At 59.8% G+C, this 56727-nt stretch carries 54 protein-coding genes (1 of these 54 cut by a window edge); 35 read left to right on the plus strand and 19 right to left on the minus strand.

The window, feature by feature from the left end:
• Nucleotides 1-180: 180 nt before the first annotated feature.
• The 5 genes from AB4Z24_RS00260 to AB4Z24_RS00280 all read right to left on the minus strand — a co-directional run bounded on the left by AB4Z24_RS00260 (nucleotide 181) and on the right by AB4Z24_RS00280 (nucleotide 3942).
• Nucleotides 181-2163, minus strand: a complete 1983-nt coding sequence (locus AB4Z24_RS00260; protein WP_441704945.1) for an AI-2E family transporter — start codon at nucleotides 2161-2163, stop codon at nucleotides 181-183.
• Between the two features lie 51 nt (nucleotides 2164-2214).
• Nucleotides 2215-2430 carry a CsbD family protein gene (locus AB4Z24_RS00265; protein WP_441704947.1) on the minus strand — a complete coding sequence of 72 codons (216 nt, stop codon included), beginning with the start codon at nucleotides 2428-2430 and terminating at the stop codon, nucleotides 2215-2217.
• Between the two features lie 368 nt (nucleotides 2431-2798).
• Nucleotides 2799-3125, minus strand: coding sequence for a hypothetical protein (locus AB4Z24_RS00270; protein WP_441704948.1), 327 nt, complete (start codon nucleotides 3123-3125; stop codon nucleotides 2799-2801).
• A gap of 28 nt (nucleotides 3126-3153) precedes the next feature.
• Nucleotides 3154-3636: a hypothetical protein gene (locus AB4Z24_RS00275; RefSeq protein WP_441704950.1), complete on the minus strand. Its 483-nt coding sequence runs from the start codon at nucleotides 3634-3636 to the stop codon at nucleotides 3154-3156.
• A 15-nt stretch (nucleotides 3637-3651) separates the two neighbouring features.
• Complete coding sequence (locus AB4Z24_RS00280; protein ID WP_441704951.1) at nucleotides 3652-3942, minus strand: hypothetical protein; 291 nt, start codon at nucleotides 3940-3942, stop codon at nucleotides 3652-3654.
• Between the two features lie 236 nt (nucleotides 3943-4178).
• On the opposite strand from AB4Z24_RS00280, the gene AB4Z24_RS00285 reads away from it, so the two are divergent.
• The 3 genes from AB4Z24_RS00285 to AB4Z24_RS00295 all read left to right on the plus strand — a co-directional run bounded on the left by AB4Z24_RS00285 (nucleotide 4179) and on the right by AB4Z24_RS00295 (nucleotide 6535).
• Nucleotides 4179-4787 (plus strand): hypothetical protein, encoded by a 609-nt coding sequence (locus AB4Z24_RS00285; RefSeq protein WP_441704953.1) that lies wholly within the window; start codon nucleotides 4179-4181, stop codon nucleotides 4785-4787.
• A 90-nt stretch (nucleotides 4788-4877) separates the two neighbouring features.
• A complete protein-coding gene (locus AB4Z24_RS00290) occupies nucleotides 4878-5660 on the plus strand; it encodes a COG4705 family protein (RefSeq protein ID WP_441704955.1) in 783 nt (260 codons plus the stop codon).
• Nucleotides 5661-5794: 134 nt separating this feature from the next.
• A complete protein-coding gene (locus AB4Z24_RS00295) occupies nucleotides 5795-6535 on the plus strand; it encodes a phosphatase PAP2 family protein (protein ID WP_441704957.1) in 741 nt (246 codons plus the stop codon).
• 17 nt (nucleotides 6536-6552) lie between these two features.
• Here AB4Z24_RS00295 and AB4Z24_RS00300 read toward each other — a convergent pair whose 3' ends face one another.
• A complete protein-coding gene (locus AB4Z24_RS00300) occupies nucleotides 6553-7953 on the minus strand; it encodes an ATP-binding protein (protein ID WP_441704959.1) in 1401 nt (466 codons plus the stop codon).
• Entirely contained in the window at nucleotides 7937-8614 is a 678-nt protein-coding gene (locus AB4Z24_RS00305; RefSeq protein ID WP_441704961.1) for a response regulator transcription factor, read from the minus strand. The genes AB4Z24_RS00300 and AB4Z24_RS00305 overlap by 17 nt, the downstream gene beginning before the upstream one ends.
• Before the next feature lie 610 nt (nucleotides 8615-9224).
• On the opposite strand from AB4Z24_RS00305, the gene AB4Z24_RS00310 reads away from it, so the two are divergent.
• Nucleotides 9225-10340, plus strand: a complete 1116-nt coding sequence (locus AB4Z24_RS00310; RefSeq protein WP_441704963.1) for a THUMP domain-containing class I SAM-dependent RNA methyltransferase — start codon at nucleotides 9225-9227, stop codon at nucleotides 10338-10340.
• 60 nt (nucleotides 10341-10400) lie between these two features.
• On the plus strand, nucleotides 10401-11270 hold the full coding sequence (gene yghU, locus AB4Z24_RS00315) for a glutathione-dependent disulfide-bond oxidoreductase (RefSeq protein ID WP_441704965.1): 870 nt from the start codon (nucleotides 10401-10403) through the stop codon (nucleotides 11268-11270).
• On the opposite strand, the gene AB4Z24_RS00320 is transcribed toward yghU, so the two are convergent.
• The gene (locus AB4Z24_RS00320) at nucleotides 11271-11957 is read right to left on the minus strand and encodes an alpha/beta hydrolase (protein ID WP_441704966.1); all 687 of its coding nucleotides are present in this window, start codon (nucleotides 11955-11957) and stop codon (nucleotides 11271-11273) included.
• Between the two features lie 98 nt (nucleotides 11958-12055).
• On the opposite strand from AB4Z24_RS00320, the gene AB4Z24_RS00325 reads away from it, so the two are divergent.
• Nucleotides 12056-12850, plus strand: coding sequence for a cobalamin-binding protein (locus AB4Z24_RS00325; protein WP_441704968.1), 795 nt, complete (start codon nucleotides 12056-12058; stop codon nucleotides 12848-12850).
• A gap of 131 nt (nucleotides 12851-12981) precedes the next feature.
• A complete protein-coding gene (locus tag AB4Z24_RS00330) occupies nucleotides 12982-13419 on the plus strand; it encodes a hypothetical protein (RefSeq protein ID WP_441704970.1) in 438 nt (145 codons plus the stop codon).
• 245 nt (nucleotides 13420-13664) lie between these two features.
• Here the strand turns inward: AB4Z24_RS00330 and AB4Z24_RS00335 are convergent, their stop codons facing one another.
• Complete coding sequence (locus AB4Z24_RS00335; protein ID WP_441704972.1) at nucleotides 13665-13865, minus strand: hypothetical protein; 201 nt, start codon at nucleotides 13863-13865, stop codon at nucleotides 13665-13667.
• Between the two features lie 530 nt (nucleotides 13866-14395).
• On the opposite strand from AB4Z24_RS00335, the gene AB4Z24_RS00340 reads away from it, so the two are divergent.
• The 12 genes from AB4Z24_RS00340 to AB4Z24_RS00395 all read left to right on the plus strand — a co-directional run bounded on the left by AB4Z24_RS00340 (nucleotide 14396) and on the right by AB4Z24_RS00395 (nucleotide 26977).
• Nucleotides 14396-14677 (plus strand): hypothetical protein, encoded by a 282-nt coding sequence (locus AB4Z24_RS00340; RefSeq protein ID WP_441704974.1) that lies wholly within the window; start codon nucleotides 14396-14398, stop codon nucleotides 14675-14677.
• 170 nt (nucleotides 14678-14847) lie between these two features.
• Nucleotides 14848-15843 (plus strand): aldo/keto reductase, encoded by a 996-nt coding sequence (locus AB4Z24_RS00345; RefSeq protein WP_441704975.1) that lies wholly within the window; start codon nucleotides 14848-14850, stop codon nucleotides 15841-15843.
• Nucleotides 15844-15919: 76 nt separating this feature from the next.
• Complete coding sequence (locus AB4Z24_RS00350) at nucleotides 15920-17383, plus strand: MFS transporter (RefSeq protein ID WP_441704977.1); 1464 nt, start codon at nucleotides 15920-15922, stop codon at nucleotides 17381-17383.
• A 145-nt stretch (nucleotides 17384-17528) separates the two neighbouring features.
• A complete protein-coding gene (locus AB4Z24_RS00355) occupies nucleotides 17529-18503 on the plus strand; it encodes an aliphatic sulfonate ABC transporter substrate-binding protein (RefSeq protein ID WP_441704979.1) in 975 nt (324 codons plus the stop codon).
• A gap of 91 nt (nucleotides 18504-18594) precedes the next feature.
• Nucleotides 18595-18834, plus strand: coding sequence for a hypothetical protein (locus AB4Z24_RS00360; protein ID WP_441704981.1), 240 nt, complete (start codon nucleotides 18595-18597; stop codon nucleotides 18832-18834).
• Between the two features lie 180 nt (nucleotides 18835-19014).
• Entirely contained in the window at nucleotides 19015-20160 is a 1146-nt protein-coding gene (locus tag AB4Z24_RS00365) for an HlyD family secretion protein (protein ID WP_441704983.1), read from the plus strand.
• A 238-nt stretch (nucleotides 20161-20398) separates the two neighbouring features.
• The gene (locus AB4Z24_RS00370; protein WP_441704985.1) at nucleotides 20399-21019 is read left to right on the plus strand and encodes a ribonuclease D; all 621 of its coding nucleotides are present in this window, start codon (nucleotides 20399-20401) and stop codon (nucleotides 21017-21019) included.
• Nucleotides 21020-21109: 90 nt separating this feature from the next.
• Nucleotides 21110-23056, plus strand: coding sequence for an LPS export ABC transporter periplasmic protein LptC (gene lptC / locus AB4Z24_RS00375; protein ID WP_441704987.1), 1947 nt, complete (start codon nucleotides 21110-21112; stop codon nucleotides 23054-23056).
• 66 nt (nucleotides 23057-23122) lie between these two features.
• Complete coding sequence (gene lptB / locus AB4Z24_RS00380) at nucleotides 23123-23983, plus strand: LPS export ABC transporter ATP-binding protein (protein ID WP_441704989.1); 861 nt, start codon at nucleotides 23123-23125, stop codon at nucleotides 23981-23983.
• Between the two features lie 46 nt (nucleotides 23984-24029).
• A complete protein-coding gene (gene rpoN / locus AB4Z24_RS00385; protein WP_441704991.1) occupies nucleotides 24030-25565 on the plus strand; it encodes an RNA polymerase factor sigma-54 in 1536 nt (511 codons plus the stop codon).
• 228 nt (nucleotides 25566-25793) lie between these two features.
• Entirely contained in the window at nucleotides 25794-26414 is a 621-nt protein-coding gene (gene hpf, locus AB4Z24_RS00390; protein ID WP_441704993.1) for a ribosome hibernation-promoting factor, HPF/YfiA family, read from the plus strand.
• A 98-nt stretch (nucleotides 26415-26512) separates the two neighbouring features.
• A complete protein-coding gene (locus AB4Z24_RS00395; RefSeq protein WP_441704995.1) occupies nucleotides 26513-26977 on the plus strand; it encodes a PTS sugar transporter subunit IIA in 465 nt (154 codons plus the stop codon).
• A 66-nt stretch (nucleotides 26978-27043) separates the two neighbouring features.
• On the opposite strand, the gene AB4Z24_RS00400 is transcribed toward AB4Z24_RS00395, so the two are convergent.
• The gene (locus AB4Z24_RS00400; protein ID WP_441704997.1) at nucleotides 27044-27841 is read right to left on the minus strand and encodes an undecaprenyl-diphosphate phosphatase; all 798 of its coding nucleotides are present in this window, start codon (nucleotides 27839-27841) and stop codon (nucleotides 27044-27046) included.
• 136 nt (nucleotides 27842-27977) lie between these two features.
• Between AB4Z24_RS00400 and AB4Z24_RS00405 the strand changes: the two genes are divergently transcribed.
• The 4 genes from AB4Z24_RS00405 to AB4Z24_RS00420 all read left to right on the plus strand — a co-directional run bounded on the left by AB4Z24_RS00405 (nucleotide 27978) and on the right by AB4Z24_RS00420 (nucleotide 31766).
• Nucleotides 27978-28682, plus strand: coding sequence for a glutathione S-transferase family protein (locus AB4Z24_RS00405; protein WP_441704999.1), 705 nt, complete (start codon nucleotides 27978-27980; stop codon nucleotides 28680-28682).
• 9 nt (nucleotides 28683-28691) lie between these two features.
• Nucleotides 28692-29846 carry a tRNA epoxyqueuosine(34) reductase QueG gene (gene queG / locus AB4Z24_RS00410; RefSeq protein WP_441705001.1) on the plus strand — a complete coding sequence of 385 codons (1155 nt, stop codon included), beginning with the start codon at nucleotides 28692-28694 and terminating at the stop codon, nucleotides 29844-29846.
• A complete protein-coding gene (locus AB4Z24_RS00415; RefSeq protein WP_441705003.1) occupies nucleotides 29843-30706 on the plus strand; it encodes an SDR family oxidoreductase in 864 nt (287 codons plus the stop codon). The genes queG and AB4Z24_RS00415 overlap by 4 nt, the downstream gene beginning before the upstream one ends.
• A gap of 121 nt (nucleotides 30707-30827) precedes the next feature.
• A complete protein-coding gene (locus AB4Z24_RS00420; RefSeq protein WP_441705005.1) occupies nucleotides 30828-31766 on the plus strand; it encodes a hypothetical protein in 939 nt (312 codons plus the stop codon).
• A 2-nt stretch (nucleotides 31767-31768) separates the two neighbouring features.
• On the opposite strand, the gene AB4Z24_RS00425 is transcribed toward AB4Z24_RS00420, so the two are convergent.
• A complete protein-coding gene (locus tag AB4Z24_RS00425; RefSeq protein WP_441705007.1) occupies nucleotides 31769-32572 on the minus strand; it encodes an alpha/beta hydrolase in 804 nt (267 codons plus the stop codon).
• Between the two features lie 34 nt (nucleotides 32573-32606).
• Here AB4Z24_RS00425 and AB4Z24_RS00430 point away from each other — a divergent pair, with 34 nt between their 5' ends.
• From AB4Z24_RS00430 to AB4Z24_RS00445, 4 genes are all read left to right on the plus strand, one after another.
• Entirely contained in the window at nucleotides 32607-33767 is a 1161-nt protein-coding gene (locus tag AB4Z24_RS00430; protein ID WP_441705009.1) for a glycosyltransferase family 4 protein, read from the plus strand.
• A gap of 396 nt (nucleotides 33768-34163) precedes the next feature.
• Nucleotides 34164-34751, plus strand: coding sequence for a hypothetical protein (locus AB4Z24_RS00435; RefSeq protein WP_441705011.1), 588 nt, complete (start codon nucleotides 34164-34166; stop codon nucleotides 34749-34751).
• Between the two features lie 201 nt (nucleotides 34752-34952).
• Nucleotides 34953-35483, plus strand: a complete 531-nt coding sequence (infC, locus tag AB4Z24_RS00440; RefSeq protein WP_045837304.1) for a translation initiation factor IF-3 — start codon at nucleotides 34953-34955, stop codon at nucleotides 35481-35483.
• A 148-nt stretch (nucleotides 35484-35631) separates the two neighbouring features.
• The gene (locus AB4Z24_RS00445; RefSeq protein ID WP_441705013.1) at nucleotides 35632-36006 is read left to right on the plus strand and encodes a cyclic nucleotide-binding domain-containing protein; all 375 of its coding nucleotides are present in this window, start codon (nucleotides 35632-35634) and stop codon (nucleotides 36004-36006) included.
• Nucleotides 36007-36406: 400 nt separating this feature from the next.
• Here AB4Z24_RS00445 and AB4Z24_RS00450 read toward each other — a convergent pair whose 3' ends face one another.
• Both AB4Z24_RS00450 and AB4Z24_RS00455 read right to left on the minus strand, forming a co-directional pair.
• Nucleotides 36407-36583: a hypothetical protein gene (locus AB4Z24_RS00450; protein ID WP_441705015.1), complete on the minus strand. Its 177-nt coding sequence runs from the start codon at nucleotides 36581-36583 to the stop codon at nucleotides 36407-36409.
• Between the two features lie 94 nt (nucleotides 36584-36677).
• Nucleotides 36678-36878 (minus strand): hypothetical protein, encoded by a 201-nt coding sequence (locus tag AB4Z24_RS00455; protein WP_290993610.1) that lies wholly within the window; start codon nucleotides 36876-36878, stop codon nucleotides 36678-36680.
• A 358-nt stretch (nucleotides 36879-37236) separates the two neighbouring features.
• On the opposite strand from AB4Z24_RS00455, the gene AB4Z24_RS00460 reads away from it, so the two are divergent.
• Nucleotides 37237-37671, plus strand: a complete 435-nt coding sequence (locus AB4Z24_RS00460; RefSeq protein WP_441705017.1) for a GtrA family protein — start codon at nucleotides 37237-37239, stop codon at nucleotides 37669-37671.
• A gap of 112 nt (nucleotides 37672-37783) precedes the next feature.
• Here AB4Z24_RS00460 and AB4Z24_RS00465 read toward each other — a convergent pair whose 3' ends face one another.
• Nucleotides 37784-38131 carry a hypothetical protein gene (locus tag AB4Z24_RS00465; RefSeq protein WP_441705019.1) on the minus strand — a complete coding sequence of 116 codons (348 nt, stop codon included), beginning with the start codon at nucleotides 38129-38131 and terminating at the stop codon, nucleotides 37784-37786.
• Between the two features lie 482 nt (nucleotides 38132-38613).
• Here AB4Z24_RS00465 and rpmI point away from each other — a divergent pair, with 482 nt between their 5' ends.
• The 6 genes from rpmI to AB4Z24_RS00495 all read left to right on the plus strand — a co-directional run bounded on the left by rpmI (nucleotide 38614) and on the right by AB4Z24_RS00495 (nucleotide 46207).
• Complete coding sequence (gene rpmI / locus AB4Z24_RS00470; protein ID WP_015596609.1) at nucleotides 38614-38814, plus strand: 50S ribosomal protein L35; 201 nt, start codon at nucleotides 38614-38616, stop codon at nucleotides 38812-38814.
• Between the two features lie 97 nt (nucleotides 38815-38911).
• On the plus strand, nucleotides 38912-39313 hold the full coding sequence (gene rplT / locus AB4Z24_RS00475; protein ID WP_045837307.1) for a 50S ribosomal protein L20: 402 nt from the start codon (nucleotides 38912-38914) through the stop codon (nucleotides 39311-39313).
• 249 nt (nucleotides 39314-39562) lie between these two features.
• The gene (gene pheS / locus AB4Z24_RS00480) at nucleotides 39563-40636 is read left to right on the plus strand and encodes a phenylalanine--tRNA ligase subunit alpha (protein WP_441705022.1); all 1074 of its coding nucleotides are present in this window, start codon (nucleotides 39563-39565) and stop codon (nucleotides 40634-40636) included.
• 276 nt (nucleotides 40637-40912) lie between these two features.
• Nucleotides 40913-42262, plus strand: a complete 1350-nt coding sequence (locus tag AB4Z24_RS00485; RefSeq protein WP_441705024.1) for an RtcB family protein — start codon at nucleotides 40913-40915, stop codon at nucleotides 42260-42262.
• 117 nt (nucleotides 42263-42379) lie between these two features.
• Complete coding sequence (gene pheT, locus AB4Z24_RS00490) at nucleotides 42380-44812, plus strand: phenylalanine--tRNA ligase subunit beta (RefSeq protein WP_441705026.1); 2433 nt, start codon at nucleotides 42380-42382, stop codon at nucleotides 44810-44812.
• A 36-nt stretch (nucleotides 44813-44848) separates the two neighbouring features.
• Nucleotides 44849-46207, plus strand: coding sequence for an NAD(P)/FAD-dependent oxidoreductase (locus tag AB4Z24_RS00495; protein ID WP_441705028.1), 1359 nt, complete (start codon nucleotides 44849-44851; stop codon nucleotides 46205-46207).
• Between the two features lie 89 nt (nucleotides 46208-46296).
• On the opposite strand, the gene AB4Z24_RS00500 is transcribed toward AB4Z24_RS00495, so the two are convergent.
• The 4 genes from AB4Z24_RS00500 to AB4Z24_RS00515 form a co-directional block, all read right to left on the minus strand.
• Entirely contained in the window at nucleotides 46297-47538 is a 1242-nt protein-coding gene (locus AB4Z24_RS00500) for a lytic murein transglycosylase (RefSeq protein WP_441705030.1), read from the minus strand.
• 98 nt (nucleotides 47539-47636) lie between these two features.
• Nucleotides 47637-48593: an iron exporter MbfA gene (gene mbfA, locus AB4Z24_RS00505; RefSeq protein ID WP_441705032.1), complete on the minus strand. Its 957-nt coding sequence runs from the start codon at nucleotides 48591-48593 to the stop codon at nucleotides 47637-47639.
• Between the two features lie 137 nt (nucleotides 48594-48730).
• A complete protein-coding gene (locus tag AB4Z24_RS00510; RefSeq protein ID WP_441705034.1) occupies nucleotides 48731-50323 on the minus strand; it encodes a SulP family inorganic anion transporter in 1593 nt (530 codons plus the stop codon).
• A gap of 232 nt (nucleotides 50324-50555) precedes the next feature.
• Nucleotides 50556-51122, minus strand: a complete 567-nt coding sequence (locus tag AB4Z24_RS00515) for a hypothetical protein (RefSeq protein ID WP_441705036.1) — start codon at nucleotides 51120-51122, stop codon at nucleotides 50556-50558.
• Between the two features lie 171 nt (nucleotides 51123-51293).
• On the opposite strand from AB4Z24_RS00515, the gene lepA reads away from it, so the two are divergent.
• Nucleotides 51294-53096 carry a translation elongation factor 4 gene (lepA, locus tag AB4Z24_RS00520; RefSeq protein WP_441705037.1) on the plus strand — a complete coding sequence of 601 codons (1803 nt, stop codon included), beginning with the start codon at nucleotides 51294-51296 and terminating at the stop codon, nucleotides 53094-53096.
• 36 nt (nucleotides 53097-53132) lie between these two features.
• Here lepA and AB4Z24_RS00525 read toward each other — a convergent pair whose 3' ends face one another.
• Nucleotides 53133-56727 carry the 3' portion of an AsmA family protein gene (locus tag AB4Z24_RS00525; RefSeq protein WP_441705039.1) on the minus strand. 440 nt of this gene lie beyond the right edge of the window, so only the last 3595 of its 4035 coding nucleotides appear in the window; its start codon lies off the right edge, out of view; it ends in the stop codon at nucleotides 53133-53135.

Raw genomic sequence — 56727 nt, forward strand, 5'->3', positions numbered from 1 at the left:
TCGAAGGCGCGAAGTCTCAACGGCATGAGATCGGTGAAGTTCCGAAAAGTTCTTGTCTGAACGGCCATTCATCCGCGAACGGCAATTTTTCAAGAATCCCGCCGCGCGCGGTCTGGAAGGCAGACAAAACTGTATGATGTTTGCCCCAATCGCTGACTCAAGAGTGATGCGTTTTCAGCATCAGGAACCTAACTCTTCGCCGAACCGCATCGCATTCTCGTAGACGACATCCGTGCGAATGGAATTCGGCTCGGCAACGCCGCCGCCATGCGCACCGTCGCGAAGTTCTTTGCAAAGTGCTACCGCGTCGGAGATCCTGGTCACAACCCGGTCCGCGCCTGCAGCTTCTCGCCATTCTTCCGCAAGATTGCTCTTGGCCGTCAAAGACCAAAAACCCGCGACCATGGTCGCATTCGGCATAGCACTTCGCGCGCGGCGCAGGAGGATGCCCAAGAAGGCTGGAAGCTTATTCGATCCCAAATATCCGAATACGACGATCTTCGGCTGCCCGTGCCTTGCCTCGAGTGCACGCAGGCGAAGAAAGGCATTGTAAGGCAGCGTCGATGTGGGCAGACCTGCATCGTCAAGAACCTGTTCCAGCATCAGCAGCGGTCCCTCATCGAGCTCGCTGCGAACCGGCAGGCAAAGCACAACGGCATCCTTCTCGTTCTGATCATCCTTCTCTTCGCGCGGGCGCGGCGCATCCCCGCTGCCGACGTGTTCCGACAAACCGTCGACGACATCTTCGATCGCGTCTTTCACTTCCGTGATCTCGTCCCTGCTGAGCCGTCCACTCGCAGCATCTTCATAGGCCATGGAAAGGGCCTTCATGGCGACGTCGTCGTAGTATTGGACGAGCGGCATTTCCTTCATGCTCTGCTCGGCAACTTCAATGGCCTCAACGCCATCGCCGGCCAAAACCCGCTGATAAAACCTCTCGTGCGGCTCGAGGGCGGGCTCATCCCCGAATAGGATCTCCAGAAAGCTCAATGCCTCGACATGTCGGCCGAGCACCATGAGACAGACGGTCAACGGCGTGGCCAGGATCAATCCAATAGGGCCCCAGATCAGCGTCCAGAACAGCGTCGCAACGACGACCGCGACGGGCGACAATCCCGTGTTGCGCCCATAGAGCATGGGCTCGATGACTTCACCGGCGACGACCTCCGAGACGAGAAAGAGAATGGCCGTCTTGATCACGAGCGACCAGCCGGGATCGATCGCCGCTGCCAGAATGATCGGAAAAATAGATGCGATCACCGACCCGATGAACGGAACGAACCGCATCAAGCCTGCAAGAACGCCCCAGAGGACGGGATTGGGCAGGCCCATCGCCCAAAGCGCAACGCCGATGAAAATGCCGAAGCACGTGTTCAGCAGGCCCTGGATGATGAAGAATCGGCTGAGCCTGTCCCCCGCATCATCGAGCGCAACGGTTGTACGCTGAAGGTCACCCGTACCAGCCAGCCTCAAGAAGCGGTCTCTTAGATCTTCCCGCTGTGCAAGAATGAAAAAGAGAAACAGGATGATCAGTCCCGTCGTCGCAAGCGGAGAAATCAGCGGCCGGATGAGCGAGACCGTCCGGTCCAGAACCGGCTCGGGCGGCTGATGGATCTCGACGGGTATGGGCTTGACCGCGTCGCTCCCACCTTGAGGAACCGCTGCAGCCGAACCCTTGCGGACTTCCGACCGCGCAAGCTCCGCCTGCAAATCCTCAAGCGTAATTCTCGCTCGCTCAAGTGCGCTGGACTCGACCGAAGCCGAACGAACCGACGAAACCTTCTTGAGCAGGTTGTATTCATAGTTCGGGATCTCGGAGACGAGATCCGAGATCTGCCCACCGACCACGAAACCGACCTCGCCGATTGCACCGATCGAAATCACAACGACGGCGATCACCGAAGCAATTTTGGGAATGCCGGCCTTCTTCAGCAGGCGGATCGCCGGCGTCAACACGAAGCTGAGCAGGCCCGCCAAAGCCAATGGCATGAGCACGCTGCTTCCGTAGTAGAGAAGAAGGATAACGCCGGTGAAGATGAGCACGTAGCAAGCGGCATCGACAGCCGTCAGACGGCGCGGCGCTTCACCTTTGGCGAAGGTCGCCTTGCGCTTTCTCAGCCGGCGCATCGAGGTTGAGTCGCTGGCGATATCGACCGCTCGCATGGCAAGCTCCGGCAAAAAAAGGACGGCCGATGACCATCCCTTGTGCTTTGGCTAGAGCTTGCGATTGATCTCGTCGGCGACCTTGTTAGCGCCGTCTTTCACGGCAGCTTTCGCTTTGCCGACCTCGACCTGAGCTTTGCCCTTCAATTCCTGAGCGCCGCCCTCAATCTCCATTTTGCCGGACCCGATAATTTTTCCGACGTTCTTTTTGATATTTCCCGCTGCTTCGTTCGCGTAGCCGGAAACCTTGTCAGCTGTGCTGCCCATGGTGATGATTCCTTTTGTGAATGCGGCTGTAAACGCGCGCCGCAATCGCTAGGTTCCGATGCGCAGAAACGGATGTCGAACCGCTCCGAACACCGCATCATCACCGCCGCCGGTCACTCGGTGGACTGCGGCCCCGCCGGTGTAGTTTCACCCAAATGACCGTAGTGCCCAACAATCAGCGCGAGACCCGCAATCAGGACCATATGGACAATGATCTTGTGAATAAGTTGCATGTCGAGCCTACACTCCTATCCTACGGCCATACGGGCCGCCGCGGCGCATGGGGAAATATATAACCGAAACAGCACCGGCGCGTAATCGCGGCGATGCTGTCCAGCATATCGATTGAAGGAAGGACGGCGCTGCGTCTAGTAGGCGCGTCTCTGCACGGCCTCAATAAATCGACCCAGATGCTTCTTTGCTGCACCTTCGATTTGGGCTGGAGAATAGCCTTCGTCACGCAAGGTCCTCCGAAGTTTCTGAACCGTGTCGCTTGCGCCCGATCGCGCCATATCCAGCGCACGCTCCAGCGAGCCATACGAAGAAGCGTTAGATTTCCGATACCGCCAGATCACCGCACCGACCGCGAAGCCGATAGCGCCCGCCGCCAGCAGCGCGACCGTCGGATCACTGAGTATCGATCCATTCTCCTCCCGGTCGGAAGCGTCCATCACTTCATCATCCAACCGATTCATGCCTGCGGATCCCATAGATCTCTCCTTATCAAACTTGCGGAGGGGCCGGTTGCGTCGTGCCTCCCGCATTCTCGGAACGGCTGAACACATAAAGGCCAGCCGCTGCCGCCAGAATGAGCGGCCAATTCTTCGTGGCTGTCCTGAGCATCGCCGGAAGAACGATTGGTGCTGCAGCCGACACGATGCTCATGACCTTCTCGTCTTCCAGAAAAGACGGACCTGCGCTCGGAGGTTCCTCCGCGACGGCTTCTTCGTGCAATTCGGGCGATGGGCCGGGCCGCTTTCTGAGCTTTACGATCAGCGCAACGATAAACCCCAACATGACGAATCCGCCGGCGACGATGAGATTGCCGACTTCAGGACCATAGGTGCGGTTGGCGAACGACGAAAAACTCGCCGCGGCGAAGCCAATCGCCACGACAAACGGAATTCCGATCAGCAGTCGGTTTCCGAGTTCGCCAAGTGCGCTGTCGACACTTGCTTCGGCTCTTTTGAATAGGCTTGCGAACACCGGGTAACTCCGAACCTAGGCTTTCCAGATCGCGCCGAGAATGAAGCCTGCCGCGACAGCCACTCCCAATGTCGTCAGCGGCTGCTCGGTGACGGACTTGTCGACGGCGTTTGAAAAATTCTTCGCAACTTTCTGCAAATTGTCGCCGAGCTCGGAGGTTTGCGCAGCCAGCCGCTGGCCGGTGTCCTGGGCGCTCGCAACCGCGCGATCCAGTGAATCGACGGCTCTCAGTCCGGCATCAACGGCTCTGTCCGTTAAATCGTGCGATGCGGAACGAACCTCGTCCGCCGTGTCAATTCTTCCCATGGAAACCTCCCGGAATCCTCTTCAGCTTGGCCTTGAACGCCGCGCCTCGAACGATAGTTCCGGAACAGCCCTTTGAACTGCGGGTACGATACAAATCCACGCCCATCATAGGGTGAGACAGCTCGGTCAGACCCTGCAGAAAGCCATACAGAACTGTGAGCATTTCGCCCCAAAGCAACCGCCAACGGCCTTGACTTTGCTGAACCTTCGAGGTGAACGGACAGGTCGATCAGGCAATGCACACTAAGGAATTGGCGCGCACTCTTCGCGCGATCGCTGAGTTGGCGGAATTCCAAAAGTCGCAGGACTTGTATCACTTTGCCGGCTGGCTTGAGCAGGGCTCGAGCGAAACGATCCTTGCCCGGGTGAAACGCTTGAAGCCGTCTACGGTCTATCCTTTGCGGCTGAAGGAAAGCTTGGAAGCCATCGAACGCGGTTTCAGAAATGCCGGCGCCCCTAAGCAAGCCAACACACTCCGTGCCGTCCTCGAGCTGTTCTGTGGCCGTCCTGGAGCGTCCGTCGAGGCCTTCATCGCCGAGATCTCGGTTTTACCGCAAATGGCGAACCACAACGCCAAGCGCTTTAAGACGGCGGACCTCGCACTTGTGAAAAATATTACGAGTCAGCTCGCAGGTCCTTCCCTCGATACCGAAGCGTTCGAAGTCATTCTCACGAACCTTCGCTCGTCCAAGCTCGTTGGAACCGCGACGCTGACATTGATCGCCAATGGCTATCTCGAGAATCGAAGGATCTATCGAGACCGGAGAGCCGCACTCGAAGCCATCGAAAAGCATTTTCGCAGCAAGGCATCCCAGTCACTTCAAACGTGCGAAGTTCTGGGATGATCTGACAGCCTTGGATCGCACCGATCCGAACCAATCTCCTGATCTACGCCAACAACGGGCGCCAAACATCTTGCAGTGGATGGACGACGAATGAACCGGAACTATGAAGCCGAAGAAAATGCCACCTATTCGAAGGTCGCAGAGGTCACGATCTTCTTCTGGATTATGAAGGTGCTGGCAACGACGCTAGGCGAAACCGCCGGCGACTTCATCTCGATGTCTCTCGGCCTCGGATATTATGTCGGCCTCGCAATCACCTTCGGCGTACTGAGTATCATTCTGTGGGCCCAGATCGGAAGCAAGGTTTACCAGCCGGCCCTGTTCTGGACAGCGATCATCGCGACGACGACAGCCGGCACCGAAATATCGGACTTCATGGATCGCTCGTTAGGCCTGGGGTATTTCGCCGGTTCAATTATACTCGTGACCGGATTGGCCCTCAGCCTCGCGGTTTGGTACGCACGCGTCGGCAACTTGCGAGTATATCCCATTGCTGCGCCGAGCGCCGAGATCATGTTCTGGATCGCGGTTCTGTTCTCAAATAGCCTTGGAACAGCTTTCGGCGATTACCTCGTAGACAATGTCGGACTTAGCTTTATTCAAGGCGCGTTGGTAACCGCCGGAATCATTGTTGCCGTAGCCGCTTTGCATTTCTTCACGCGAATGAACGACGTACTCTTATTTTGGATCGCCTTCGTCTTCACACGCCCGTTCGGCGCAACCTTTGGCGATTTTCTGACGAAGCCAATCAATGCAGGAGGCTTGAGCCTGCCTCGTGAGTATGCTTCGCTGGTGACCTTGGCATTGCTGTTGACCGTCCTTTATGTCTCGCTACGTTGGTCCGGCCATAAGTCCTCGCCGCGTTCCGAATAAGGGCGAAGTCGCTTGCAGTGCTCACACGCTGACTGAGCCGACTTAGCAAACCATGCGAAATTGATGGATTTCCGCCCAGATCCCGGCTTAATGCTCACGAAGTTTCCACGCAAAAACTTCGATTGGGGGAACTCTTGGTTTTACGTGAAATGACCGCGCCTTCCGCGGCGATTGCCGCTGGCGATCCGCAACGCCGAACAGCGAAAGTACTTATCTTTGGCGCTTTGCTCGTCGGCATTGTCAGCGCAATTGTCTTCTCCATTTTTCCAAATCTCGATCTCGCCGTATCGCAGCCGCTCCTCGACTCCGACCACCACTTCAGCGCCCGTGATTCAGTGTTTTTCGGGACCGCGAGACTGCTTTTCAATATCCTTTTTTACGGCACTTGCGCTGTTGGGCTGGCGGGCTGCGTCATGACCCTCTCGACAGGACGCCCATGGCTCACGCTGTCCTCGAACAAATGGCTGTTTCTCGCCGTCTGCGTCATTGTCGGCCCCTTGGCGGTCGCCAACCTCGGCTTCAAGGACCATTGGGGCAGGGCACGGCCTTCGACAGTGGTCGAATTCGGAGGTTCAAAAACGTACACGCCACCGCTGGTGAAATCTCAGGAATGCCCACGAAATTGTTCGTTCTTTTCCGGTGAAGCGTCTTCGATTTTCGTCGTGTGCTTCGCCGCTGCACTCCTGTTTCCGGCAGCCGCGAGCGCTTGGATGGTAACGGGGCTCATCCTCGGAAGCTTATGCGGCTTCGTGCGCATGGCGGAAGGAGGGCATTTTCTCTCCGACATTATTTTCGCCGGGGTCTTTATGGCGCTTACAGTCGCCGTCATCCAAATGCTGTTCTCGGCAATCTCAGGAAATAGCGAACCGGTCTAAGCGGCAACCCTCGCCGCTTAGCCTGCGCGCCGCGCCTGATCGAATGTAACCTCAACGACCAGCCCGGGCTTGTTGTCCGCCATCGTGACCTTTGCACTGTGGAGTTCGGCGATCGCCGCAACGAGACTAAGGCCAAGTCCGCTGCCACGCGTCGTCCGGCTCTTCTCCAGACGATAGAGCCGCCTGAATACCTTGTCTCGCTCCTCTGCCGGAATGCCTAGTCCCGTATCACGAACCCGAACCATGGGATGTTGCGCGTCGTTGATCAGTTCCACCTCGATTTCGGAACCACGCGGGCAATGAACAATCGAATTCTCGATGAGATTGACGAAGAGCTGATTGAGGAGCCGGCGGTCCCCGCGAACGGTCACGGGATGACCGGCCCCGCCTGGCGCGCGCAAGCGATGCTGATGCTCCTCCGCCACCGCCTCAAGCGCATCGATGATGTTCGCCAACAGGCCATTCAACTCGACATCGACGAATTTTGCCTTTTGCGCTCCCGCCTCGATCTCGGAAATGCGCAACAGCGCATCGAAGGTATCGGCGATGTTATCAATTTCACAGATCGATTGATCAACCGCTGCTGTGTATGTGGCGATGTTTGATGGGCCCAACCTCACGGTTTCGAGCTTCTGCCGCATGCGGCTTATCGGCGTCCGGAGATCGTGCGCGATATCGACCGAGACCTGCTTCAGGTTGCCGATCAGCCTCTGCAATCGATCGAGCGTAACGTTGATCAGCGCCGCGACATGATCGATGTCGTCCGCGGCGGCATTTCTCGGGATACGCCGATTGAAATCGCCGGAGGCGACCGCGTCGAGCACGTGTTCCATCTCCTCGACGCGCCGCTGCGCCTTGAGACCGAGCACATACCCGCCGGCAAGCGCGCAAATGACCGATAAGGCGATGCCCCACAGCAGTCCGGTGAGAAGCAGCCTTTGTGCATCCTTGATGTCGCCGTTGCCGTCCCCGACGAACAGGTAGCCGCCGTTTACCCGCGTCCAGGTTCCGATGACGGCATCGCTCGCTCGCGTCGACGACCAGTGCCCGATGAGCTTTAAGTCATTCCAGGGGATTATTCGCCAACCCTTAAACCGATCCAATGAACTGACGTTGCCGGCGACGTACTTTCCGTCCGTATCCGTCAAAAGATAGATGTCTTCATCAGACTGAGCGACAAGTGCATGCCGCGCGACGGCCGCCGCGAGTTCGTGAAAACCGTCGCTCTCATCCCCTTCCACATCGGCGAGCGTCGCACTGATCTCATCGACGTGCGCCTTCAAATGCTGGCCGAGCTGTTGACTGATGACGAAGAATAAAATCGAGAAAACGAGGACATTCGTCAGCGTAATGACGATAGCGACGAAGCCCGCCAGACGAAAAGCCGTTCTCTGCGTTAATTTATGCGGGCTGGTCAATGATGTAACCCAAGCCTCTCACGGTGCGGATGAGAGGCGTGTCCCCCGGCCGGTCGATTTTCAACCGTAAGCGGCTGACGTTCGTTTGAACAATCGAAGTTTTGGTATCCGTCTCCAATCCCCACATCTGCTCGAGAATCATCGACCGCGTCACGACGCGTCCGCGGTTTTTGATGAGGATCTCGAGCATTCGGAATTCACGCGGCTGCAAATGAATGACATCTCCTCCACGCCGCACTTCGTGTTTGACGAGATTGACCTCGAGATCATCGATCCTGAAGAGGAAATCCTGCTTCGGGCTTGGCGGCCGCCGCCCAAGCGCCGTCACCCGTGCGAGAAGTTCGCCGAGCGCAAACGGTTTGACGAGGTAGTCATCGGCGCCGCTTGCAAGGCCCTCGATACGGTCTTCAATCCCGCCGACGGCCGTGAGGAAAAGAATGCCGGAAGTGACTTCTGCCTGCCGCAGGCTCTGCACGACACTCAGACCGTCAAGGTGGGGAAGCATGCGATCGATGACCAGCACGTCAAAGGTCCCAACCACCGCTTTTTTCAAACCATCCACGCCATCGAAAGCGACGTCGACTTGATGCCCCTCCAGCGTCAAGCTGTCAGTGACCAGCCTCGCTGTCTCGGTGTCGTCTTCAATGAGCAAAATCCGCATTACATCTTCGTATTTGCGAGCGGCCTGACGATTAGGCCGCTTCCGATCGTTTCGCGTCGAACTCGTTGCGAGGCGTGACGGAATTGCGGCCGAACTGTTACCGATATGTATGTTGGGCCGGCCGCTCCGGACCCGGCTGACCGGGAAACACTACAAGATTGGAAGACGGCTGCCCAAATCAAAACGCCAACACGCCTAATCCCGGGCTCGGGATGAGAGCGCGGGTATTGGCAGTCATACGACCTAAGGCTGCCGCTCTGAGCGTCCTTGCAAGCTCAGCTGTCGTGCTCACGGTAACCGCCCCGGCGAACCATGTCGGTCTCGACGACGCCAAGGCGGCGTTTCTGGGGCAAGCACCGGGCGAGCCGTCACAGCCCACTGCACGGCCCCCGGAGCCCACCCATCCTCCCCCTTCAAGGAGGCCGCGACGTCCACCAACGGCGTCTTCAACGCATGGATGCATATCAAATCGTTCTTGCGATGGAATTGACCCTCGGCGCGCCGGTCACGAGTTAACACGGGCCCACTCGGCCTCGCGATAACCGCAGCGACAAAACCGTCGCTGCCCGCGCCTCTTCCCGATAGGCAGACGGCCCGATATGCAGACGGGATGACCACAGATGGCGAATTCGAAATCTTCCTTGCAACCTCCCCCGGCTTCGAACCCGTGCTTTGCAAAGAGGCCGAGGCTCACGGCTTCAAGCAACCGAAAGTCATCACGGGCGGTGTAACGGTAAAGGGTGGCTGGACCGAAGTTTGGCGCGCGAACCTCGAGCTCCGTGGCGCCGGTCGCGTTCTCGCCCGCATCGGCGAATTCCGGGCCATGCATCTCGCTCAGCTCGACAAACGCGCGCGCCGTATCGCCTGGAGCGAAGTCCTGCGCCCCGATGTGGCCTTCCGCGTTCAAGCGACTTGTAAGGGATCGCGCATTTATCATTCGGGCGCTGCGGCTCAACGCATCGAAAAAGCGATCCGCGAGGAATTGGGCGCACCGCCTTCGGCCGACGCTGAAGTCATCATCAAAGCGCGCATCGACGACGACCTCTGCACCATCGCCGTCGATACGTCGGGCGAGTCCCTCCATAAGCGCGGCCATAAGGAAGCCGTCAACAAGGCGCCGATGCGGGAAACGCTGGCATCGCTTTTCCTAAGGCAATGCGGATACGTGGGAACCGAGCCCGTCGTCGATCCGATGTGCGGCTCCGGAACCTTTATCATTGAAGCCGCAGAAATCGCGGCCGGCCTGAAGCCTGGCCGTTCACGGCACTTCGCCTTCGAGCAATTGGCGACCTTCGACGAAGCAGCTTGGAAGAAGCTCAAGGCCACAACCGATCGACCGAAAACGGGGCTCCGATTTTTCGGCAGCGACCTCGACGCTGGAGCTATCCGAATGAGCCGCGCCAATGCGGAGCGCGCCGGTGTCTCTGAGATGACGGAGTTCGTTGAACTCGCAGTTACCGAATTGATGGCGCCCAGCGGGCCGCCTGGCCTGGTCATCGTCAACCCTCCCTATGGCGACCGGATCGGCGACAGGGATAACCTCCAACCCTTATATCGTTCGCTGGGACAGACGCTGCGCAGTCGTTTCGGCGGCTGGAGAGTGGGCCTCATCACGAGCGAGGCATCGCTTGCCAAAGCGACCGGACTGCAGTTCTTGCCGCCCGGCGGGCCCGTCTCGCACGGGGGACTACGAGTGACGCTATTTCGGACTGAACCATTGAAGTGATGTCGATCGCGCATTGTAATCGCGTTCCGAGCATGACACCGCATTGAAGGAGCTTGAGCGATGACGGAATACACGCCCCCGAAGGTCTGGTCCTGGAACAAACCGAGCGGTGGCCAGTTCGCCAGCATCAATCGCCCAATTGCGGGGCCGACGCACGAGAAAGAATTACCGGTCGGCCGCCACCCGCTCCAGCTCTATTCGCTAGGCACCCCCAACGGCGTGAAAGTCACGATCATGCTCGAAGAGCTGTTGGCGCTCGGGCACCACGGAGCCGAATACGACGCCTGGTTGATCAGGATCTCCGAAGGCGATCAGTTCGGCAGTGGCTTCGTGGACGTAAATCCCAATTCCAAAATCCCCGCCCTAATGGACCGGAGCGGACCTACGCCGATCCGCGTCTTCGAATCCGGCGCGATCCTCGTATATCTCGCTGAGAAGTTCGGCGGCGCCTTCCTTCCGGCCAAGGGCGCCTCACGTGCCGAATGTTTGTCCTGGCTGTTCTGGCAGGTCGGGAGCGCGCCCTTTCTCGGCGGCGGGTTCGGACATTTCTTCGCCTACGCGCCGGCGAAGATCGAATACGCCATCGATCGTTTTGCTATGGAGACAAAGCGCCAGCTCGACGTGCTCGACCGCCGGCTGGCGGAAAGCGAATACATCGCGGGCGATACCTACACGATCGCCGATATGGCGATCTGGCCGTGGTACGGCCAGTTGGTGCAAGGATCGCTCTATGGGGCCGGTGAGTTCCTCTCTGTGGAAGACTATAAGAACATCCGCCGCTGGGCGGGCGTGCTTGCCGACCGGCCGGCCGTCAAGCGCGGGCTCATGGTCAACCGCACCTCGGGAGAGCCCTCGCGGCAATTGCACGAGCGCCACGACGCCTCTGATTTTGAGACCAAGACGCAGGATAAAGTTCGCGCCGGCGGTTAGCTACGGCGCGCCGTTGCGCGATGTCAGCCACACGGCGAGATCCGCAATTTCGCGATCTTGCGTTTCATGCTGCATGCCGGGATAGGCATGAAATTCGTTCGGTACGCCGAGACGGTCGAGTTGCGCATGCGCCGCCTTTCCGGTGGCAAATGAAATACGCGCGTCGGCCGTTCCATGGCCGATGAAGAGCGATGCGCCCTGCCAGTCCTTTCGCGGGGAAAGCTCGTGCGCATCGAAGCCGTAGAGCGAGCCGCTGAGCACCGCAGCACCGCGAAACCTCCCGGGATTTTGCAGAACGGCATGGTAGACGAGCACCGCCCCCTGGCTGAAGCCCACCAGAAAAACTCTTTGCGGATCGGCGTCAAACCGCTTGATCGCCGCTTCAACGAGCCTGCCGATAGCGGCGATGCTGAGCCTGATATCCGCCCCGGTCGACCCACCCTTGCGATACCATCGATAGCCGCTGGTCCCGTCACCGAATGGTGCGCGCGGCGATACGACGATGAAGTTTTGAGGAAGTTGCGGCCAGAGACTGATCATATCGTTCTCATCCGCGCCGCTGCCATGAAGCAGGACGATCAGAGGCGAGTGCCCGGGTGTTCTACCCGGCCCATGGACGAGATAGGTCAGCTCGAGTTCCGCTGTCTGCGCCAACGGCGCGACGGCCGTGCAAAATATGAGGAGCACAAAGAAAAAAATCCGGCCGGCCGCGCTGCAAGAGGTAGACACGCTATGTTGGCTCATTATCCCGAACTTCAAGCGATTGATCACACGGATTAAACCACATGCGTTGCTTCCCCGCTCGCCGGCTCGTCTGCCTAACCGAAGAGACGGTCGAGACGCTATACCTTCTGGGCGAGCAAAATAGGATCGTCGGTGTTTCGGGATATGCTGTCCGCCCGCCGCAAGTCCGCCGCGAGAAGCCACGCGTATCAGCCTTCACATCGGCGGACATTCCCAAAATCGAGGCGCTGAAGCCCGATCTCGTCCTGGCGTTTTCGGACATCCAAGCCTCCATCGCGGCCGACCTCGCACGCGCGGGCTTGGCCGTCCATATTTTCAATCAGCGTGATCTCGCCGGTATCTTCGCAATGATCCGCACGCTCGGCGCGCTGATCGGCTGCAACGAGAAAGCCGATGTTCTTGTGAAGTCGTTCGAAGAGCGCATCGAAAATATCCGCGGTGAAACGCGCTTGGCTGTGCACCGCCCGCGCGTCTACTTCGAGGAATGGGATGACCCGCTGATAACAGGCTTATGCTGGGTCTCCGAACTCATTGAGATCGCGGGTGGCGAGGATATCTTTCCTGAGAAACGAAGTGAGCCCGCCGCCAAAGATCGCATCGTACCCCCCGCCGAAGTGGCTCAGCGAGCACCGGACATCATTCTCGCGTCCTGGTGCGGAAAAAGGGTGCGACCGGAAAAAATACGCGCGCGCGACGGATGGCAGGACATTCCAGCCGTGCGCAAAAACAGGATCCATGAGATCAAGTCACCGCTCATTCTGCAACCCGGACCGGCCGCTTTGACCGATGGCCTCGATGCCATCCGGACGGCGATCGGTTCCATCAGCGGTCCGTGACCGCAATCACGAACAACTCCGCATTGTTCGCTAAGAGGATTTTCATCACAACCAGGGAACAGCCATGGCCCCCGGACGTATTCTGGTACGTTGCTCCACGGGGCGCAAAGCCGCAAATAATTGGCTGAGCCATGTCAGATCGAATTTATGCGTCGTTATTTTATATTGCTTTGATCGTGGCCAGCTCATGGACCGTCGTGACGGTCGGCGAAGCACTTGCCCGTGAAGCTCTCGCAAGATTGGCCCTGGCTCCGTCTTCCAAGATCCGGCCAACCCGCGTGAATGTTGTGCTCGCGTCGCAGAAAAATATCGCGGGGCCTGGGAAAGCCGGTGACGTCATCGTTCCGAAAGCGCCATCAATCTCCGCCGGCGAGTTGGCAAAAGCGCTCGACGAAGCTGAGCACAACGACAAGCAATCCAAAACGATGGGTGCAATTGCGCGGCCGCGCGTCGCCGGCTGGGTGCGGCGAATTCCGCGACGCGCCATTCCGGAAGATCAGCCGAGGCGGGCCGTATCGGAAGACTCTTCTGGCCACATCATCATGCGCGCATTGCGAGCAGAGATGTAGTTTCGATGGCTTGAATGGAATGGTGGGCACCCGGCGGGGGGAAGAGGGGTGGCCGAGTGCCCACGCTCAAAGACCTCAATCCGGGGGGAGGATATGAGGTATACGCACGATATCAGAAATCCGACAGCGAGAAGTTAACAGCGGCGATCCTCGCGCGAAGATTTTCCGAACCTCAAAGATTCGCGATAGCTGCTCCGAGAAATTACCGCCAAACCCCGCCAATTGTTGACATTTTGACTCTTGTATTATGTCCGGTTCGAGCGGTTGGGCTGCGCGCCCATCCGCCTGCTGCGCACTTGCGCCGATGACCGCACGTGCACGAATTCTCTTCGACGACGCGTCGACAGCGCCTGCTCCCATGCGCGCGCCAGGGCATAAACGAGAACGAACCCGAACGCGTAGAAACTTGCGATGAAGATGATGACGGGAGCCGCGTCGCCAGACATTGTCGCCTCCTATTCGCTCTCCTTTGAAGTGGCGATTGCACCATCATCATTCAAGATGCTCGCGAGCGAGCAATCGAGAAGCGGCCGGCGCATCGATCCGATTACTGTGGTTGTGGAGATCCATACGAGGTCTCTTCTTGCGGCGCTTCAAATCGCCTACGTTGAGTGAGAGGGCCGCTCTCATGAACACAAAGCTCCTTTCACTCTTACAGCGCGAAGCAACTGCTCGTCTCAACGCAGCCGAATATGAGCTTGTCTCATATACTAGAGCGTGCCGGGGCAAGGTCGTCGATATGCACGAGATGAAACGCATCAGGCAACTCCGCGAGCATGTAGAGAGTGCGCGAGCACGGCAGTTGAAATGGACGCGATATCGCTTCCTCGCTGAATCCGGCATTCTATAAGAAGAATTGCCGAATAGAACGGCACATCCGGCGCATTTTGTCTAAATTGTCACCAAGCGTTCTTCTGGCGCTGGTGTAAAATTTAGCGCGTAACCACCGATTCGCGGTTCCTGAGGGACGGCTGGCGTGACCCTGGTCATCGTCTTCATCGGCGCAATCTGCAATTATTATTTCGGCGCCATCGGTGCCGTCCTCGGCGCTTTGGTCATAACCTCCGCGCTTTCAAAATCCAGAGCCAACGCAGTTCTACCGTCTCTTATATTGATCGGCGTCTCATGGGCAGCCGGCGGCGCCATCGCGAGCAGCGCCGGGGCAGTGGCGGGAGTCTTATTGGCCACCGCAGTGGCGATATGGTTTGAAGGCGGCGAAAAACGGCGCCACCACCATCCGGCTATCGACAAGCATTGACGCAAGTCGACCCGGGTTTCCCTCCCAATGCACTCCAACAGCCTGCACCTTCGTATCGCCCGTGCTGATGTTCGCCGACGGACAGTGAATTAGGCGCACTTTGCAAGGATCAAAACCGGGCCTACATCAGGACCGCTTCCCGATAGCGCTCTCACCCCCGCGAGGTATCCATGGAGTACGTCAAGCTCGGTCACACCGGTCTCGAAGTGTCCCGCATTTGCCTGGGCTGCATGAGCTACGGCCAGTCCGACGGCGGCGTCATGAAATGGACCTGGACGTTGAGCGAGGAGGACAGCCGCCCGTACATCAAGTCTGCCCTCGAACAAGGCATCAACTTCTTCGACACCGCGAACGTCTATTCGCACGGCGAAAGCGAGCGCGTTCTCGGCCGCGCCCTTCGCGATTTCTCCCGGCGCGAGGAAGTCGTCATCGCCACGAAAGTCTATTCGCCGATGCGGCTCGGACCAAACGGCAAGGGCCTTTCGCGCAAGGCCATCATGTCCGAGATCGACGACAGCCTAAAGCGCCTCGGTACAGACTACGTCGATCTCTACATCATCCATCGTTACGACTACGAAACGCCGCTCGAGGAGACGCTCGAAGCGCTCGACGAAGTCGTGCGTTCAGGAAAAGCGCTCTATCTCGGCGCATCCTCGATGCACGCCTGGCAGTTCATGAAAGCCCTCGGCCTGCAACGCGCCAACGGCTGGGCGCAGTTCATATCGATGCAAGACTATTACAACCTGCTCTACCGCGAGGAGGAGCGTGAGATGCTGCCGCTCTGTCAATCCGAGGGTATCGGCGTTACGCCATGGTCACCCTTGGCACGCGGGCGCCTGGCGCGTCCCTGGCAGGACGCGCCGCAAACGGAGCGCGCCAAGAACGATCCGTTCGCCGACCGGCTCTACGAAAAGTCGAAGAAGCTGGACAAGCCGGTGGTCGATCGAGTGATAGATCTCGCGAAGGCGCGAGGCGTTTCTCCAGCCCAGATCGCCCTCGCCTGGATGCTGAGCAAACCCGCAGTGACCTCTCCCATCGTCGGCGCGACCAAGCCCCATCAGCTCGACGACGCGATAAAGTCCGTTTCGCTCAAGCTGACGAACGAGGAAATCACCCATCTCGAAGAACTGTATGAGCCGCATCGGGGGCCCGAAGGCTTCGTCTAAATGGCGATAGGGATCGAATTGAACCGCTGCACGGCTCGCGCGTTTCCATCCGAGGCGCGTTCGAGTCCTGCGGTTCATGCAAAAGCCGGTTGCAAGCGAGAGAATTGAAAGCGGAACTGTCGTCGAAACGACGATACCCTCGCGCCTCGACCGTTTGCCGTTTGGACAGTTCCACGTCCTCGTTATCGTAGCGCTCGGCATCACGTGGATTCTCGACGGGCTGGAGGTCACGCTCGTCGGCGCCATAGCGGGAGCTTTGAAGGAAAGCCCGACGCTGCGGTTCACCAACACCGATGTCGGCATAACGAACAGCTCTTATCTCGCGGGCGCCGTACTCGGAGGCTTGTTCTTCGGCTGGCTAACGGACAGGCTCGGCCGCAAAAAGCTGTTTTTCATTACGCTGACGACCTACATGATCGCAACGATCGCGACAGCATTCTCGTGGAACCTGCTCAGCTTCTCGCTGTTTCGATTTCTCACCGGAGCCGGCATCGGAGGTGAATATACCGCCGTCAATTCAACGATCCAGGAACTGGTGCCCGCTCGCTATCGCGGCTGGACCGATCTAACAATCAACGGCAGCTTCTGGCTCGGCGCGGCGCTCGGGGCACTGGGCTCCGTCTTCCTGCTCGACAGCAGGCTTCTACCCGCCGATATGGGATGGCGGCTGACCTTCCTGATCGGAGGCGGGTTGAGCGCATTCATCTTTCTGCTGCGCCTCTGGATCCCCGAGAGCCCGCGCTGGCTCATCACGCATGGCATGCCGGAAAAGGCCGGCAAGATCGTCGGCGATATAGAAGCGCGACTCCGGAGCGAAAATCATATTCTCGATGATAGCTCAATCACAACGACACGCTTGAAAACGCGAAGCCATACGCCGCTCCTGGAGGTCGCGAGGTCCATCCTGAAAACGAACCGCGACCGGGCAATCGTCGGGTTCTCCCTGATGACCGCGCAAGCCTATTTCTACAACGCGATCTTCTTCACCTACGCGCTCGTTCTTTCGTCGTTCTACGGTGTCCGGACGGATAAAATCGGCTGGTATCTTCTCCCCTTCGCGGCCGGAAACTTCCTTGGACCGCTGCTCCTCGGACGGCTCTTCGATATTTGGGGACGCCGCCCGATGTTGATCACGACCTACAGCGTTTCCGCAGTGCTGCTCGCCGTCACCGGATATCTGTTTGCAGCCGACCTCGTCTCCGATTCCATGCTGACCGTCGCGTGGGTGATCGTGTTTTTCTTCGGATCGGCGGCAGCGAGCGCCGCCTATCTGACCGTCAGCGAATCCTTCCCGCTTGAGGTTCGCGCGCTTGCCATCTCGCTCTTCTACGCCGTTGGCACAGGCGTCGGCGGCGTGATCGGCCCGGCACTTCTTGGCCATCTCATCGATACGGGATCGCGCTATAGTGTGTTCAAGGGCTATCTCATCGGCACGGCGTTGATGCTGATTGCGGCCGGCATCGCCTGGCTGAAGGCGGTCGCCGCCGAGGGCAAACCGCTCGAGCAAGTCGCGCGCCCTCTATCCCTCGCCGACGAATAAGACGGACGAGCAAACGAGCGATCGCAAACAACAAAAATCGATTTGCAATTCTAATTTTCATATTGGCGTTTCGAGCGCCGGCTTCGCGATATTCGCGCAAAGGGCAGCGGCAGGGTCGCGGCAGCTTAACTCGGGATAAATCGATATGGATCGACGCAACTTTTCTATGGGTCTTGCTGCCGTTGCGCTTACACTGTCCTCCGGATTGACCGGCCCAGCCGCCGCCGATCCCACCACAGTGCGCATCGGCTTTCAAAAGTCTTCGACGCTCATCAACGTGCTGAAGGCGAATGGCGAACTCGAAAAGGCGCTGTCGGAACTCGGCGTATCCATTACCTGGTCGGAATTTCCGAGCGGCTTGCCATTGCTCGAGGCGCTCAACGTCGGCGCCATCGATATCTCCGGCGACGTCGCCGACACCGTTCCGATCTTCGCGCAAGCCGCAGGCGCCAAGCTGACCTATCTCGCAACCGAAGCACCTTCGCCATTGGCACAAGCGCTGCTGGTGAAATCAGACTCGCCAATCAAATCCGTGGCCGAGCTCAAGGGCAAGAAGGTCGCCGTCGCCAAAGCAGCGGGAAGCCATTACCTGCTCATTGCTGCCCTCACGAAGGCGGGCTTGAAATTCAAAGACATCGAACCTGCTTACCTGACGCCCGCCGATGGCCGCGCCGCCTTCGAGAAGGGCGCCGTCGATGCCTGGGCGACGTGGGACCCCTTCGTCTCCGCAGTTCAAAAGCAATCGAGCGTTCGCATTCTCGCCGACGGCACGGGTATCGCCGATTATCGGCGCTACTATCTCGCGTCCTCCCCATTCGCCGCCGCCCGTCCGGATGTGCTGAAGGTTGTCTTCGCCAAACTCAAGGAATCGGGCGAATGGACGAAGAAAAATCCGGAAGCCGCCGCCAAACTGTTGGCGCCGGTTTGGGGCCTCGATCCCGCAATCGTAACGGCCGCAAATGCCCATCGCAGCTATGAGGTCAAAACAGTCGCGGCCGAAAACTTCACCGACCAGCAGAAAATCGCCGACGCGTTCTTCGCCGAGGGCGTCCTGCCGAAAGCGATCAAGGCCAGCGAAGCCGAAATCTGGACGCCGGACAAGAAAGCGGCGGCAAATTAAAAGCCGGATCCATCCGGCTTTCGACGCTGCAAGCATCCTTCAATCAATGTGCCGCTGAGGCGCCGCCGCAAGCCTCGTGATCGAGGTCGCCGTGACGCAGACCACGAAAGCCATGACGTTGTGGCTGGAACGCCGGCGCATCCGCGGATTGCTAAAATTTGATGTTCCTTTCGCAACGGTCAGCGCACTGCGCGGAATGATCGTGATGGATTTACAGCGCACCGCGATGCTCGGGTTGGCCCGGCCCCCTCGCCCGGTGAGATCAAGGCAAGATCCCGAATCTGTGCCAAGCTTTTCCTCGATGGCTGTCGCGCCTGAACCACGAAAATAGGCTGCGAACGGAACTTCCACGGGCGCCCAAAGTAACAAAATACCGTTCGATGAAATCGTCCCGCACGGCGCGGTGATTGGCTGCAACGGAGCCGGTGCGACCGCCACGTTTAAAGACGACGAGTTTAGCGGCCGTGCGGTTTTTCTTCCACGAAGCCGGGAAAAAGCCCAGGAAAAAGCTATGACCGATGGCTCGCCCGCCCCTCATTCTCCGCCCCCCGCGCGCGGATTGGCTCTGAGGACGCTTGCAATCGCCGCCATTGCATCGGCAGGAATTCTGACATGGCATTTCACCGAAACCGATGACCGCTGGACTCGCGCCGCGCACAGCGAACCAGCGACGAGCACACTCGAAACAACAGACGATGCATTCATCGCGGGTGACGTCACACCCCTCGCCACCAAGGTCTCAGGCTACATCCGATCCGTGCCGGTCAACGATTTTCAGGCTGTGAGGAAGGGCGATCTCCTCGCCGAAATCGACGCGTCGGATTACGACGCCGCGCTCGTTCAAGCCCAGGCGAACGTCGCCTCCGCACAGGCAAATCTCGACAATCTCGCCAATCGCAAAGAGAGCCAGCAAAGCCTCGTGCGTCAGGCTCAAGCAGCGGTAGACGCGGCTGAGGCCGATCTCGATCGCTACACGCTCGAAGCCAAGCGCCAGCACGATTTGCTGAAATCGAGCGATATCGGCACGACCCAACGCGTCGAGCAAGCAGACGGCAACGCACGACGGAGCACGGCCCAGTTGGCTCTCAGCAAAGCCCAGCTCGATCAGCAAAAAACCGCTCTCGCGAGCCTCGCCCCCGCTGAGGTGCAGTTCGAAGCCCAACTGCGCGCTGCCAAGGCCTTGGCAGCGTTGGCGCAGAACAACGTGACCAGCACGCGTATCCTATCGCCCGTGGACGGTATCGTCGGCCAGCGTCAGGTCCGTCCCGGGCAATTCGTCGGCGTGGGTTCTCCGATAATCACCGTCGTTTCGCTTCCCAATGTTTGGGTCATCGCGAATTTCAAGGAAACCCAGATTACGAATGTGCGGGCCGGACAAACCGCACGCATCAGGGTCGATGCCTTTCCGGATCTGAAGGTGACAGGCCACGTCGAAAGCTGGGCGCCGGGGACGGCGGGCATTTTCGCGTTGCAGTCTTTCGATCCGAATACGGCGTCGGGGAATTTCACGAAGGTCGCCCAGCGCGTTACCGTGAAGATCGTTCTCGATCAAAACTCGGCGTTCGGCACGCTCGTTCGGCCCGGAATGTCGGTTGAAGCGACAATTGATACGGGAAGCGCCCCTGCCGGCGCGGGCTCAACAGCCTCAACCAGATAACGCGGCAACCCCGCACGCCGAAAAGCGCTGCCGGACGTTGCATTTCCGCGAGATTACTCCCCCAAAGAAGCCTGTTCTTGCTCTCGGCCGCGGCCGAATGCTACAGACCTAACTCGCTTTGAGTCCTAGAGCGTAACAACATCAATCATTTAGCCTCCGGCAAGATAACTTCGGCGAGACTCGTGGCATCGCGACGAGCTGTCTCGACCGCGGCGGCGACGACGACGGAAATGAAACAATGACCGCGCCCAAGATCAAGCTCCACAAAAGTGATTTACCCGCCGGCCTGACGTTTCCGAATGGCGTTGCGATCGACACCGAGACGCTCGGACTGAACCCCCATCGCGATCGCCTGTGCTTGGTGCAGCTCTCAGGTGGCGACGGCACGGCCCATCTCGTGAAGTTCGACGGTAGGAACTATGACGCTCCGCGTCTCAAGGCCCTCCTGACGGATCCGAAGGTCCTCAAGATTTTTCATTTCGCCCGCTTCGATATCGCCGTGCTTGAGCAGTACCTCGGAGTTGCAACCACACCCATTTATTGCACCAAGATTGCGTCGAAGCTTTCGCGCACCTACACGGACCGCCACGGCCTGAAAGACCTCGTCGGCGAACTGCTTGGAATAGAGCTTTCGAAGCAGCAGCAAAGCAGCGACTGGGGCGCCTCCGAACTTTCCGATAGCCAAAAGGCTTATGCCGCGAATGACGTTCTGCATCTTCACGAGGTTAAGAAGAAGCTCGATATGATGCTCGCGAGAGAAGGCCGGCAGGATTTGGCCGAAAAGGCCTTCGGCTTCTTACCCACGCGTGCCCGCCTCGACCTCGCCGGGTTCGAGGAAGACGATATATTCGCGCACTGACCCTGGCCGCGGCTAAGCGCCAGAGCCGGAGCATAAGGTCCCAAAGTCTCCCCAATTACCGGCGAGATTAGGGGCCTTGGGGGGAATTTCATGGCCACTGCGGCTGTCACATCGAATAATACGGCTGTAGCGGGTAGCCCTGCGCGCGCCCCGGGCAACAGCATCGTCATTGCCGGCGATCGGACGCAAAGCCGGATGGCCGCCCATCGCCATTCCCAGCGCGTCCGGATTCTTAAAATCGGGCTGCCGCTCGCCGCCGTTGCGACGGTCGCGATTGCAACCATGAACATTCTCGGCAACGCCGGAATTGGGCCGTCGCTCCCGCCGATCGAAGTTCCGCAGATCGTTGCCGACAATCTCAAGATGCATAATCCGCATTACGAGGGCTTCAACGCCGATGGCGGCCGCTATTGGGTGAAGGCGGAGACCGCGCAACAGGATCTGAAGTCCCTCACGGCCATTCATCTACAAGGCATCACTGGCGAGCTGACGGACGCCAAAAAGCAGAAGACGAACCTCGTCGCGGCTCGCGGTCTCTTCGACAACAATACGAACGTCCTGGAGCTTTACGATTCGATCGACGTCACGGGCGACGGGGGACTGACCGCGAAGCTGACGCGTGCGACGATCAGGACGAAAGAAAACGTCATCACGTCCGATCAGCCATCGACGATATTGATGGGCGCAGGACAAATCACGTCCAACCAACTGACCATCCGTCAAAAGGCGAAAGAATATACGTTCGTCGATAACGTGCGGACGCATATGAAGGCGAAGGAAGCTCAGCCCGCCGCCGGCGATCAATCGGCTGATCAAGCGCTTCCGTTCGGAAAGCCCGGCGAGCCCGTCGACGTCGAAGCCAATCGGCTCGATATCGATGATGTAAAGAAAACCGCATTCTATACGGGGAAAGTCGTCGCGACCCAAGCAGGGGCGACCATGACCGCGCCCGAAATGACCGTCACTTATGAAGGTTCGGTCGCTCCCGAAGGCGGCAACACCGCGAAGTCCGTTCCGCAGGACGCCGGCAACCAGGGAACGAAGGTCAAGCAAATTCTCGCAACGGATACCGTTGTGCTGAAGCAGCCGAACGGCCAGACCGCAACCAGTCACACGGCGCTCTTCGATACGATCTCGAACACCGCCGTTCTCGAAGGCGATGTCGTGCTGACCCAAGGCGACGACAAGAAAGCCGTAGGCGATCGTGTCGATTACGATCAGACGGCGCAGACCATGGTTTTGACCGGTACCGTCGTCGTAACGCAGGGACCGAACGTGCTCCGCGGGCGCCGCCTGACCTACCACCGCACGACGAGCAAGATGCAGCTGACGGCACCGGCCGATCCGAGTACCGGAATAGGTGCGGGACGCATTACGGCGCATTTCATGCGGCCGTCGGCGAAGGCGGGTGCCCAACCAGCCGACGACGATCAGGATAGCGGTGGCGGTATCTCGTTCGGAGCAGCGTTCAAATCCGATCCGAATTCGCCTTATGACGTCGTCGCCGAAAAACTCGACGTCGATGACGTGGCCAAGACGGCCCTGTTCACCGGCAACGTTTCGGCCGTGCAGGGAAGCATCTCGATGCGATCGCAGGAGCTGACGGCGTTCTACACCGGCAATGCCGGGATCGGGTCTTCCGATGGCGCTGCGGCGGCAGCCGGCACACCCGCGTCGTTGACGCACCTGACCGCCCGCAAGAAAGTCGTCGTGGTCGCCAAGGATGGGCAGACGGCAACCGGCGATTGGGCAGAGGTTGACGTCAAGAAAAACCTGACGACGCTCGGCGGCGCCGTCGTGCTGACCCAGGGCAAGAATATCGTGAACGGGACAAAGCTGGTGATCGACATGAACACCGGCGAGGCCACGATCAAGACAGAGCCGACGGCAACGAGCGGAACGGTGATGACGAGCCGCGAGAGCGGCGGCAATGGCGAGGTTTTCAAGGCCGAACGTCCGAGCGCCGTCTTTTATCCCGGCCAGTTGAAGAAATCGAAGATCCAGGCAGATAGCTGGCAGGTCCGTACGTCGCCTTGACCTTGCGAACGGCATGGCGACAATTGAGGCGGCGGCGACAGGGCACGAAGGGCTGCGAGGTAACGGGTGTTTAAGGCTTTACCAATTCGCCTCAAATCGAAGTCGAATGGTGCAGGCGCCAATGGTGCAAGCGCGCACGCAAACGGTGTGAGCCCACGCCAGGCGCCCTCCCCCGACGACCCGCACGCCATCGGCGCGGACGGCTGGCTCACGGCGTTCGACGTCAAGAAGTCCTACCGCAAGCGGATGGTCGTCAAGGGCGTGAACCTCGCCGTTGGCCGCGGCGAATCCGTTGGCCTTCTCGGTCCGAACGGCGCCGGCAAGACGACAGTTTTCTATATGATCACCGGCCTCGTCGCCGCTGACGAGGGCCGCATCACGATCGACGGCGAAGACGTCACCAAGCTGCCGATGTATCAGCGCGCCCGCCTAGGCGTCGGATATCTTCCTCAGGAGGCCTCGATCTTTCGTGGACTGACGGTCGAGCAGAATATTATGGCCGTCCTTGAGTTGATCGAGCCGGACCGCAAGGCGCGCAAAGAGCAGCTGGACAGCCTGCTCGAGGAATTTTCCATCACGCGGCTCAGGAAATCGGCAGCGATGGCGCTTTCGGGCGGCGAACGCCGGCGCTGCGAAATTGCCCGCGCGCTGGCCTCGCGTCCTTCGTTCATGTTGCTGGACGAACCGTTCGCCGGCATCGACCCGATTGCCGTCGGCGACATCCAACAACTGGTTCGCCACTTGACCGAACGCGGTATTGGTGTGTTGATCACAGACCATAACGTTCGCGAAACATTAAGCCTGATCGATCGCGCCTATATTATTTATGATGGTCAAGTTCTGACACAGGGCAAGCCTTCTGAAATCATATCGAATGAAGATGTGCGGCGGGTCTACCTTGGCGATATGTTCGTTAACGCGCGTTGAGTATAAGTCGCTCCGAGTTTACGGAAACGGAGCAATGGGTTAGCGCATGGCGCTTTCAGCAAAATTAGAGCTGAGACAAGGCCAGCAGCTGGTAATGACGCCACAGCTGCAGCAGGCGATCCGTCTCCTGCAGCTCTCCAATCTTGAACTGACCGAATTCGTCGACTCCGAGCTCGAACGCAATCCGCTCCTCGAGCGCGACGACAACGCCAACGCTAAGACCGCCGACGAGCCGATCGTTGAACGCACGGAGGAAAGCGCCACCGACGACCGCTGGCTCGATCTGCGCGAGCCCGTCAACGACCATACGGGCGGCCTTGACGTCGACTTTGGCAACGTCTTCCAGGAGCCGGGAACGGGCGAGCCCGGTTCGGGCGCCACCTCGGCCGCAACATCGGGATTGAGCTGGGCCAACGTCTCCCAGCGCATGCACAATGGCGGCGACGGCGACAACGACCTCGAGGACTTCGTTGCCAATCAGATTTCGCTCCGGGACCACTTGAGCAGTCAGCTGCCGCTGACCGTTAGCGACCCCGTCGAACGGCTGATCGGCCAGCACCTGATCGATCTCGTCGACGAGGCCGGCTATATCCCCGAGAATCTTGAAGCGCTCGCCCAGCGTCTCGGCGCGCCGCTCGAACTGGTCGAAAGCGTGCTCGGCAAGCTTCAGACCTTCGATCCCCCCGGCATCTTTGCCCGGTCACTGGCCGAATGCCTCGCGCTCCAGCTCAAGGACCAAAATCGCTACGATCCCCTGATGGCGCAGCTTTTGGCGCATCTGGACCTGCTCGCCAGCCGCAATATCCCGGCGCTGAAGCGGGCGATCGGCATCGATATGGACGAGCTGGCCGATATGATCCGCGAAATAAAACGGCTCAATCCCAAGCCCGGCCTGAAGTTCGGCTCCGTTCAGCTTCAGCCGGTGGTGCCGGACGTCATCGTCCGCGCCGCCTCGGACGGCGGGTGGCACGTCGAACTGAATAGCGACACTCTGCCACGCGTTCTGGTCAATCGCACCTACTACACGCGCATTGCCAAGTCCGCGGCCAACGAGCGCGACAAGGGCTACATCTTCGATTGCCTGCAGACGGCCAATTGGCTCGTTAAGAGTTTAGATCAGCGGGCGCGCACGATCCTGAAGGTCGCAGAGCAGATCGTGCGCCAGCAGGACAGCTTCTTCATGTACGGCGTGCAGTATCTGCGTCCGCTCAATCTCAAAGTGATCGCCGACGCGATCTCGATGCACGAGTCGACGGTGTCGCGCGTCACATCGAACAAGTACATCGCGACGCCAAGGGGTATATTTGAGCTGAAGTACTTCTTCACCTCCGCAATCGCCTCTGCAGCCGATGGCGAGGCGCACTCCTCGGAAGCCGTGCGTCATCGGATCAAGCAGCTAATCGACGCCGAAAGCGCCGGCGATGTTTTGTCCGATGATCAGCTCGTAGACCGCCTGAAAGGCGAAGGCATCGAGATTGCCCGCCGCACGGTCGCAAAGTATCGCGAGGCGATGCGCATACCCTCTTCGGTACAACGCCGGCGCGACAAGAAACTGGTTGAACGTCTCGGCGACTTTGCCTGATTCTCGGCACATAACCCGCTGAGAAAAAAGAGACTTTCAGTTACATTCTTAGCCGAAAGCGTGATTTGACAGGGCACATGGCGGGGCCTAACGATTAAACTGTGAGAGGCTGGGTTGAGTGTCGGTCACACGCTCCCAAGACTTCAAAAAAGGCAGCTCGGAGCCCAGGAGCACATTGCGCTCGACAACGGCAAACGCAGCCTCGGTAAGTGCAGAACAGGCATTTTCATGACCATTCAAATCACTGGTAAGAACATCGAAGTCGGCGACGCTTTCCAAAACTACGCCGGCGACAAGATCCGGGGCATCCTCCAAAAGTTTCTTCCGCGCGAAGTGAACGGCCACATCCGGCTCGAACGCGAGCGCGAGGTGTTTAAGACGACCTGCACGGTCCATGTCGCAGGCGGTCTTCTGCTCGAGGCCAACGGCGAGGGCGGCGACGCCTACAGCTCCGTCGATTCCGCCGCACACCGGCTAGAGACGCGCGTAAAGCGCTATAGGAGCCGCATTAAGCATCACACCTCGCCGGCTGCAGCTGCACGTCGCAAGGTCGACATCGAAGCACGCGATTATATCGTGAGCTTAGGTGACGACGACGAGCCCGAGCAGGAAGAGGCGAATCCGCTTATCATTGCTGAGGGCCAGCGGAACATCGGCCATATGACGGTTAGTGAAGCTGTATTGAAGCTCGACTTGTCGGAAGCGTCCTTCATGATTTTCAGGAACGCTGCACATGGTGGGCTGAACGTAGTTTACCGGCGAAACGACGGGCACATTGGGTGGATCGACGCCGATCTGCCAGCGGCAGCGAAGGCGAATGGCGCCTCCGCGCCGGAACATGCGGATTGAGGGCAGTTTATTTATTTCGGTCAATGCAATGTGGCAACCGTCCAGGAAACTGGCTCGGTAGCCACATTGGCGGCCATATCATCGTGGATGGAGCCTGAATGAATATCGAAGACATGCTCGCCCCTGACGCGATTATCCCGCGTTTCGAGGCTGAGGACAAAAAGCAGGCGCTGCGCGACTTGGCTGAGAAGGCCGAGGGCCTGACGGGCGTTGCCGCTGGCGACATTTATGCAGCCCTGCTGCAGAGGGAGCGTCTGAGTTCCACGAGCCTTGGCCGTGGGATCGCGATCCCGCACGTCAAGCTTCCTGGCGTGAAGAAGATCACGTGCCTCTTCGCGCGCCTCGCGCGTCCTATTCCCTTCGAAAGCCACGACGGTGAACCCGTCGATCTTCTGTTCTTTCTGCTGGCGCCCGAACACGCGGGAGCCGACCATTTGAAGGCCTTAGCACGAATTTCCCGGCTCGTCCGTGACCCCGCGACCCTCGAGGGCCTGCGCACGGCCAAAGACGTCGAAGGCCTCCGGAGCGTTCTCACGAAGCCCCTCACATCGCACGCAGCCTGACCGGCTCTTAAACGCAGAGGGCTCGCAGAACGCGAGCCGTTGAGCGTGATCGGGGAATGCCTCGCCTCAGTGCAGGACCGCGATCACGCCCAGTCCGATGCCGCCGACAAGCAAGCGCCACCAGCCGAAGTATGAAAGCCCGCGCCGCGAGATGAAATCGAGCATGTAACGGACCACGATGGCGCCGGTTATGAACGCCGCGATGAACCCGAGCACGATGTGGCTCACATCGTCGGGCGTCAGAATCGACCAGTTTTTATAGAGATCGTAGGCGAACGCTCCCGTCATCGTCGGCATGGCGAGAAAAAACGAAAACTCTGCCGCGGTGCGCTTGTCGGCGCCGAGCAGCACGGCCGAGACGATCGTCGAGCCCGACCGCGAAACGCCGGGGATCATCGCGAGACACTGTGCGAAGCCGATAATCAGCGCCGTCAACGGAGGAATGTCCATAACGTCGGTATAGCGCGGCTTGTACTTCATCCGGTCGACGACAAGCAGAATGATGCCACCGACAACCAGCGCGGTGCACACGATCAGCGGCGATTCGAAGAACACTTCCTTGATGATCTTATGTGCCAAGACACCGATGAAAACGGCCGGCAGGAAGGCGATCAACACCGCAAGAACGAAACGCCGCGTTCTGGGGTTGCTGGGAAAATCGAGAGCGATGTGCCAAAGCTTGCCCGCATAAACGGTCAGAAGGGCAAGGATCGCACCGAGCTGGATCAGCACTTCAAACGTGCGTCCCGAAGACGTCACGCCCATGACCTGCTCTGTGAGAAGAAGGTGCGCCGTCGAGGAGACTGGTAAATATTCCGTCAGGCCTTCGATCAGCCCGAGCAGTACGACTTGCCACGTTTCCATCAGTGCTCCTTAGCGCTCCGAACGCGGGCGAGCGTTACCAGAAATTGCGGCAATACCAAAGAGGTCGTTTAGCCGAGTTGCCATCGAATCGACGACAGCGGGTGTATACTGGCGCGACCAGCAGAATAGGAATCACATGCCTCCGCGACTTACGCAGTACCGCCTCTGTCCGCGTTCACGGTCCATTCGATTGGCGCTTGCCGAATACGGCGTTGAAGTTCAGCTCGTCGATGAAAACCCGTGGGAATGGCGCCAGAGCTTTCTTGCGAAGAACCCGGCGGGCGAGATGCCGGTTCTCGAATTCGACAACGGCCTGATCCTCTGCGGTGCGTATTCGATCTCTGAATTCATCGCTGAAGAGGTACTCCCGGTCGCGACGATGGCGACGCCGGGACCGCCGCCACTCATCCCGGGCAATCGCGAGGATCGCGCGGAAGTCCGCCGCCTGATCGACTGGTATCAAGGCAAATTGGATCGTGAAGTGACGCGCGAGCTGCTGATCGAGAAGGTCTATAGCTCGATGCGCCCGACAGGCCCTGTCGCTCCCGATCCCGGTGTTCTGCGTGCCGTCCGCGCTAACCTCAAATACCATCTGTCTTACACGGGCTATCTCGCCGACAACCGGCGCTGGATCGGCGGTGACGAGCTGAGTTTTGCGGATTTCGCCGCAGCCGCCCAGATTTCGACCGCAGACTACCTTGGCGAGATCCCGTGGAGCGACTACCCCGCGGTCAAAATCTGGTATCAACGCATGAAGTCACGGCCGTCTTTCCGCGCCCTGCTCGGCGACCGGGTTCCGGGAACCGCGCCGCCCCTTGCCTATTCCGATCTCGATTTCTAAATCGCTCGTATGCTCGACGTTCCTAAATCCGGTTCCGATCTCGCGGACATGATCCGTGCCGAAGCATCGAAGCTCGGGCTCGATGCCGTTGGCATCGCACGGCTGGCCGACGACACGGAACTCACCGCACGCCTGGCGCACTTCCTGAGCGAAAAGCGTCACGGCGACATGGATTGGATGGAAACTCATGCCGACCGGCGGAGCGGTCCGCTGAAGCTCTGGCCCGATGCCAAGAGCGCCATCATCTTCGGACAATCGTATGCGCCGCCGAGCAATCCCTTGGATGCCCTCCACGATCGCTCCAATGCGGCGATTTCAGTCTACGCCAAAGGCCGCGATTACCACGATGTGCTGAAGAAAAAGATCAAATCGCTGGCGCGCTCGTTCGCTGAACGATCCGGCGCGGACGTCAAGGTCTTCGTCGATACCGCGCCGCTGATGGAGAAGCCGCTGGCCGCCAAGGCCGGCCTCGGCTGGCAGGGCAAGCACACGATCCTCGTTTCGCGCGAACACGGCAATTGGCTCTTCCTTGGAGCAGTGTTGACCACTGCGGAGCTTGAACCTGATGCAGGCACGGAGAACCATTGCGGTTCATGCCGGCGATGTCTCGATATCTGCCCGACGAACGCTTTCCCCGCGCCCTACCAGCTCGACGCACGCCGCTGCATCGCCTACCTGACGATCGAGCACAAAGGACATATCGCACCAGAATTCCGCGTGCCCATCGGCAATCGCGTATTCGGTTGCGACGACTGCGCCGCCATCTGCCCGTGGAATAAGTTTGCAGGCGCCGCGACCGAGATCCGTTACGCAGCGCGCCCCGAAACCGACAATCCGCCGCTCGCCGAACTCCTCGCGCTCGACGATGCTACATTTCGGGCGCGTTTCGCCGGCACGCCGATCAAACGCACCGGACGCGATCGCGTCGTGCGCAACGCGCTGATCGCCTCAGGAAATTCCGGCGATCGATCGCTGCTTCGACATATCGAACCACTGATGGAAGACAGTTCCGCTCTTGTCCGGGCGATGGCGATCTGGGCGTCGCGCCGCCTTGCAGACCCCGGTGAGATCGCAGCCCTGCGAAAGCACTATCAAGACCGTGAGCGCGATCCCGAAGTCGCCGCCGAATGGACTTTGCCAGTGGAAGGAATTCAAGGCGCATGAGCCGGCTCTTCTGTTTCGGACTAGGCTACTGCGCGAGCGAACTGGGCCGGCGCCTCCTCGCACAAGGCTGGACCGTCGCCGGAACGACTGCACACGTTGAAAAGGTCGAGCGTCTTGCCGAGCAGGGCTTCGAACCATTTCTCTTCGATGGAACGGATGCGCTCCACGATGTCGCCGAAGCACTGCAAAGCGCAACGCATGTGCTGCTATCCATTCCGCCGGATGCCGAGAGCGATCCGGCCTTGCGGCACTATGGAGCTGCAATCGCCGCTAGCCCCTCCATTCGCTGGATCGGCTACTTCTCGACAGTCGGCGTGTACGGTGACGCTTCGGGCAACTGGGTGGACGAAACGACGGAAACGCGGCCAGGAACCGAGCGCGGGCAAAGGCGCGTCAAAGCTGAGAACGGCTGGATCGACCTCGCGCGAGCATCCGGCAAAGCCCTCGTCATCTATCGCCTGCCGGGAATCTACGGGCCCGGCCGCAGCGCCATCGACCAGCTGAAGGCAGGAACCGCACGCCGCGTCTTCAAGCCCGATCAACTGACCAACCGCATCCATGTCGCGGACATCGCGACCGCTGTACAGGCAAGCATCGACCTTTCGCCCGGTGTCCACATCTTCAACGTGACGGACGACCTCCCCGCGCCTCCGCAGGATGTCATCGCTTACGGCGCAGAGCTATTGGGCGTCCCCTGCCCGCCGGCTACCGACCCCGCCGATGCCGCTCTCTCCCCGACCGCACGAAGTTTCTATATCGAGAGCAAGAAGGTCTCGAACGCCCGCATGAAATCCGAACTCGGCGTTAGACTTGCGTATCCCACGTACGTCGAAGGGCTAAAGGCGATCGCCGGGCTTTAGCGATCCCTTTTTGGTTTGTGGTCACACCTTTTCCCCCATTCCGCCAGAATAGAGGATAAAGACGATAGCGGCCGTACCTCCGGACCGGCGGGGCCAATGCGAGCGGAACCACGAGCTTTCCATGGCAACTAGAGCGCTCATTGTAGCGACGATGGCGGTGCTGACCTTCGCACTCGGCGTCCACGCCGATCCCATCGATCCGGCCCAGGCAATCGCGCAAAAGTTCTCCGCCGCGAGCGACGAGGAAGTCGCAAAGCCAGCGCCAAAGCCATCACGAAAACCAGCACCAAAGCCATCAGCGGCTGCGAGCAAGCCGGACGCCGATTACGAAGCCGATATGCTTCGCCGCGCGCGCGCCGAAGAGGCCGATCGCGAGAAGCAGGAAGCCCGCCCGCAGCAGGTTGCGGCTGAGCCCTCGGTCCCAGCCGCCCCCACACCTGCCCCGCCGCCCGCCGTCGCTCCCGCAGCGGAAAAGCAACCGGCACCGGTTCCCGTCGCGGTAACTGCCGCCCAAAAACCAGAAAGCCAACCGGAAAGCCAACGAACGATCGTGACCGAGACCCCGAGGCCCGGCACAACGCAAGCCACGGTGTTGCTTGTACTCGGTATCGATGGCGGAGCGCTTGGCTTCAAACCCGATCCGATCATTTGCATCGACCAGAGCTGCTGGCTTTCAAACGGCATCGAAGCCCCGGCCGTAAGCATGCCACGCACTCAGGCAGTTGCGCTGCGAACGACGGAGGAGACGACGTCCGATCCCTGCGCCGGAAAATCCGCCTGCGTCTATCGCGACGTCACGATCGGCGCCGACGCGCGCATCGAAGTCATCGAAGTCGGCGAAAGCCGCGGCGCATCCGCCGGTGCCTTCACGATCGCGGCCGACAAAAGCTGCCGCAACGACGGCGGCGGTCTCCTTTGCGACAACGGTGTCGCGACGCAGGATTTCCGGATTTGGGTAGTGCCTGAAGCTGTCGCCGCAGCCACCGGCCCGGATGGTCTCGAAGACGCCGTCGCCGAGGGCCTTCCCGATCCGGAAGCCGCCGCCGGCAACGACAAATAGCGCTAAAGCAGCTTGCTGATTTCAGCGAAAAGCAAATCGAGATCTTGCGGCCGCGACAGCCGATGCTCCGCGTCTGCAACCTCGATCAGCTTGACCTTCCCGCCCGTCAGAAACGTCGTGAGCTCTCGCGTGTGAGACGCCGGCACATCGACATCCAGTAAGCCTTGCATGATCACGACAGGCCGGCCCGGATCGAACGGCATTCGCGCCAGAAGATGCTCACGGCCATCCTCTATAAGGCGGCGCGTGATCGTATAGGGCTCGGCATAGGCGGACGGCTGCTTGAAAAATCCATGCTCCAGAATTTCGCGGCGGGTCTCCTCGGAAAACCGCTTCCACATCAGCTCTTCCGTCATGTCCCATGCAGGCGCGATCAGGACGAGCGCCTTGATGCGTGCCGCCTCCTCGGGTCGTTCGCGCAAAAGCTTCCGCAAGAGCAAAAGCGCGATATTCCCACCCATGCTCGAACCGATGACAATCTGCGGTCCGGCGGTAACCTCGGTGAAAACCGCCGCTGCCTCCTCGAGCCATCGCCCGATCGTGCCATCCTCGATGCGACCGCTAGCGACGCCGTGCCCGGAATAATCGAACCGCGTCGATGCGAGGTTATGCTCCGCCGCCCAGTGCGCAACGGCAGTCGCCTTCGTCGACGCCATCTCGGACATGAAGCCCGACAGCCAGAAAAGACCAGGCCCGCCGGATTTCGCCGGACGCTGCGCAATGAAGGGGATTTCTCGTGCCTCAGGACCCGTCCCGACAGGAAGGATTTGCGGTTCGGCTGATGCAATCTTATAGGGACTGTCCATCGTTGGTCTCGATGACTCCGCTTGATGAGCTGAAATGAAGAATACGTTCACAGTGCTGCAGGTGATACCCCGGATGCGCGCCGGCGGCGCGGAACTCGGCTGCCTGCAGATCGCGACAGCGCTCGTCAAGAACGGGCATCGCGCACTTGTGGCATCCGCAGGCGGTCCACTCGTTGATCAGCTTCTGGCGGCAGGAGCCGAGCATATCTCGATGCCGCTTGCCACGAAGAATCCGCTGCTTCTTGCGAAAAATGCTTCGGACCTCGCTGGCATCATTCGCCGTGAAAACGTCTCCATCATTCATGCCCGGAGCCGCGCCCCGGCGTGGAGCGCCCTTTACGCAGCCCGGCGCACCGCCACGCCCTTTGTAACGACTTACCACTCCGAATATTCCGAAAAAACGCGGCTGAAGAATTTCTACAACAGCGTCATGGCGCGCAGCGATACTGTAATCGCGGTATCGGACTACATGGCGCACCTCATCCGCACGCGCTACCACACGCCCGAGAAGCGCATCGCCGTCATACATCGAGCATTTGACTCAACCGTCTTCGATCCGGCGCTGCTGACGCCTGAAAGACTTGCCGCGGTTCGAACTCTGCTGAATGCCGACGGATCGAAACCTGTGCTGATATTGGCAGGCCGTATCACGCCCCGCAAAGCGCAGCACCATCTTGTTTCGGCCCTCGGAATATTGAAGGAGCGCGGCGCCGCGGATGTTGTCTGCGTTCTCGCGGGCGAAATCGAAAAACCGGCTTTCAAGGAGCAGCTCGAAGCCCAGGCCGAAAAGCTCGGCGTCGCGCACCAATTGCGCTTTCCGGGACACGTGCGCGACGTGGCCGCCGCCTACGCGATTAGCGACATCGCACTGAATATTTCGGAGCAGGAAGGGCTGCCGCGCGTCGCCATCGAAGGCCAGGCGATGGGCGTGCCGATGATCGTATCGGATACCGGCCCCGGCCGCGAAGTCGCGCTGACCGAGCCCGACGTCAAACCGGACGAAGCATCCGGTTTGCGCGTGCCATACGCCGATCCGAAAGCCGTCGCTGACGCGATCGAAACGATGCTTCGCTGGCCGGCTGAAAAGCGGAAAGCCTATGGCGAAAGAGGATCGGCCAACGTCCGCAGCCGCTTTACGCTGGACCAGCTGACTTCGAAAACCTTGGCCGTTTATCAGCGTCTGCTCAGCGCTTAACGGCGCCGTGGAGGCGCTCACTCGTAAAATAGACCACATTCCGCTCGGCGATCGGCGCCGGGTGTCCGCTCGAATTCCTTTCGTAAGCGGGTTTCCAACTGATCAAAGCCCCATTTGACTTGTAAACAGCGTGAGACAATGCTGTGGGACTAGCCCAAACGCTTATGGCCTTTTTTCCCATTAGTACTAGATAAGAAGATCTTCGGCTGGGTGGCCGATACGGGTAGGGACGCGAGAGCAACAAACGAGGCGATGCAAACAGTAATCTGTATAAAGTGGGGAACTCGGTACGGTATCGAATACCTCAATCGCTTGGCATCTATGGTCCGGCGAAATGCGCGGCGCGAGACACGCCTAATTTGTTTCACCGACGACGCAGAGGGAGCGGACCCCTGGGTGCAAATTGCGCCGATCCCGCCGATCAACCTGCCCGAGCGCGAATTCACGACGCCCTGGCGGAAGTTGTCGCTCTGGCAGTATCCGCTTCTTGATCTTGAAGGCGACGTCCTATTCTTCGATCTCGACGTTGTCATCACCGGACAGATTGACGACTTCTTCGACTTCGAGCCGGGTCGCTTCTGCGTTGCGCAGAACTGGACCCAGCCCAATGAGCGGATAGGCAATACCTCGATTTACAGATTTCCCGTCCGGAAGATGTCTCACATCTTCGATACCTTTAATGCCAATCCGGAAGCAATTCTTGGCCGTTACCGGATTGAGCAGCAATATATATCGGCCGAAAGCAAAGACGTCGTTTTCTTCCCGCCGGAATGGTGCCTGAGTTTCAAGCATTCGTTGATTCCGGCCTGGCCGCTGAACTTCTTCATCGCCCCGCGTCTGCCGCCCGAAGCGCGAGTGGTGGCTTTTCACGGCAAGCCGGACCCCGATGAGGCCCGCGATGGGATTTGGCCCGTGAACGCAACTTGGAAGAAATTTTACAAGTACGTCCTGCCCACCCCATGGATCGCCGACCACTGGCGATAGCGGCCAATTGCCTTGCCAAAAGGCCATGCGGCAAAGGGAGGTGTTCGGAAAATGGGCGAAATAGCCTCATTTGCCAATTTTGCTCAAGCGTCCCGCTTGACTTAAGCGCCCGTTGCTTCCCATGTTCGCCGCTGACCGGGGGTGGAATCTGTCGCCAGTCATAATTGGAACCACAAAAGGAGCTGAACCATCCGTAAACCAATGCGACCCGAGCCTCAGAGCCGGGAAAACTCAGGGCCCCGCATCAACGACCAAATTCGGGCCCGGGAAGTCCGTCTCATCGATGAGACAGGCCAGAACGTCGGCGTCATTGCAAAATTCGATGCTCTTGCCCGCGCCGAAGAGGCCGGACTGGATCTCGTTGAGATCTCGCCCGACGCGGAGCCGCCGGTCTGCAAGATCCTCGATTTCGGCAAGTTTAAATTCCAAGAGCAGAAGAAGGCCGCCGAGGCCCGCAAAAATCAGAAAATCGTCGAGTTGAAAGAGATCAAGATGCGTCCGGGCATCGACGATCACGACTATGACGTGAAGATGCGGGCAATCAAACGCTTCTTCGAAGACGGCGACAAGGTCAAGATAACGCTGCGCTTCCGCGGCCGTGAGATGGCGCACTCTCAACTCGGTATGGCGGTGCTGCAGCGCGTGAAAGCCGACACCGAGTCCATCTCCAAGGTCGAGAGCGAACCGCGCTTCGAAGGCCGCCAGATGGTGATGGTGCTCGCCCCCAAATGATCTGACTGCGGCGGGGTTATCCGCCCCGCCCTTGTCTCCCTTCGTCTCACTCCCGATTTGCTCTGATCCTTAGCCAGCGGACTTGCTCTCGCTGACGGACGGTTCTAGCGTTGCCGTATCCGACAGGTCTTTTCGGGGGAACGGCCGCATGAGCGATGACCGGCCATTTGATTTCTCGATACTTGACCACATTGGCGCGCCATTTCGCCATTTCAAGGCGGGCGAGAAGATCTTCCTCGAAGAAGATCCCGGCGACGCCATGTACATGGTGCGATCAGGCCGGGTTGACATCATCACCTATGGCACGGTGCTCGAGAACGTCCGCACCGGCGGCATTTTCGGTGAGATGGCGCTGATCGACGATGGCCCGCGAAGTGCGGCAGCAATGGCCGCCGAACCAACCGAAGTCGTCGCGATAGACAAGCCGGCATTTCTAGCCGTCGTGCGCAACGACCCGCAATTCGCACTACGCGTCATGAGCCTGTTGGCGACCCGCCTGCGGCGAATGAATATGCACATATGAAAATGCGCGGCGATTGCAACGAACCTGCCGCGCATGACGTGAGAGCGTCAGCAGCCGTGACGCCACATGCAACGGCGGAAACGCGGGCCGCCCCAACCCCAGCGATCGGCGCAGATGCGGCGCCACCGCCAGCAGGATCGCCGGAAATCCACCTGCGTCGCCAGTGACTGGTTTGTCTCGAGACCCTTTAGGGGTGCTAACGGGGCAGCTTGCGAACCGGAACTCGCCGCGGACAAGCCGATAGCGACAACGGATGCAGCCAGGAGCGGTGCAATACGCATGTTCATCTCCGAAATTTAATCGAACGCATTTAAGAAACGCACGCAACAAACGTGCGCGAAAAATGTGTCGTCTAAAAACTGAATGAACACTGAATTAGTCAGAGTTTCTGCAATAATCGTCACGCAGCGAGTTGAAGCTTGGGTTGCGGCACGTTATTTGCCAAACTCTGGTGCGCATCTGCGAGAAGGCGAAGGATAATATCCTGCCGATTATAGAGGTTTGGATAAGCCTGCCGCAGTTCGTCCAGCTTTTTTAGCGCGTCGCTGTTCAAGCCGATATGAACGATATGGTACATGGCGCTGCTCCGTAGGCTGCATTTGATGCAGCCCACCGCACCACAGCGCGGCTATCGCCGCTGTTCCCCGCGAAACGCTAAGCGATTTTGGTCCTCAATCGAGGTCCACCAGACCGAGCGCGGCAAGCGAAATAAATGCGGCGATCATCAAAATTCCGACGAGCAAGACCAACGCCGGATAGAACGCCGCGAAGACCACGCCTACGCGCCAGCCGGTTGCAGAACGCAAACTGATCGCAGCAGTCGGCAGCGCTGCCAAAAAGAAAATCGCAACGACGAACGGATCGAGCCTCATGACCAAACTCTCAAAGTACGCCACTTCAACACAGCTATCCTAGCTTGCCAGATGTGGATGCCCGCGCCAGTCAACGGCAGCTAACGAGACGCAATCCGCAGCAAATGGAAATTTTCTGCTGCGTACCATCGTGGACCGCGAAGCACCGGCGGCAATACCGAAGGTGAGAGCAATGGCTCCGGTCGATTTGGCGCATAACCGATGTTTTCCGAACAGCCTAGAAAGCAGCGGATGAAGGCTTCGCGCTGGTAAATCGCCCACCCGAAAAGTCCTGATGTTTCCCAAGTTACAGCGGTCCTCTTGCCAGCCCGCTTTATCTCCCGCATCGTTTGAAATCAGTCGCGAGAAGGCCGTCGGAATGCACCCCAAGGTACGCCATGCCCTGCTTTATACCGGCGTCAACCTGGCTTCGACCGTCGTCGATTACACGATCTTTCTCAGCCTCACATACCTCTTCGGGTTTCCCGTTCTTGCGAGCGTCGCCGCTTACTGCGTGGGAATGGTCGTGAATTTCGCGCTGACGACGAACTTCGTCTTCCTGCATGACATGTCGCACAAATCGCGGCATCGGCTGTTCATGGAGTTCGTCGGAACGTCACTCCTCGGCTTGCTCCTGACTGCCGGCATCATCTGGCTGACGGTGCACAACATGAACATGCCCCCGATCGAAGGCAAAACGATCTCTCTGCTGATCTGTTTTGCCTCGCTGTATTACGTCCGCACGCGTGTCGTCTTCAGCAAGAACACGAATACAAGCGAGCCCGCCGACGCCGAGCCAGCTTCGCAAGCCTGAACGCTTGGCGCTAGAGCAATTCCAGCAAAAGTGCGCAGCGGTTTTGCGTCCGGAATTGCGTCAAAACAAAAGGCTAGAGCGTTTTCGCGATTCAAAGAAAAGCGGAAAAGCTCTAGAAGTTGACGTGCTGGATCACGTAGCTGCCGGCCGCTGCGATCAAGCCCGCGATCAGCACGTAAGGCAGGATGGAAACGAGAACCATCAACAGCTCGACAAACGCCTTGAAGATCTGCTCCGCCGCCGCCCAGAGCTGGAAGAAACCCTTGTAAAGCACGTAGATGATGGCGATCACGACAAGCGCGAGAACCGCGATTTTCCAAACCGGCAGCGCTTGCCAGTTCGATTGAAAGATCGCCAGCATCTCGCCGAATGACCACTGCCAGACAAGCTCGACGAACCTGAAAATGGCCGTGATGCCCTGCTGGAGCAAACTGACGATCTGATCGATGATCTGCTTCACGGCCCGTCTCCCTCGTGCTTTTGCGCCCTTAACAACGCATTAACTCTGTACTTGGTTCTAGTGTGAGCATTGCGATTTTCGCGAGGTCGCATCGAAAACCTGCGAAGCGTTGCATTTTTCGCATCGCTTGCCGAAAATGTTGCGAAGTTCCGATGGCTCCCCTATAAACCCACCCAGAGCCGCCCGGCGAGGCATGCCGTGGCGGTTCTTATGCTTTTGAAAAACAAGCGGAAACCGCAAAAAGCACCCTTCGCAGGACCGGCAGCTTCGCAGCTGCCGAGAGTGCTGACGCCGAAAGGCATCTGCACTTCAGGCCGTAAGGCCTGTCGGGCGCAACCCGAGCCGCCAGCACTTCGGACCTTTAGGTCCGAGGCCGCAAGGCGGCCCCGGCGCAAGCGCCGCCCCCGCGGAGGGCCAGGATGTGAAGCGCGCCAGCGCAAGCATCCGGCGGGCCCCGTGAGCGAAAACTAAGGACAAGCAAAATGCCTAAAATGAAGACGAAGAGCGGCGCCAAAAAGCGCTTCAAGATGACCGGCACGGGCAAGGTTGTTGCCGCCCAGGCAGGCAAGCGTCACGGCATGATCAAGCGCACGGCGAAATTCATTCAGAAGGCGCGCGGCACAGGCGTGCTGAACGATTCTGACGCGAAGATCGTCAAGAAGTACATGCCCTATAACCGCTGAGATCTCCCGGCGCTTGGCGTTGGCTTCCAAGGAAGCCCCCAAGCGGCAAACGAAATCTCTTCCCATCTTGAAGCACTAATTCCAGGAGTTTTCTCCAATGGCCCGCGTCAAACGTGGCGTTACCGCCCACGCCAAGCACAAGAAAGTCATCAAGGCCGCCAAGGGCTTTTATGGCCGCCGCAAGAATACGATCCGCGTTGCCAAGCAGGCGGTCGAGAAGTCGCAGCAGTACGCCTATCGTGACCGCAAGCGCCGCAAGCGCAATTTCCGCGCGCTCTGGATCCAGCGCATCAACGCTGCCGTCCGCGAGCACGGCCTGACGTACGGGCGCTTTATCAACGGCCTGACGAACCTCGGCATCGAGGTTGACCGCAAGGTTCTCTCCGACATCGCGATCAACGATCCGGCGGGCTTCAAGGCACTGGTCGACAAGGCTGCAGCCGCCGCCTCTTCGCCGGTCGCAAAGGCTGACCAGGACAAGGTCAAGAAAGCCGCTTAATCCTGGCGCCGCCGTTCGGCTTTCAGTTTTGTTGGTTTTCAACTGTTACCCCACTTCCCCTCCCCAGCGGGGAGGGGTTAGGGGTGGGGAGAAGCCGCGAAACCACTGATCGCAAAGCGAACTCATGGCGCAAAAATTAAGTCTTACTGCTATCAGCCCGCCTAGCTCTTCACCCCACCCCAACCCCTCCCCTGAGGGGAGGCGTGTGATAAGTGCATCGGCTTCGGGTTCCGACTCGAGGGGATTCCTATGAGCGGTGCTAACGACCTCGCAGTCCTCGAAAAAGATCTACTCGCCGAGATCGCGAGCGCCGGCGACTTGGCCGCGCTCGACGCGGTCCGCGTTTCGGCGCTCGGTAAGAAGGGCCGCGTGTCCGAGCTGATGAGCAAACTCGGCTCGCTACCCCCGGAAGAGCGCAAAAGCTTCGGCCAGACCGTCAACACGCTGAAGTCGAAAGTCTCCGACGCACTCGATGCCCGCAAGGCGGTGCTGGAAACCGCCGCGCTCGATGAACGCCTCAAGACCGAGCGCGCCGACGTCACGCTGCCGGTGCGCCTTGGCCCCGTCGCCGAGGGCCGCATTCATCCGGTCAGCCAGGTTCTCGACGAGGTCGTCGAGATCTTCGCCGATATGGGCTTCTCGGTCGCCGAAGGTCCGGACATCGAGACCGACGAGATGAACTTCGACAAGCTCAATATCCCGGCCGAGCACCCAGCGCGCCAGGATCACGACACCTTCTATTTCTCGCCGAAAGCTGATGGCTCGCGGTTGCTGCTCCGCACGCACACGAGCCCCGTGCAGATTCGCACGATGGTCGCGCAGAAGCCGCCGATCCGCATCATCGCGCCCGGCCGCGTCTACCGCATGGACAGCGATCAGACGCACACGCCGATGTTCCATCAGGTCGAAGGCCTCGTCATCGACGAGTCGACCCACATGGGCCACCTGAAATGGGTGCTCCAGGAGTTCTGCAAGGCCTTCTTCGAGGTCGATGAAGTGAAGATGCGTTTCCGCGCTTCGCACTTCCCATTCACCGAGCCTTCGATGGAAGTCGATATCGGCGCCGAAGCGATCGGCAAGCCCGGCCAGTGGCTCGAAATTCTCGGCTGCGGCATGGTTCATCCGAACGTGCTTCGGAACTGCGGTCTTGATCCCGAGAAGTATCAAGGCTTCGCATTCGGCGTCGGTCTCGACCGGTTGACGATGCTGAAGTACGGCATCCCCGATTTGCGCTCGTTCTTCTCCGGCGATTTGAAGTGGCTGAGCCACTACGGCTTCTCGATGCTCGACGTCCCGACCCTCGGCGGCGGACTGAGCAGTTAGTGCGTACAGAGCTTGACGTGCACGGCGCATATGAAGCATAAGGCCCGCACTCAACTCCGTGAATCGACGATATGAAACGCGCACGCGCATATTTGTTTGCAGATCGGCGTCCAGAAATGGGCAGTCTGCAACCGCGCTTGGCCTGCGTCGATCGGATCGGAGTTGATGGAGTTACATCAAGGTAACATCCAATAATTTCTCGGACCTCGATGTGGGCCTCCCAGCAAGCGCTGCGGAGGTTTTTTTGTTTTCATAATCATAAAAATGGTGAACGCAATGGAACGTTCAGATCCCTACAAGGCGCGCGCCCGCGAACTTGCAATGGCTGCCGGATACGCCGATCCTGATGTGAAAGTCGAAAGGCCCGGCATGAAGGCATGGCCTGCCTGGTGCCAGTTCCGTCAGGCCGCCCGCGATGAGCACATGGCGCACGAGGCTGACGCGGCGGGCGCCGAGATTGCGGCACTCAAGCCGCAAGACGCAGCATATCACGACAGCCCGCTGACCGTCATTGGCGAGCACGATGCAGCGACGGTCGTGCAAATGCGCAACTGCATGAGCGTTGGCAATGCCGTCGCCGGCGTCATTTGCGCCGACGGGCACCTTGGCTACGCGCAGCCCGTCGGCGGCGTGATCGCTTACGAAAAGCAGATCAGCATCTCCGGTGTCGGCTTCGACATCGGATGCGGAAACATGGCCGTGCGCCTTGATACCCGCTTCGAAGAAATCGAAAGCCGCGTTGGAAATATCGCCAAGGATATCGCGCGCATCGTTTCGTTCGGGATTGGACGTTCGAACAACGAGCGGGTTGAGCATGAACTGTTCGACGATTCCAATGCTTGGAAGGCCTCCGATATGGAGGCCTATCGGCAGAAGGCGGTCAACCAGATTGGCACGGTCGGATCGGGCAACCACTATGTCGACTTGATGCGCGATGAAGCAGGTTACGTTTGGATCGGCGTGCATTTTGGCAGCCGTGGCCTCGGCCACACGAGCGCAACGCGTTACCTCAAAGCTGCGGGCGGAAAGGAGGGTATGAACGTACCGCCTGCAGTGGTTGATGAGGATAGCGAGCTCGGGCAGCGTTACATCGCTGCGATGGAACTTGCAGGCCGCTATTCGTATGCCGGCCGCGAGTGGGTGGTGGAGCGCGTACGTCAGATCATCGGTGGCACGGTGACCGACATGGTCCACAACCATCACAACTACGCTTGGCGCGAGACGCACGACGGACGCGATTTATGGGTTGTCCGCAAAGGCGCAACGCCGGCATTTCCCGGGCAACGCGGCTTCGTCGGGGGCTCGATGGGTGATGACGCAGTGATCCTCGAGGGCGTTGACAGCCCTGAAGCAAAGGCGTCGCTCTATTCGACGGTGCATGGCGCTGGACGTCTGTTTGGCCGCAAGGAAGCCAAGCGCCGGTTCTCGCGCGACGAAATGGACGCCTGGCTCCAGCGGCGCCGGGTGACGCTCATCGGTGCCGACCTCGACGAAAGCCCGATGGCCTACAGGCGCCTGGATGAGGTTCTTGCGTACCACGCGACATCAACGCGCGTGTTGCACAGGCTGACGCCTTTTGCCGTAGTTATGGCCGGAGAGGGCGAGTTTGACCCATTCAAGGACTGAGCGGCATCGCAGGTGGTAGCGGACCAGGATTGAACCCGCTATCACCTTGTCGCGAATTCTACCCACCCCTACCCCCTCCCCGCTGGGGAGGGGAATTCTGGTTACGAGACCTACGAAATGAAATTCACGTTCTCCTGGCTGAAGGATCACCTCGACACGGAGAAATCCGTCGACGAGATCGCGACGACGCTGTCGGCCATCGGCCTCGAGGTCGAAGGCATCGAAGATCCGGCGAAGCTTCTCGGCGCCTTCAAGATCGCCCGCATCGTCGAGGCGAAGAAACATCCGAACGCGGATAAGTTGCAGGTCGTCCAGGTCGAAGTCGCCAAGGGCGAGCCGCTGATGGAAGTCGTCTGCGGCGCACCGAACGCCCGCGCCGGCATGGTCTCAGTGTTCGCGCCGCTCGGAACCTACATTCCAGGTTCGAAAATCACGCTCGAGAAAAAGCCGGTTCGCGGTGTCGTCTCGAACGGCATGATGTGCTCGGCCGCCGAGCTCGAGCTCTCCGAGGAAAGCGACGGCATTCTCGATCTGCCCGCGGATTGGGCCAATAACGTGGGCGCGCGCTATATCGATGTCGTGGGTCTCAACGATCCCATCATCGAAGTCAAACTGACGCCGAACCGTCCCGACTGCACCGGCGTGCGCGGCATCGCGCGCGATCTCGCGGCCGCAGGAATAGGGAAGCTGAAGCCCGAGCCGAAGCTTGCACCGCTTAACGAAGCCTTCGACTGCAAAATCCCGGTCAAGCTTGAGTTTACACCCGAAACGGCTGATGCCTGCCCGGTGTTCGCCGCGCGAACGATCCGCAACGTCGCGAATGGTGCGTCTCCCGATTGGATGCAGAACCGGCTGAAAGCTGCAGGCTTGCGCCCGATCAACGCCCTCGTCGACGTCACGAATTACATCTCGCTCGATCGCGGCCGCCCTCTGCACGTCTACGACGCACACAAGATCAAGGGTGCGCTGCATGCTCGCCTCGGCAAAAACGGCGAAAAGTTTCTCGCACTCGACGGCAAGGAATACGTTGTCGACGACACGATGTGCGTAATCGCTGACGACAGCGGACCATTGGGTCTCGGTGGCGTCATGGGCGGCGAAAGCACGGGCTGCACCCCCGAGACCAAAGCTGTTCTCATTGAGAGCGCCTGGTTCGATCCCGTCCGCACGGCCGCGACAGGCCGCAAGACCGGCCTCGTGACCGACGCCCGCTACCGGTTCGAGCGCGGCGTCGATCCGGCTTCCGTTCGTCCCGGTCTCGATCTCGCCACCGACATGATCCTGAAGTTTTGCGGAGGCGAAGCCTCGAAAGCCAAGGTCGCCGGCAAAGAGCCGATCGAAGAGCGCGTCATTCCGTTCGATTTCGCGCGGGTCGAGAAGCTGTCAGGTGTGAATCTCACCGAAACGGAAATCTCCAATACGCTCAAAGCCCTGGGCTTCACGATTTCAGGCAAGCCGAACGCCGCGAAAGTAACGGTTCCGACGTGGCGGCCTGACGTCCACGGCCCCGCCGACCTCGTCGAAGAAGTCGTCCGCATCGCCGGTCTCGACCGCATCCCAGCGACGCCGCTGCCCCGCGCTGACGGCATCGCGCGCGCCGTCCTCACCGAGAAGCAGAAGCGCGCCCGTCGCACCCGCCGTCTCCTCGCAGCCCGCGGCTTCGTCGAAGCCGTGACCTGGAGCTTCATCCCGAAGGAGCAGGCAACGCACTTTGGCGGCGGCTCTCCGGCGCTCGACCTCGGAAATCCCATCTCCGTCGAAATGTCGTCAATGCGTCCGGTACTGCTGCCCGGCTTGCTGACTGCCGTGACGCGCAACCGCAATCGCGGACTGGCCGATGTTGCCCTGTTCGAACTCGGCCAGGCCTACCGCGGCGAGCAGCCGGAAGATCAGTACACGAGTGCCGCAGGCGTCCGCGCCGGAACGGCGCGTTTGGCTGGCGCGAACCGGCACTGGGACGGCAACGCCAATGCCGTCGGCGTCTTCGATGTGAAAGCCGACGTCTTCGCAGCGCTGTCCGCGCTCGGGTTCGACCCGACGAAGGCGCAAGTCACGCGCGACGCCCCGGCATGGTATCACCCGGGCCGCTCCGCAGCGCTCAAGCTTGGCCCGAAGACCGTGCTCGCCTATTTCGGTGAAATTCACCCGGCGACGCTCAAGGCGCTCGACGTCGAAGCCCCGGTTTCCGCTTTCGAAATCTTCCTCGACGCCCTGCCGCCGGAGAAGAAGAAATCGCGCGCCAAGCCGCCGCTTGCCGCATCCGATCTGTTGCCGGTAACACGCGACCTCGCCTTCATCGTCCCGAAAGACGTCGCCGCAGGGGACGTGGTGAAAGCCGCAGCCAATGCCGACAAGACGCTGATCCGTTCCGTCAACGTATTCGACGTTTTCGAAGGCGGCAGTCTTGCGGCCGAAGGAAAGAAATCGATCGCCATAGAAATAACGATCCAGCCTGCGACGGAAACGCTGACCGATCAGGCGATCGAAACGATAACCAAAAAAATAGTAACGGATGTTAAGAAGGCGACGGGCGGCGAACTGCGTTCCTGACAATGCCGCCGACATGACTTTGCGCATGAGGCCAATATGAATTTGCAGGCTCCCGCTACCTTGCCCGAAGGCACCACCGGAAAGCAGCCCTATCGTATCGTCATCGTCGGCGGCGGCGCGGGGGGACTAGAACTCGCGACCCAGCTCGGCAAAAAACTGGGCCGTACCGGCAAGGCAGAAATTACCCTCGTCGATCGTGCGCGCACGCACATCTGGAAGCCCCTCCTGCACGAGATCGCGGCGGGCAGCATGGATACCGGTCGTCATGAGTTGTCCTACCAAGCTCAGGGGCACTGGCACGGGTTTCGCTATCGCTATGGCGAAATGATCGGGCTCGACCGCGCCAACAAGCGCGTGCATCTCGCCGCGACCTACGACGAGGAAGGCCGGGAGATTACGCCGGACCGGTGGTTCAGCTACGACACGCTCGTCATCGCGATCGGCAGCATTTCAAACGATTTCGGAACACCGGGCGTGGCGGAGCATGCGATCATGCTCGACACGCCGGAGCAGGCGAAGCGGTTCAACCGGCGTCTTCTGAACGCCTGCGTTCGCGCCTACGCGCAGCCAGGCCCCGTAAGAGATGGCCAGCTCCACGTTGCGATCATCGGCGCCGGCGCGACAGGATCGGAGCTTTCGGCGGAGCTGCACCACGCGGCCCGTGGGCTTATCGAATTCGGGCTCGATAAGCTCGATCCCGAAAAAGACTTCCAGATCACGCTGATTGAAGCGGCGCCCCGCATTTTGCCCGCGCTTCCCGAACGCCTTTCCGCCGCGACCGCGAACATCCTGCGCGGCATCGGCGTGGATATCCGTGTCGGCAGTCCAGTCACGAAAGTCACCGCTGAAGGCGTGACGCTCGGCAACGGCGAGTTCATTCCGTCCGAGCTTGTTGTCTGGGCCGCTGGCGTCAAAGGCCCTGACGTGCTGTCAAAGCTCGACGGCCTTGAAGTGAGCCGTATGAACACGCTCATCGTCAAACCGACGCTGCAGACGACGAAGGACGACAACATCTTCGTCATCGGCGATGCCGCCTACTTGCTGCCCGACGGCGAAACGGCCCCGATCCCTCCGCGCGCCCAGGCAGCGCATCAGGAATCGAGCCACCTCGTGAAGCAGATCGAGCGCCGCATGAACGGCGCGACGGATCTGGCGCCTTTCAAATACCGCGACTTCGGTTCGCTGGTTTCTCTCGGCAAATATTCGACCGTCGGCAATTTGATGGGCTTCATCGAGGGCAAGTCGCTGCGCATCGAAGGCTGGTTCGCGAAGATAATGTATCGGTCGCTTTACAAGATGCACGAGGTCGCGCTGCACGGATACATCAAGGTCGCACTGGACACGCTCTCGCGCCTGCTGACCCGCCGCACCGAACCGCAGGTCAAGCTGCACTAATTGCCAACGGCGATTGATAGCAGTGATCGAATATGACAACGCCGGCGGCTCGCAGAACACGAGCCGCCGGCGTCATCGTATAAAGCCAGCTAGCTACGCCCGCGCAGCGCCGTCAACAGCTCAGCAGTCGGATAGCTGTCAGCCGGCAAGCCGAATTTCATCTGCATTTCTTTGACGGCCTTGCGCGTGCCCGCGCCAAGCTTGCCGTCGATCTCGCCGACATCGAAGCCTCGGCGCTTCAGGAGGTTTTGCAGCTCCTTGAGCTGTTCATAGCTGAGCGAGGCGACATTGCCGCTCTCTCGGCTGAGGTTCGGCGCGCCCGCCATACGCGCAGCAAGATGTGCCGCCGTCGTTGCGTAGGTCAGAGACTGGTTCCACTGCGTGTAAACGAGGAAGTTCGGGTAGGCGAGAAAGGCCGGGCCGTTGCGTCCCATCGGCAGCAGGAGCGAAGCCTGAAGGCTATCGGCCGGAAGCCGCTTGCCGCCGATACCTTCGACGCCCCACGTGGCCCATTGCGAGCGCGGCAGTTGAATAGCCAAATCGGCCTTATCCCAAGGCAGCTCCTTCGTGAGGCGGACCTCCTCGAGCCACGGCTCGCCGCGACGCCATCCCATCGACGCGAGGAACTTCGCCGTCGATCCGATGACGTCGGCATTGCTGCGAATGAGATCGACGCGCCCGTCACCGTCGTAATCGATGCCGTAGTTGAGATAGTGGCGCGGCAGGAATTGCGTCTGACCAAGTTCGCCCGCCCATGAGCCGATCATCTGATCCGGGGTCAGATCACCGCGCTGGACGATCTTCATCGCCGCCTTCAGCTCTTCACGGAACATATCGCCGCGACGGCAATCCCACGCCAACGTCACGAGTGAATGCATGACGGGCAGCTTGCCCATGCCGCCGCCGAAGTCGCTTTCGAGAGCCCAGAACCCGGTGATGACCGCGCCCGGCACACCGAACTCTTGCTCGGCACGATCGAAGATGGGGCGAAAGCGCTGCAGGTAAGTGCGGCCCATCTGCTCGCGGCCTTTGGTGGCGAGCTTGAAATAGAAATCGATGAACGTCTGGGAGAAGAAGCCCTGCTTCCGGTCGCGCCCGATGGTGCCCTGATCCGGCGTCATGCCGCCGATCGTCTCCTCGATCGTCTCCGGACGAATGCCCTCGGATATGGCTTCGCGCTTGAAGTCGGCGAGCCAGCGGTCGAACGGTATCGTGTTCTGGCAATTGCGCTTGTTCGGCGGCGGCGGCGGAGTGCTTTCCGCACTGGCGGTCGCGGAGAGCCCCGCGAGCATGAGTGATGCCACCGAGAAAACGAGAAAACCTGCGCGCATGAGATGCCTTCGGCCATTGATGAGAGCCGGCACTTTTGCCAGCCGCCTGGAGAGCGTCAAGAGACTATGGCCTGAGTGAGGCCTTCCAGGCCTCTTATCTAAGCGCTGCCGATAAGGATGCCCACCATAAACACGATGAGGCCGCCGACCACGACTTCCGACGCCGCGCGCCAGAACCGCGTTTCGCTGAAACGTGAGCGAATTCCAGCGATAATCCAAAGCTCGAAGAAAACGACGCAGACGGCAATTGTGGTCGCGGTCCAGAAATCCGGAATGAGATAGGGAAGTGTATGTCCAAGACCGCCAAGGGCTGTCATCAATCCTGTGACCGAGCCGCGCAGCCACGGATGGCCGCGCCCCGAGATCTCCCCATCATCGGAAAGAGCCTCGGCGAAGGCCATCGATATCCCGGCGCCAACCGACGCAGCGACGCCGACGAGAAATGTCTGCCAGGTATTATGCGTGGCGAAGGCTGCAGCAAAGATCGGCGCCAAGGTCGAGATCGAGCCGTCGATCAGGCCCGTCAGTCCGGGCTGTACATATTGAAGCACGAAAGAGCGCCGCGCCGCTTGATCTTCGCTGATTTTCGCTTTGTCGGTCAGCTCTACGGCAGCGACGTCGTGGGCAATCTCGATATGGTCGTTTTCGGCCGCAATCAGATCGCCGAGAAGCTTGCGGATCTCAGCGTCGGAAGCGCGCGCCAGTGCAGACTGATAGAAACTCCGCGTCTCCGCCTCGATCTGCTCGGCCTGCCGGCGCACCTTCTCGATGCCGAGCGGCCGGATCATCCAGATCGGATCATGGCGAACGAAGCCGGTTACGTCCTGACGGCGAATGAGCGGAATATGGTCGCCGAACTTCCGCTGAAAGAGATCGATCAGCCAGCGCCGGTGCTCGTTCTCTTCCTCTCCAAGCTCCTTGAAAATTTTCGCCGACGCCGGATAGTCGGCGGCAAGCCCCGCCGCATAATCCGCATAAATGCGGCCGTGCTCTTCCTCCAGCGAAATTGCGAGCGCTAGGATTTCGCGTTGATCAAGATCTTTGAACTGCCGCATTGGCCCTTACCCTAGAATTAGAATAATTCTAATCTATGCGCAATTCGCATGCAGGGCAAGCGATCTCTCCGCTGGCCGCCAGACCATCGTCCAAACGAACATAAACCGTCCCTGGAGCCGTTGTGTAAGCCGCGCAGCTAGGCGACTGCGTTGGCCCCCGGCGCGCCCGCCGCGCTCTCCTTGGCGGCGGCACGCTCAACCGCATTGCCGCTGCGTTGCTGATACTTGTTTTTGAGCGCATCCCATTCGATCGATAGTGAGCCGCCGCTCAAACCATGCTGACGATCCCAGTTCGACAAGAGATCGATGCACGCGTGATCGATGTAATCGAGATCTTCGATATGGACGTGAACCTGCGCGCCAGGCTTCAGCCCCTCGAGCGCCGACGCGAGCATCGGCAGGCGAACGAGCGTCGCCGATCCCTTGAGATGCATGTCGACCCGATTGTCCGGCCCATCCTGCGTCGTGATTTCGAGATGCGAGAACGCATAGACGAGTTTCAGAAGCGACAGCCCGAGGCCGACGAGCACGCCATCCAGAAGGTTCGTCAGCACGATGGTGACGACTGTGACCACGTAGATCCCGACTTCGGCCCAACCGAACGATCGCAACGTCGGCAGGATCTTCGGATACGCGAGCTTGTAGCCCGTATAGACGAGAACCGCAGCGAGCGCGGAAAGCGGAATGAGCTTCAGCACCGTGGGAAAGAACGCGACGAGAAGCAGAAGCCAGACGCCGTGGAGAATTGCCGACCATCGCGTCTGCGCTCCCGCCGCGACGTTTGCGCTTGAGCGAATGATCACGCCCGTCATCGGCAACACACCGAGAACGCCGCAGATCGAATTGCCGACCCCCTGCGCAAAAAGCTCCTTGTCGTACTTCGTGCGTGGCCCGGTGTGCATCTGATCGACGGCCGTTGCACAGAGAAGCGTTTCCGCGCTCGCAATGAAGGCAATGGAAACCGCGCCGACAATCATGCCGGGATCAAAGATGCTCATGAGCTTCGCGGGCGTCGGATACATCTGGAGCGACCATTCCCAGATGTTGCTTGGAACATCGACGAACTTGATCGATTCCAGCCCGAGAAACTTCGCCGCGATCACCGCCACGATGACGCCGACCAACGGCGCAGGCATGAGTTTCATGGATTTGGGTGAATAAGCGCTCCACCCGGCGATCGTGACGATGGTCAGCAATCCGACGAGCCCGGCTGTTTGACGTCCGTCACCGCTGCGGATCGCATCGAGAAAGGCGTTCGGGATTCCGATCAGGTTCTGCACGCCGCTGCCGATCGGTTTGCCGTCGAACATGACGTGAAACTGCGAGGCGAATATCAGCACGCCGATGCCTGCGAGCATGCCGTGAATGACGGCCGGCGACACCGCGCGGAACCATTGGCCGAGCTTCAAATAGCCCGCCAGCATTTGAATGAGCCCGGCAAAAAGCACGATCGTGCCGAGCATGGCGGCGCCGTGCTCTTGAACCAGCATATAGACGAGAACGGTGAGCCCGGCGGCCGGCCCACTGACTTGCATAGGCTGGCCGGAGATCGTCGCGACGACGATACCGCCGATGATGCCGGTGATGATGCCCGTCGTCGGTGGCAGGCCCGACGCGATCGAGATGCCCATGCACAATGGCAAGGCCACCAGAAAAACGACAATCGAGGCGAGAAAATCGCGTCCAAATACGCTTGCGGCGCGCGCCGAAGCCGGGTTCGACATCGTCATAGAGCGTTCCCCGTGCTAGCGCGAAGCCTTCGCGCAGACTGTTATTGTTTTTGCGCGGAACATTGTCCGCGTGCGGGCTTTCGCGGCCGAAACGATAGACACAGCGAAACGCCGCCGCAACAGGATCACCCGGCAGAAAAGTTGCGGCATTGCGATATATCAAACGATAAAAGCGCCGGTTCCACAGGGAACCAGCGCCTTGAATCTTCAAATTGCGGGCGACGTCAGCGCACTAGCGCGCGTTGCCTCTGCCACCGGGAGACCTGCTTCCCGGCGTCTGCTGACCGTCCAGCCATGTGGACATGGCCTGCTGCCAGCCCTTCTGCCACATCTCCGCTGCTTGCAGCCAGAACTGCACAGGGTTGACGGCCCCGCCGCTGCCAAAGTCGGGGAAGGCGCCGCCGTTGGTACTTGAAAACGGCGGGAAACCGGAGCCGGCACCAAATCCCGGTACGTTCGGGAAGTTCGGGAACGTCGGAAAGCTCGGCATTTGCCCAGGATTGCCTAGCGCCTTCACCTGCTTCTCCCAAACATCCATGACCTGATCGACGGCTTGGAGTTGCAGCTTCGACGCGCTTTGCATCTGCTTCCGGCTAAGTTCGACGAAATCCGTGGGCCAACCAAGAGATTTGGCCGCCTCCGCCATCTTGTCGAAGACAGCGTTGCTGTTTTTCTCTCCGAGTTCGGCAAGCTCCGCCCGCCAATTGGCCATGGCGTCGAACGCCTGAGTGACTGCCTTTTTCGCATCATCCCCGAGCTTGGTAAAAGCCGGGTTCGCCTCGAACGATGAATTCGCCATATCGGTTCTCCAGGGGCGCCGGGGAGCACAAAGGGCGCGAGAAGGTTTCTGGCACACCGCCACCGCTCCCGCCACTCTTATCGACGTGCGGCGATCAATCAGGCCCTGCAACCCCCTCAGTGGCTTAACGCCCCTTTTGCCGGTCAGTTCCGGGTGCTATGAGCCCCGCCCATGACAGCCATTTCACATATTCGAAATTTCTCGATCATCGCCCACATCGATCACGGCAAGTCGACGCTTTCCGACCGGCTGATCCAGCTTTGCGGCAATGTCTCAAATCGTGAAATGAAGGAGCAGATCCTCGACTCGATGGACATCGAGCGGGAACGCGGCATCACGATCAAGGCTCAGACCGTCCGGCTCGATTACCGGGCGAAAAACGGCGAGCTTTATCAATTGAATCTGATGGACACGCCCGGCCACGTCGACTTCGCCTACGAGGTCTCGCGATCGCTCGCCGCCTGCGAAGGGGCCATCCTCGTCGTTGACGCGAGCCAAGGTGTCGAAGCCCAGACCCTCGCCAACGTCTACCAGGCGCTCGACAACAATCTCGAGATTCTCCCCGTACTTAACAAAATCGATTTACCGGCCGCCGACGAGGATCGCGTCAAGCAGCAGATCGAAGACGTGATCGGCATCGATGCCTCGGGCGCGATCGGAGTCTCGGCCAAGAGCGGCCTTAACGTCGAAGCCGTGCTCGAAGCCATCGTCGAACGCCTGCCGGCCCCGAAAGGCAACCCGAAACTGCCTTTGAAGGCAATGCTGATCGACAGCTGGTATGACGCCTACCTTGGCGTCATCGTGCTTGCCCGCGTCATCGACGGCACCCTGAAGAAGGGCCAGCGCGTGAAGTTGATGGCAACGGACGGCAGCTATCAGGTCGAGCGCGTCGGCATCTTCCGGCCGAAACAGGAAATGCTCGATGAGCTCGGCCCCGGTGAGGTCGGCTTCTTCACTGCCGCCATCAAAGAAGTTGCCGACACCCGCGTCGGCGATACGATCACGGACGAAAAAAATCCGACCCCCGAGGCCCTGCCAGGCTTCAAGCCGGCGCAACCCGTCGTCTTCTGCGGCCTCTTTCCCGTCGATGCCGCCGATTTCGAAGACCTGCGCGAGGCAATGGGCAGGCTTCGCTTGAACGACGCCAGCTTCTCGTTCGAAACGGAAAGCTCGGCAGCATTGGGCTTCGGCTTCCGCTGCGGCTTCCTGGGTCTTTTGCACCTTGAGATCATCACGGAGCGGCTGGAGCGCGAGTTCAACCTCGATCTCATCACGACGGCGCCGAGCGTCATCTATCACCTGCATATGAATGACGGCACGACCGTCGAGATGCACAATCCGGCCGACATGCCGGAGATCCCGAAAATCGATCACATCGAGGAACCGTGGATCGAGGCCACCATCCTCGTCCCCGACGATTACCTCGGCGCCGTGCTGAAGCTATGTCAGGACCGGCGCGGCCGCCAGAAGCAGCTCACCTACGCCGGCTCGCGCGCCATGGTGGTTTACGAGTTGCCGCTCAACGAAGTGGTGTTCGATTTCTACGACCGCCTGAAGAGCGTCTCGCGCGGCTACGCGTCCTTCGACTATCACATCAAGAATTACGAGGAAGGCGACCTCGTGAAACTCTCCATTCTCGTCAACAGCGAGCCGGTCGATGCGCTGTCGATCATCGTGCATCGTTCGCGCACGGAAAGCCGCGGCCGCTCGATGTGCGAGAAGCTGAAGGAGCTCATTCCGCCGCATCTATTCCAGATTCCGATCCAGGCCGCGATCGGCGCCAAGGTCATAGCCCGCGAAACGATCAAGGCGCTCCGCAAAGACGTCCTGGCCAAGTGCTACGGCGGCGACATCTCACGAAAGAGAAAGCTGCTCGACAAGCAGAAAGCCGGCAAGAAGAAGATGCGCGAGTTCGGAAAAGTCGAAATCCCTCAAGAGGCGTTCATCAACGCCCTCAAGATGGACGACAACTAACCACTCAGGTGCTGCCGCCCGTCAGGGTCGGGGAATCTACTGGAAGCCGCCTAGGCTCTTCATCACTTCGTCCGAAGAAGTCCGGCGAGGCTGCTTCTGGGCGCTCGTCGAACGTCCTGTCGATGGTCGCACTGCCGGCTCGGGCTTTGGAACAGGTAAGCCTGTTTCAGGGTCGATCACGACCGTACCGGTCGCGGCATTCGACTCACCGCCAGCTGCGCCATCCGGCGGAAGAGGCTCGACCGATATTTTCGGCGTCAACACAGTGTTACCCGGCGCGTCCTGAGGCTTCGCGGCATCTTGCGGCTCTGCCGCTTGCGCGGGCGGATCGCTTCCCGTCGATGGCGATTGCGGCGGCACGGGCGGCGTAGCGGGCAGCACGTTAGGTTGTGCGTGGGTCGGCGTATTCGCAGTCCCGGCCGCGTCGGTGTTGCCAGGCGCCAAACGTTCCGCTTCCTTCTTCTTCGCAGCCGCTAGCGCCGCTGCGCGCTCGGCAGCGAGCTTCTTCCGGCGTTCCTTCTCCAGACGAACACGCTCTTCATCGATGCGCCGCGATCGCTCGAGCTCTTCGACATTGCGCTCCATCTGCCGCACGACGAGTTCGCGCTGAAGGCTGGCAACATCCGCTTTGACGGTCAGGCCGCCGAGATTGTCGAGCGGGCCGTCATAAAGCACCACGACGGCAGGCAGCGGCCCCTTCGGAGCCGGCGGCGTCCAATTCGACAGCGGAATTGCTGGCGGCGGCAAGGGCCTGACGTTCGATGTAAGCTGGAAAGCCGCGTTCATGTCGAGCATCGCGAGATCGGCGGTGACGTTGCCCTCCAGCTGACCGTCGGCGCTGTCGAGCACGAACTTGTCGAGCCTGATCGAGCCATCGGCGATCGAAACGGCGAACTCGCGATTGCCGATCGTCAGCTTCGATGTATTGAGCCCATTGGCTAGAGCCGCCGATATGGCTCGCTGCTCGTTCTGCAATTTTCCGCCAAGAATATCGTCGACGATTTGTGCGACGGTCGCGGTCGATGGGCCTGAAATTTGCGCGTCCGCAAATTTCGCGTTGCCCGTGCCCGTCATGACCGCGACGAGACCGGCCGGACTTTGCGCCCGTGCCTCCGCTTTGAGATCGATCGTCGCCGTGCCCTTCCCTGTCGCGCTGACCGCCGACAATTTGGCTTGATCGAGTTTCAGCGTCGAAGCGAAGGCGACCCCGTTCGATGCCTTCTCGAAACTGATATTCCCGCTCAACCGTCCGCCGGCTGCCAGAGCGTTGAGATCGCTTACGGCAAGCTTTCCGGGACCGAGCATCAACGTCAGTTTGCCGTCGTGCGTTGCAAGGCCACCACTCAAATCGAGCGTCTTGAAAGCGATCTTGAGCGTCGCGTGCGTGCTGCCGAGCGCCGCGAAATTGAACAGCCCCTCGGGCCAGATCGGCTGCGCATCCGCCGCAGCATCGTTATCAACATCTGATCCAGCCGTCGCCGCCGGTTGCTGCGGCCGGGCGTCGGTGACGGCCGCGAGCAGGCTCTGAAACGCGACGCGATCCGCATCGATGTTGCCATCGACCTGCACGGCTTCGGCCTTCGGCGTGACAGTCAAATGAGCGGCAAGGGTCGACATGCCGAGTGAGAAGTCGCGCGTCGCGAGCGTCCAGGCATTTGCGTCGTGACCAATTTGCAGCGAACCACGCGCCGCAACGTCTTCGGCTCCGCTCGGCAGCGAAATCCCGGCAGCAACGAGCGCGTCGGTAAATTGCGCCGCCTTGAAGTCGAGCGTTCCGTCGAGCGCCAGCTTGGCATTTTCCGGCCAGCGCGTCTTGCCGGTGAAGCTCATATTGAAATCGGGTGACGTGATGTCCGCACGCGCTTCCGCGTCAGCGCCGATAATCCCCGCCGTGACGAGCGACGCACGAGACTTTTGAGCCGCCTGATCGGCGCTGACGGCCCGGTCGCTCACGCCGCTTCGACCAAGAGTCGTCAGCAGCGACGATAACGACGGCGCATCGAGCGAAGTGCGAATTCGGCTGGGCTGCGAGCGCCACCCCCCGAGACCACCATCGAATTCCGCCGTGCCGGTGAGGTTGGCGCCGTTCAATAGTCCGTCGAACGTCACGTCCGTCGCCGTCGGCGACCTGAGGCCGAGCCGGATGAGCCCGGCGATCTTTCCGGCTTTCAATCCGGTGAAGCGCTCCTCGCCGAGCACGGTCGAAAGCCCGGCCTTGCTCACCAGATCGCGCATCGCGTCGGGTGTCCCGCCGACGAGATCGAACGCGAACGTGCCGGCCGGTCCGCCATCGCGCGTCTCGACGCGGCCTTCGAGTTCGATCGAAAGTCCGTTCGCCGTGGTCAGCCGCGCCACGGGCAGCTTGACGTCGCGGCCTTCGATCGCAAATGAAACATCGACATCGCGATAGGTGACGTCGCCGTCAGTCAGCCGGCTGGCGATGACGCGCAGCCGCACGTCACCAGGCAAAACCGCGCGCGGATCCTCTGCACCCTCGACTTTGTGGAGACCAAGCGACCGCCGGAATTCACTGTTCAAGGCAGCGGCAATTTTCGGGAAAACCTCTCGCGTGTCGAGATCCGCAGCCTGCAATGTCAAATCCGTCAGCTGCCGGTCGCCGCGCAGGATCTTGAGTTCACCGGCGAGCGCCCGGCCGGACAAATCTCCGGAGGCATCCGTCAAAGCGAAGTGCGTGTCATCGACTTCGAGCTTGCCGGCGGCCGAATAAGAACCGTCGGCGTTGAAATCGATCGGAACCCCGGACTTTTCCGCCCACGCTTTGAGACGTCCGAAACTGCTGCCGCCGATGAACGCATTCCCGGCAAAGCTGAACTTGCCCGCGTTGTTCTTGAGGTCGCCCGCAAGATCGAGCCGCGACCCGCCGGGCAGGCTCACCTTGAACGTATTGAGATGCGTGATGGTACCTTGCCGGACTGCATCTATCGATAGGCCGCCCGCGTTTTCGCCGCCGACCTTCACCTGTTCGAGATTGATCTTCGCAGTCGCCGTGCTGTCGCCTGCAACGGATTGCATCAAACCGCCGGTAAGTTGCTTGAGCTTCGCAAACGAAGCGCTTCCCTGCCCCGCGCCCGCAAGCCTGTCGATGTCGAGCCATTTCGATTGCAGTGAAAGATCGAGCCGGGGCGACGCTGTCCAGGTCGCGACAGCCGATCCCGTGATCATTTGCGGGGCGGCGGAATCGTCGAGCGACAGCGCGAGCTTCTCGAACTTTGCGCCGAGCGCATCAGCGGTGACGTCCGCCTTGAGATCGAGGAGCGGCGGCGCCTTGCCAGCGGTGGCAACCGTTTCGCTACCGGGAATGGCTAGTTTCCCGGTCCAGTTGCCCTTGAACGTCGGCTTGTTGCTCAAGTCTGAAACGCGGCCGTCCAGCATGTAGGCAATGGGCGAGCTGTCGCCGCGCGCGGAAACCTTGAGTGCAAATGCTCCATCGGGGCCAGGAATATCGGTCGCCAATTTGACGTCGTGCGCGGCTCCCGACCAGGAAACCAACCCCTTGAAACGGAAGGGACCTTTGAGGCCGTCGGCCGACAGTTCGCCGTCGATGCCGTCCAATGATGCGACACGCTCTGACGCTGCGTTGTAGATGGATATCGCACCATCCCGGAGCCGC

Origin of the sequence: Hyphomicrobium sp. 2TAF46 (assembly GCF_052114865.1) — a bacterium.
Classification (GTDB): Bacteria; Pseudomonadota; Alphaproteobacteria; order Rhizobiales; family Hyphomicrobiaceae; genus Hyphomicrobium_B.

What these genes read in the sequence shown, in the direction of transcription:
- AB4Z24_RS00395 (WP_441704995.1), top strand. Translation starts at nt 26,513, where the DNA reads ATGAATATCGAAGACATGCTCGCCCCTGACGCGATTATCCCGCGTTTC.
- AB4Z24_RS00485 (WP_441705024.1), top strand. Translation starts at nt 40,913, where the DNA reads ATGGAACGTTCAGATCCCTACAAGGCGCGCGCCCGCGAACTTGCAATG.
- rpoN (WP_441704991.1), top strand. Translation starts at nt 24,030, where the DNA reads ATGGCGCTTTCAGCAAAATTAGAGCTGAGACAAGGCCAGCAGCTGGTA.
- lepA (WP_441705037.1), top strand. Translation starts at nt 51,294, where the DNA reads ATGACAGCCATTTCACATATTCGAAATTTCTCGATCATCGCCCACATC.
- AB4Z24_RS00455 (WP_290993610.1), bottom strand. Translation starts at nt 36,878, where the DNA reads ATGAGGCTCGATCCGTTCGTCGTTGCGATTTTCTTTTTGGCAGCGCTG.
- hpf (WP_441704993.1), top strand. Translation starts at nt 25,794, where the DNA reads ATGACCATTCAAATCACTGGTAAGAACATCGAAGTCGGCGACGCTTTC.
- AB4Z24_RS00420 (WP_441705005.1), top strand. Translation starts at nt 30,828, where the DNA reads ATGGCAACTAGAGCGCTCATTGTAGCGACGATGGCGGTGCTGACCTTC.
- rpmI (WP_015596609.1), top strand. Translation starts at nt 38,614, where the DNA reads ATGCCTAAAATGAAGACGAAGAGCGGCGCCAAAAAGCGCTTCAAGATG.
- AB4Z24_RS00355 (WP_441704979.1), top strand. Translation starts at nt 17,529, where the DNA reads ATGGATCGACGCAACTTTTCTATGGGTCTTGCTGCCGTTGCGCTTACA.
- AB4Z24_RS00335 (WP_441704972.1), bottom strand. Translation starts at nt 13,865, where the DNA reads ATGTCTGGCGACGCGGCTCCCGTCATCATCTTCATCGCAAGTTTCTAC.
- AB4Z24_RS00365 (WP_441704983.1), top strand. Translation starts at nt 19,015, where the DNA reads ATGACCGATGGCTCGCCCGCCCCTCATTCTCCGCCCCCCGCGCGCGGA.
- AB4Z24_RS00280 (WP_441704951.1), bottom strand. Translation starts at nt 3,942, where the DNA reads ATGGGAAGAATTGACACGGCGGACGAGGTTCGTTCCGCATCGCACGAT.
- infC (WP_045837304.1), top strand. Translation starts at nt 34,953, where the DNA reads ATGCGACCCGAGCCTCAGAGCCGGGAAAACTCAGGGCCCCGCATCAAC.
- yghU (WP_441704965.1), top strand. Translation starts at nt 10,401, where the DNA reads ATGACGGAATACACGCCCCCGAAGGTCTGGTCCTGGAACAAACCGAGC.
- AB4Z24_RS00400 (WP_441704997.1), bottom strand. Translation starts at nt 27,841, where the DNA reads ATGGAAACGTGGCAAGTCGTACTGCTCGGGCTGATCGAAGGCCTGACG.
- pheT (WP_441705026.1), top strand. Translation starts at nt 42,380, where the DNA reads ATGAAATTCACGTTCTCCTGGCTGAAGGATCACCTCGACACGGAGAAA.
- AB4Z24_RS00415 (WP_441705003.1), top strand. Translation starts at nt 29,843, where the DNA reads ATGAGCCGGCTCTTCTGTTTCGGACTAGGCTACTGCGCGAGCGAACTG.
- AB4Z24_RS00425 (WP_441705007.1), bottom strand. Translation starts at nt 32,572, where the DNA reads ATGGACAGTCCCTATAAGATTGCATCAGCCGAACCGCAAATCCTTCCT.
- AB4Z24_RS00445 (WP_441705013.1), top strand. Translation starts at nt 35,632, where the DNA reads ATGAGCGATGACCGGCCATTTGATTTCTCGATACTTGACCACATTGGC.
- mbfA (WP_441705032.1), bottom strand. Translation starts at nt 48,593, where the DNA reads ATGCGGCAGTTCAAAGATCTTGATCAACGCGAAATCCTAGCGCTCGCA.
- AB4Z24_RS00265 (WP_441704947.1), bottom strand. Translation starts at nt 2,430, where the DNA reads ATGGGCAGCACAGCTGACAAGGTTTCCGGCTACGCGAACGAAGCAGCG.
- AB4Z24_RS00325 (WP_441704968.1), top strand. Translation starts at nt 12,056, where the DNA reads ATGCGTTGCTTCCCCGCTCGCCGGCTCGTCTGCCTAACCGAAGAGACG.
- AB4Z24_RS00330 (WP_441704970.1), top strand. Translation starts at nt 12,982, where the DNA reads ATGTCAGATCGAATTTATGCGTCGTTATTTTATATTGCTTTGATCGTG.
- lptC (WP_441704987.1), top strand. Translation starts at nt 21,110, where the DNA reads ATGGCCACTGCGGCTGTCACATCGAATAATACGGCTGTAGCGGGTAGC.
- AB4Z24_RS00460 (WP_441705017.1), top strand. Translation starts at nt 37,237, where the DNA reads ATGCACCCCAAGGTACGCCATGCCCTGCTTTATACCGGCGTCAACCTG.
- AB4Z24_RS00450 (WP_441705015.1), bottom strand. Translation starts at nt 36,583, where the DNA reads ATGTACCATATCGTTCATATCGGCTTGAACAGCGACGCGCTAAAAAAG.
- AB4Z24_RS00515 (WP_441705036.1), bottom strand. Translation starts at nt 51,122, where the DNA reads ATGGCGAATTCATCGTTCGAGGCGAACCCGGCTTTTACCAAGCTCGGG.
- AB4Z24_RS00495 (WP_441705028.1), top strand. Translation starts at nt 44,849, where the DNA reads ATGAATTTGCAGGCTCCCGCTACCTTGCCCGAAGGCACCACCGGAAAG.
- AB4Z24_RS00430 (WP_441705009.1), top strand. Translation starts at nt 32,607, where the DNA reads ATGAAGAATACGTTCACAGTGCTGCAGGTGATACCCCGGATGCGCGCC.
- AB4Z24_RS00405 (WP_441704999.1), top strand. Translation starts at nt 27,978, where the DNA reads ATGCCTCCGCGACTTACGCAGTACCGCCTCTGTCCGCGTTCACGGTCC.
- AB4Z24_RS00270 (WP_441704948.1), bottom strand. Translation starts at nt 3,125, where the DNA reads ATGAATCGGTTGGATGATGAAGTGATGGACGCTTCCGACCGGGAGGAG.
- AB4Z24_RS00510 (WP_441705034.1), bottom strand. Translation starts at nt 50,323, where the DNA reads ATGACGATGTCGAACCCGGCTTCGGCGCGCGCCGCAAGCGTATTTGGA.
- pheS (WP_441705022.1), top strand. Translation starts at nt 39,563, where the DNA reads ATGAGCGGTGCTAACGACCTCGCAGTCCTCGAAAAAGATCTACTCGCC.
- AB4Z24_RS00345 (WP_441704975.1), top strand. Translation starts at nt 14,848, where the DNA reads ATGGAGTACGTCAAGCTCGGTCACACCGGTCTCGAAGTGTCCCGCATT.
- queG (WP_441705001.1), top strand. Translation starts at nt 28,692, where the DNA reads ATGCTCGACGTTCCTAAATCCGGTTCCGATCTCGCGGACATGATCCGT.
- AB4Z24_RS00305 (WP_441704961.1), bottom strand. Translation starts at nt 8,614, where the DNA reads ATGCGGATTTTGCTCATTGAAGACGACACCGAGACAGCGAGGCTGGTC.
- AB4Z24_RS00310 (WP_441704963.1), top strand. Translation starts at nt 9,225, where the DNA reads ATGACCACAGATGGCGAATTCGAAATCTTCCTTGCAACCTCCCCCGGC.
- AB4Z24_RS00500 (WP_441705030.1), bottom strand. Translation starts at nt 47,538, where the DNA reads ATGCGCGCAGGTTTTCTCGTTTTCTCGGTGGCATCACTCATGCTCGCG.
- rplT (WP_045837307.1), top strand. Translation starts at nt 38,912, where the DNA reads ATGGCCCGCGTCAAACGTGGCGTTACCGCCCACGCCAAGCACAAGAAA.
- AB4Z24_RS00370 (WP_441704985.1), top strand. Translation starts at nt 20,399, where the DNA reads ATGACCGCGCCCAAGATCAAGCTCCACAAAAGTGATTTACCCGCCGGC.
- AB4Z24_RS00290 (WP_441704955.1), top strand. Translation starts at nt 4,878, where the DNA reads ATGAACCGGAACTATGAAGCCGAAGAAAATGCCACCTATTCGAAGGTC.
- AB4Z24_RS00260 (WP_441704945.1), bottom strand. Translation starts at nt 2,163, where the DNA reads ATGCGAGCGGTCGATATCGCCAGCGACTCAACCTCGATGCGCCGGCTG.
- AB4Z24_RS00350 (WP_441704977.1), top strand. Translation starts at nt 15,920, where the DNA reads ATGCAAAAGCCGGTTGCAAGCGAGAGAATTGAAAGCGGAACTGTCGTC.
- AB4Z24_RS00285 (WP_441704953.1), top strand. Translation starts at nt 4,179, where the DNA reads ATGCACACTAAGGAATTGGCGCGCACTCTTCGCGCGATCGCTGAGTTG.